The sequence below is a fragment of the Thermogemmatispora tikiterensis genome (genome assembly GCF_003268475.1).
Taxonomy (GTDB): Bacteria; Chloroflexota; Ktedonobacteria; order Ktedonobacterales; family Ktedonobacteraceae; genus Thermogemmatispora; species Thermogemmatispora tikiterensis.
Genome location: NZ_MCIF01000002.1, coordinates 1,124,075 through 1,173,852, shown reverse-complemented (window position 1 = coordinate 1,173,852; position 49,778 = coordinate 1,124,075). Strand labels below are relative to the sequence as shown.

Annotated in this window: 42 protein-coding genes; 17 read left to right on the top strand and 25 right to left on the bottom strand. The window is 60.1% G+C overall.

What is annotated here, in order from left to right:
- Nucleotides 1-291: 291 nt before the first annotated feature.
- From A4R35_RS04855 to A4R35_RS04845, 3 genes are all read right to left on the bottom strand, one after another.
- Nucleotides 292-1,839 (bottom strand): (Fe-S)-binding protein, encoded by a 1,548-nt coding sequence (locus tag A4R35_RS04855; RefSeq protein ID WP_112427076.1) that lies wholly within the window; start codon nucleotides 1,837-1,839, stop codon nucleotides 292-294.
- A 205-nt stretch (nucleotides 1,840-2,044) separates the two neighbouring features.
- A complete protein-coding gene (locus A4R35_RS04850; RefSeq protein ID WP_146747116.1) occupies nucleotides 2,045-3,205 on the bottom strand; it encodes an SAM-dependent methyltransferase in 1,161 nt (386 codons plus the stop codon).
- Nucleotides 3,206-3,211: 6 nt separating this feature from the next.
- A complete protein-coding gene (locus A4R35_RS04845) occupies nucleotides 3,212-4,546 on the bottom strand; it encodes an FAD-binding oxidoreductase (RefSeq protein ID WP_189361336.1) in 1,335 nt (444 codons plus the stop codon).
- A gap of 324 nt (nucleotides 4,547-4,870) precedes the next feature.
- Here A4R35_RS04845 and A4R35_RS04840 point away from each other — a divergent pair, with 324 nt between their 5' ends.
- Nucleotides 4,871-5,428 carry a DinB family protein gene (locus A4R35_RS04840; RefSeq protein WP_112427070.1) on the top strand — a complete coding sequence of 186 codons (558 nt, stop codon included), beginning with the start codon at nucleotides 4,871-4,873 and terminating at the stop codon, nucleotides 5,426-5,428.
- 235 nt (nucleotides 5,429-5,663) lie between these two features.
- Here A4R35_RS04840 and A4R35_RS04835 read toward each other — a convergent pair whose 3' ends face one another.
- From A4R35_RS04835 to A4R35_RS04800, 9 genes are all read right to left on the bottom strand, one after another.
- On the bottom strand, nucleotides 5,664-7,142 hold the full coding sequence (locus A4R35_RS04835) for an FAD-linked oxidase C-terminal domain-containing protein (protein WP_112427068.1): 1,479 nt from the start codon (nucleotides 7,140-7,142) through the stop codon (nucleotides 5,664-5,666).
- Nucleotides 7,143-7,296: 154 nt separating this feature from the next.
- Nucleotides 7,297-8,202 (bottom strand): hypothetical protein, encoded by a 906-nt coding sequence (locus tag A4R35_RS23845; protein WP_146747115.1) that lies wholly within the window; start codon nucleotides 8,200-8,202, stop codon nucleotides 7,297-7,299.
- A gap of 391 nt (nucleotides 8,203-8,593) precedes the next feature.
- Nucleotides 8,594-8,767 (bottom strand): hypothetical protein, encoded by a 174-nt coding sequence (locus A4R35_RS24175; protein WP_170293482.1) that lies wholly within the window; start codon nucleotides 8,765-8,767, stop codon nucleotides 8,594-8,596.
- 27 nt (nucleotides 8,768-8,794) lie between these two features.
- Nucleotides 8,795-9,154 (bottom strand): ribosome silencing factor, encoded by a 360-nt coding sequence (rsfS, locus tag A4R35_RS04825; protein ID WP_223258202.1) that lies wholly within the window; start codon nucleotides 9,152-9,154, stop codon nucleotides 8,795-8,797.
- 318 nt (nucleotides 9,155-9,472) lie between these two features.
- Entirely contained in the window at nucleotides 9,473-10,984 is a 1,512-nt protein-coding gene (gene mptA / locus A4R35_RS04820; protein ID WP_112427064.1) for a GTP cyclohydrolase MptA, read from the bottom strand.
- Nucleotides 10,985-11,179: 195 nt separating this feature from the next.
- A complete protein-coding gene (locus A4R35_RS04815) occupies nucleotides 11,180-13,165 on the bottom strand; it encodes a protein kinase domain-containing protein (protein WP_112427062.1) in 1,986 nt (661 codons plus the stop codon).
- Between the two features lie 247 nt (nucleotides 13,166-13,412).
- Nucleotides 13,413-14,225 carry a PIG-L deacetylase family protein gene (locus tag A4R35_RS04810; protein WP_112427060.1) on the bottom strand — a complete coding sequence of 271 codons (813 nt, stop codon included), beginning with the start codon at nucleotides 14,223-14,225 and terminating at the stop codon, nucleotides 13,413-13,415.
- A 219-nt stretch (nucleotides 14,226-14,444) separates the two neighbouring features.
- On the bottom strand, nucleotides 14,445-15,431 hold the full coding sequence (locus tag A4R35_RS04805; protein ID WP_112427058.1) for an HhH-GPD family protein: 987 nt from the start codon (nucleotides 15,429-15,431) through the stop codon (nucleotides 14,445-14,447).
- Between the two features lie 60 nt (nucleotides 15,432-15,491).
- A complete protein-coding gene (locus tag A4R35_RS04800; protein WP_112427056.1) occupies nucleotides 15,492-15,782 on the bottom strand; it encodes a hypothetical protein in 291 nt (96 codons plus the stop codon).
- 236 nt (nucleotides 15,783-16,018) lie between these two features.
- Here A4R35_RS04800 and A4R35_RS04795 point away from each other — a divergent pair, with 236 nt between their 5' ends.
- From A4R35_RS04795 to A4R35_RS04775, 5 genes are all read left to right on the top strand, one after another.
- Nucleotides 16,019-16,603, top strand: coding sequence for a hypothetical protein (locus A4R35_RS04795; RefSeq protein WP_146747114.1), 585 nt, complete (start codon nucleotides 16,019-16,021; stop codon nucleotides 16,601-16,603).
- 33 nt (nucleotides 16,604-16,636) lie between these two features.
- Complete coding sequence (locus A4R35_RS04790; RefSeq protein WP_112427052.1) at nucleotides 16,637-17,557, top strand: galactose-1-phosphate uridylyltransferase; 921 nt, start codon at nucleotides 16,637-16,639, stop codon at nucleotides 17,555-17,557.
- A complete protein-coding gene (galK, locus tag A4R35_RS04785; RefSeq protein ID WP_189361335.1) occupies nucleotides 17,544-18,854 on the top strand; it encodes a galactokinase in 1,311 nt (436 codons plus the stop codon). Before A4R35_RS04790 ends, galK begins: the two co-directional genes overlap by 14 nt.
- 28 nt (nucleotides 18,855-18,882) lie before the next feature.
- The gene (locus A4R35_RS04780; RefSeq protein ID WP_112427048.1) at nucleotides 18,883-19,719 is read left to right on the top strand and encodes a M55 family metallopeptidase; all 837 of its coding nucleotides are present in this window, start codon (nucleotides 18,883-18,885) and stop codon (nucleotides 19,717-19,719) included.
- A gap of 78 nt (nucleotides 19,720-19,797) precedes the next feature.
- The gene (locus tag A4R35_RS04775; RefSeq protein ID WP_112427046.1) at nucleotides 19,798-20,325 is read left to right on the top strand and encodes an NUDIX domain-containing protein; all 528 of its coding nucleotides are present in this window, start codon (nucleotides 19,798-19,800) and stop codon (nucleotides 20,323-20,325) included.
- A gap of 146 nt (nucleotides 20,326-20,471) precedes the next feature.
- On the opposite strand, the gene A4R35_RS04770 is transcribed toward A4R35_RS04775, so the two are convergent.
- The 4 genes from A4R35_RS04770 to A4R35_RS04755 form a co-directional block, all read right to left on the bottom strand.
- Nucleotides 20,472-20,885 carry a hypothetical protein gene (locus A4R35_RS04770; protein WP_112427044.1) on the bottom strand — a complete coding sequence of 138 codons (414 nt, stop codon included), beginning with the start codon at nucleotides 20,883-20,885 and terminating at the stop codon, nucleotides 20,472-20,474.
- Between the two features lie 413 nt (nucleotides 20,886-21,298).
- Entirely contained in the window at nucleotides 21,299-22,024 is a 726-nt protein-coding gene (locus A4R35_RS04765) for an HlyD family efflux transporter periplasmic adaptor subunit (protein ID WP_112427042.1), read from the bottom strand.
- Between the two features lie 125 nt (nucleotides 22,025-22,149).
- On the bottom strand, nucleotides 22,150-23,781 hold the full coding sequence (locus A4R35_RS04760) for an MDR family MFS transporter (RefSeq protein WP_112427040.1): 1,632 nt from the start codon (nucleotides 23,779-23,781) through the stop codon (nucleotides 22,150-22,152).
- 86 nt (nucleotides 23,782-23,867) lie between these two features.
- On the bottom strand, nucleotides 23,868-24,722 hold the full coding sequence (locus A4R35_RS04755; RefSeq protein ID WP_112427038.1) for a TetR/AcrR family transcriptional regulator: 855 nt from the start codon (nucleotides 24,720-24,722) through the stop codon (nucleotides 23,868-23,870).
- 300 nt (nucleotides 24,723-25,022) lie between these two features.
- Between A4R35_RS04755 and A4R35_RS04750 the strand changes: the two genes are divergently transcribed.
- The 3 genes from A4R35_RS04750 (at nucleotide 25,023) to murA (ending at nucleotide 29,139) form a co-directional block, all read left to right on the top strand.
- Entirely contained in the window at nucleotides 25,023-25,991 is a 969-nt protein-coding gene (locus A4R35_RS04750) for an LLM class F420-dependent oxidoreductase (protein WP_112427036.1), read from the top strand.
- A gap of 153 nt (nucleotides 25,992-26,144) precedes the next feature.
- Entirely contained in the window at nucleotides 26,145-27,506 is a 1,362-nt protein-coding gene (locus A4R35_RS04745) for a glutamine synthetase family protein (RefSeq protein WP_112427034.1), read from the top strand.
- Nucleotides 27,507-27,753: 247 nt separating this feature from the next.
- Nucleotides 27,754-29,139: a UDP-N-acetylglucosamine 1-carboxyvinyltransferase gene (gene murA / locus A4R35_RS04740; protein ID WP_223258201.1), complete on the top strand. Its 1,386-nt coding sequence runs from the start codon at nucleotides 27,754-27,756 to the stop codon at nucleotides 29,137-29,139.
- A 205-nt stretch (nucleotides 29,140-29,344) separates the two neighbouring features.
- Here the strand turns inward: murA and A4R35_RS04735 are convergent, their stop codons facing one another.
- Together A4R35_RS04735 and A4R35_RS04730 are read right to left on the bottom strand one after the other, a co-directional pair.
- Nucleotides 29,345-29,668: a YtxH domain-containing protein gene (locus tag A4R35_RS04735; RefSeq protein ID WP_112427030.1), complete on the bottom strand. Its 324-nt coding sequence runs from the start codon at nucleotides 29,666-29,668 to the stop codon at nucleotides 29,345-29,347.
- 131 nt (nucleotides 29,669-29,799) lie between these two features.
- Nucleotides 29,800-30,921: a competence protein CoiA gene (locus A4R35_RS04730; RefSeq protein ID WP_189361333.1), complete on the bottom strand. Its 1,122-nt coding sequence runs from the start codon at nucleotides 30,919-30,921 to the stop codon at nucleotides 29,800-29,802.
- 324 nt (nucleotides 30,922-31,245) lie between these two features.
- On the opposite strand from A4R35_RS04730, the gene argF reads away from it, so the two are divergent.
- From argF to A4R35_RS04705, 5 genes are all read left to right on the top strand, one after another.
- The gene (argF, locus tag A4R35_RS04725) at nucleotides 31,246-32,262 is read left to right on the top strand and encodes an ornithine carbamoyltransferase (protein ID WP_112427026.1); all 1,017 of its coding nucleotides are present in this window, start codon (nucleotides 31,246-31,248) and stop codon (nucleotides 32,260-32,262) included.
- 346 nt (nucleotides 32,263-32,608) lie between these two features.
- Nucleotides 32,609-34,105, top strand: coding sequence for an aldehyde dehydrogenase family protein (locus A4R35_RS04720; RefSeq protein ID WP_112427024.1), 1,497 nt, complete (start codon nucleotides 32,609-32,611; stop codon nucleotides 34,103-34,105).
- Nucleotides 34,106-34,290: 185 nt separating this feature from the next.
- A complete protein-coding gene (locus A4R35_RS04715; RefSeq protein ID WP_223258200.1) occupies nucleotides 34,291-34,509 on the top strand; it encodes a TOBE domain-containing protein in 219 nt (72 codons plus the stop codon).
- Between the two features lie 262 nt (nucleotides 34,510-34,771).
- Nucleotides 34,772-35,911 carry an amidohydrolase family protein gene (locus A4R35_RS04710; RefSeq protein WP_112427022.1) on the top strand — a complete coding sequence of 380 codons (1,140 nt, stop codon included), beginning with the start codon at nucleotides 34,772-34,774 and terminating at the stop codon, nucleotides 35,909-35,911.
- A 91-nt stretch (nucleotides 35,912-36,002) separates the two neighbouring features.
- On the top strand, nucleotides 36,003-36,479 hold the full coding sequence (locus A4R35_RS04705; protein WP_112427020.1) for an NUDIX domain-containing protein: 477 nt from the start codon (nucleotides 36,003-36,005) through the stop codon (nucleotides 36,477-36,479).
- Between the two features lie 71 nt (nucleotides 36,480-36,550).
- Here the strand turns inward: A4R35_RS04705 and A4R35_RS04700 are convergent, their stop codons facing one another.
- Both A4R35_RS04700 and A4R35_RS04695 read right to left on the bottom strand, forming a co-directional pair.
- On the bottom strand, nucleotides 36,551-38,587 hold the full coding sequence (locus A4R35_RS04700) for a beta-galactosidase (RefSeq protein WP_223258199.1): 2,037 nt from the start codon (nucleotides 38,585-38,587) through the stop codon (nucleotides 36,551-36,553).
- A 6-nt stretch (nucleotides 38,588-38,593) separates the two neighbouring features.
- A complete protein-coding gene (locus tag A4R35_RS04695; protein WP_112427018.1) occupies nucleotides 38,594-39,556 on the bottom strand; it encodes a thiamine pyrophosphate-dependent dehydrogenase E1 component subunit alpha in 963 nt (320 codons plus the stop codon).
- Between the two features lie 375 nt (nucleotides 39,557-39,931).
- Between A4R35_RS04695 and A4R35_RS04685 the strand changes: the two genes are divergently transcribed.
- Nucleotides 39,932-42,028 (top strand): alpha-ketoacid dehydrogenase subunit alpha/beta, encoded by a 2,097-nt coding sequence (locus A4R35_RS04685; RefSeq protein WP_112427014.1) that lies wholly within the window; start codon nucleotides 39,932-39,934, stop codon nucleotides 42,026-42,028.
- 278 nt (nucleotides 42,029-42,306) lie between these two features.
- Here the strand turns inward: A4R35_RS04685 and A4R35_RS25245 are convergent, their stop codons facing one another.
- From A4R35_RS25245 to A4R35_RS04660, 5 genes are all read right to left on the bottom strand, one after another.
- Nucleotides 42,307-42,504, bottom strand: coding sequence for a type II toxin-antitoxin system HicB family antitoxin (locus A4R35_RS25245; RefSeq protein WP_223258493.1), 198 nt, complete (start codon nucleotides 42,502-42,504; stop codon nucleotides 42,307-42,309).
- Nucleotides 42,505-42,530: 26 nt separating this feature from the next.
- Nucleotides 42,531-42,737, bottom strand: a complete 207-nt coding sequence (locus A4R35_RS25240) for a type II toxin-antitoxin system HicA family toxin (protein ID WP_112427010.1) — start codon at nucleotides 42,735-42,737, stop codon at nucleotides 42,531-42,533.
- 137 nt (nucleotides 42,738-42,874) lie between these two features.
- A complete protein-coding gene (locus A4R35_RS04670; RefSeq protein ID WP_146747113.1) occupies nucleotides 42,875-43,408 on the bottom strand; it encodes a hypothetical protein in 534 nt (177 codons plus the stop codon).
- Entirely contained in the window at nucleotides 43,405-44,292 is an 888-nt protein-coding gene (locus A4R35_RS04665; protein WP_112427006.1) for a class I SAM-dependent methyltransferase, read from the bottom strand. The genes A4R35_RS04670 and A4R35_RS04665 overlap by 4 nt, the downstream gene beginning before the upstream one ends.
- Nucleotides 44,289-44,492: a hypothetical protein gene (locus tag A4R35_RS04660; protein ID WP_112427004.1), complete on the bottom strand. Its 204-nt coding sequence runs from the start codon at nucleotides 44,490-44,492 to the stop codon at nucleotides 44,289-44,291. Before A4R35_RS04660 ends, A4R35_RS04665 begins: the two co-directional genes overlap by 4 nt.
- Nucleotides 44,493-45,225: 733 nt before the next feature.
- On the opposite strand from A4R35_RS04660, the gene A4R35_RS04655 reads away from it, so the two are divergent.
- Together A4R35_RS04655 and A4R35_RS04650 are read left to right on the top strand one after the other, a co-directional pair.
- On the top strand, nucleotides 45,226-47,349 hold the full coding sequence (locus A4R35_RS04655) for a bacterial transcriptional activator domain-containing protein (protein WP_112427002.1): 2,124 nt from the start codon (nucleotides 45,226-45,228) through the stop codon (nucleotides 47,347-47,349).
- Between the two features lie 43 nt (nucleotides 47,350-47,392).
- Nucleotides 47,393-48,895: a hypothetical protein gene (locus A4R35_RS04650; RefSeq protein ID WP_112427000.1), complete on the top strand. Its 1,503-nt coding sequence runs from the start codon at nucleotides 47,393-47,395 to the stop codon at nucleotides 48,893-48,895.
- Nucleotides 48,896-49,778 lie beyond the last annotated feature (883 nt).

Sequence of the window (49,778 nt, the reverse complement as noted above, 5' to 3'; positions counted from 1 at the left end):
CTCCCTTATCTATCTCAGCTCTGCCTTGTTACGCTGTCTACGGCTCCTCTCGGCAAAATTGAGGCAAGAATTGCTGCAGTTGTGAAGTGTCTTTTAAGAAGAGCTTATTGTTTGATGACCCAAACAAGAGAGGGGCCTACCAGCCAGGGTGACCGGTAGGCCCCTCTCTTGTTTGGGTTCTGAACACCCTCTTAGAGGTAGCCCATGTCATACAGTGGACAGGCAGCCTCTAGAGACCTGCCCCGGCAAGGATCGGAGCCAGTCTACACTTGCCTGCAATGATCTGCTGACTCAGCGTGAACGACGTGCCAGCCAGAAGCCGATCGCGGCTCCGGCACTGGCTCCCATGCCGACTAGCAACGCACGCTGGCGCAGGCGTCGTCGACGGGCTACTGCTGCCGCAGCAGGCTGACGGTAGAGACCGGCTGCTCGGTAGGCCTGATCGAGCAACTCAACAGGATGCAGAACCTGCATTCTCAAGCCGCGCTCGCGAATCCCCAGGGCAATTTGCATCATACAGCCTGGGTTACCAGTGACTACTGCCTCCGCTCCAGTAGCTGCGATATTGTTCATTTTTCTCTCCAGCAGCTTGCCAGCCAGGTCCTGATTCGTGATATTGTAAATACCCGCGCTGCCGCAGCACCAATCGGCCTCTTTTAGCTCCACTAGCCGCAGACCGGGAATGTTTTGTAACAAGCGGCGTGGCTGCTGCTTAATTTTTTGGCCGTGGATCAGGTGACAGGCGTCATGGTAAGTGATCGTGAGGGGCACCTCGCCCATCTCCCGGTTGAGATCGATCGAAGTCAGAAACTCACTGATATCTCTTACTTTAGCGCTAAAGGCGGCAGCTCGCTCGGCATAGAGCGGGTCATCTGCCAGTAGGTGGCCATATTCCTTTAGATTGGAGCCGCAGCCCGCCGAGTTAATGATGATCGCATCGCACTGATAGGCCTCGAAAACATCGATATTGTAGCGTGCCAGCTCTCGCCCACGCTGTGCTTCGCCTGCGTGGACATGGAGTGCCCCACAGCAGCGCTGCTGTGGGGGGGTGATGACCTCGCAGCCGTTAGCGGCCAGCACCCGGATAGTCGCCTCATTCACGTCGCGGAATACCTGATCCATAATGCAACCGCTGATGAAGCCGACGCGATAGCGGCGCTGGCCCAAGGCCGGCGTGATCTCTGGCAGTGGGCGAGAGAAAAGGGGACCACGCGCTGGCGCCATTAAGGCTTCCGGGGTCTTCAATCGACCCTGGAATGGGGTCGGTAGAGCGTTCACCATGTCCAGTAAGCCAGTAGCATGAACTAGGGCCTGCAGACCGCTGCGCTGGTAAAGCTTAAGAGCTGCAAAGAAAAGCGTCGTCATCAAGCGTGAAGGCAGCAGGACGTCGAAGAAAGCTCGACGCAAGAGTCGAGTAGTACGTGACTCCAAGGTTGCTCTAGCTGCACCGTCGGCTGACAGATTTGCTGGAGCCTGCCCGGCCCGCTCGATCTCTAGCTGGATCTGCTCGCGAGCAGCCTCGATTAGCTTCCCGAACTGCACACCAGAAGGGCAGGCGGTTTCACAGGCACGGCAGCCCAGACAGCAGTACATATGCTCCACAAACTCTGGACTGATGGCGATCCGGCCTTCCGCTACCGCCTGCATCTGATAGATGCGCCCTCGGGGTGAATCCATCTCTACCCCAAGCAGTGCATAGGTGGGACATGTAGGCAGGCAGAAGCCGCAATGAATGCACTGACGCATTAATTGATAGGTATGTGTATGACGGCGAAGTGGGCCTTCAGTAGGCGCAGCGACAGCCAGCGTCGTTGCCAGCGCCGTGGAGTGACTGGACATAATTTCCTCCCAGAGTAGTCTTGCTTGCAGAGGACCGACCGATGATGAGAGTCAGGAGCACTTTTTCTGCGGCAGGGGCGCCTCTCCTCCCCATTAACGCGGTCTGCCCTGCCGTCTCTCTGCGCCGTGATGTTTTGTCTACCGCCTGCTGGCTAACCCTCCCAGGAGAGGTCAAGTCAGGCGGCAGAAGGCAACGTTTCGCATGCTATGCCCCTGCTCGTGATGGGCGACGACCAGAGAAAGGTCGACTCTGACGAGGAGAGGCAGCCACAACAGTAACCTCCTGGCGATTGTGAAAGAGCTGACGGGCCCTCACAAGGGCGTATGTCCTCTGCAGAATCCCCAGCGCCTCGCGCAGAACGGGCAGCGGCTGGATGCGCTTCGTGACATGTGGCAACTTGAGCACGCTGAGGACAAAGCCATCATCTCTGAGCAGTTCAGCGGCTCGTACCAGCAGGCGAGCTGCATCGCGAGCGTCCATCCGCATATCATTGGTAATGACGGCGAAGCGCCGCGATTGGTGCAGAGCCTCAGCTAAATAAACCTCGGCGGAGCAACGTCGGTATTCAAGACGCGAAGAGGCTTCCTCTCGCAAAGCTGGGGCAAGCGCGGCGGGATCAACTGCTACCACGCGCAGACCAGCCTGAAGCAGAAGGCGAGTCCAACCACCGGGGGCGGCCCCCAGATCAAGAGCCTCGCCTTCGGTTGGCAATGTCAGGTTAAAAACCTCTAGCGCCTCCAACAGCTTCAATTCCGCTCGGCTAATCTGCTCAGGTAAGCGAGCGAAATGTCGCTCACCTCCCGGCCAGGAACTCAGGTTCTCCTCTGCCAGTGAGATGCCGACAAAGCCCCGTTCAGCGGTCAGGGCTATCGACAGCACGATCCGTGGCTTACGAATGGACTCGATCGCCCCCGTTTCCTCGCTGATCACACTTGCTAGCCTCTGGTTGATCTGGCCGCTCGTATAAGAGAGTGAGCAGGCGAGGGGCTGCTTGACTGGAGGCAGTAGACGAGCCTGGACCGCAAAGTGCTGTCCCGGCCCCAGCCAAGCGAACTCGGGCAAAGCAGCTAGCGCAAGGGCCAGGCGGGCGCAGTCCTCTTCTATCGTCCCACTCAACTCAACGATGGCCTGTGCCGGTGCCAGATGACGCACGAAGATGGGCATATGCTCCATCGCCTGGTGCAAAAACCTGCGTATCTCCGGGACGGTGCACAAAGCAATTCCAGGAGCCAGCTCCTCTTCCACTGTCAGCGCCTGACAAAGCGACTGCAACTCAGCCAGTGCGGGTTGAAAGAACTCCGGCTGAGCCGTGGCGATCACTCGTGCTGCATTGTTATCGTTGGCTCCGTAAAGCGTGACCTTCACCGCTGGCTAGAGACCTCCCACGAAACGACCCTTGACAAAGATTCCGCCTGGATCAAAGCGCTGCTTGATCCGTTGCATGAGCGGAAAGTCCGAACCAACTGGTCCCCAGACATCAATCTGGCGCTTTAAGGCTGTTGGGGCGCGTTCGATGACCAGGCTCCCTTTCCCCTCCTGAGCCTGCTGCCGCAAAAGCCTCAGCGCTTCTAGCAGTTCACTGCTCACCTCCGCAGGGTGCAGTTCGAGATAGACGATGCCACTGCCGGCATGAGCCACAGCGGCCATCTCCAGATTTAAGCGCCGGCAGAGCTGCTCAGCGAACTGCAGGTAAGCAGCAATTGAAGTAATCAGCATCGTTGCCTTGCATGTCAGCTCGCCGCTTGTCTGGGCACGCACAGCCTCCCAAAACGCCTCCTGCTCGGCTCCTTGCAAATCCTCCCCCATCAAAGCCCCATGCTGGCGAGCCAGCAGGCGTGTCTCATCCATTTGACGATGAATAGCGCTGAGACTTCCTTCAAAGTCGAAAGCCAGCGTATAACCGTTGGCCGGCAAGGACAGACCTGCTCGGGTCGCAATCGCCCTGGCGGCATTGCCGTCCAGCAGCTCAATGGCCGTTGGAGTCAAAACAGAGCCGAGCACTGCGCTCACCAGACGCATTGCATCGGTCACGGCTGGAAAGGTGAGCAAAAGCGTGCGCTCTGCCGCGGGCAGAGGATGGAGCTTGAAATTCGCCTCAACAATGATCGCCAGCGTCCCTAGCGAGCCGATATAGAGCTTGTTCAGATCGTAGCCAGCTACATTTTTCACTACCCGGCCCCCACTGCGGGCGATTTCACCATCGGCCTGGATTGTGCGCAACCCGATGACCAGATCACGCGCGGTCCCGTAGCGCAGGCGGCGCGGGCCGCTGGCATTAGTGGCCAGAATCCCCCCAATAGTAGCCTGCTCGGCATGAGGGGGGTCGAGAGCCAGACGCTGACCACGGATGGCCAGTTGCCTCTGGAGCGCGGCCAGCGTGATACCGGCTTCGACCTGACAAGTCAGATCGGCAGCCTCGTGCTCTAGCAAGCGCGAGAGACGAGTAAGCTCGATCACGGCCTCCAGGCTCTTAGGGACACCTCCCAGACCGAGATGGGTTCCGCCACCGCGTGGCAAAAGGCTCACCTGATACTGGTGAGCTAGAGCCACAGTCTGCGCTGCCTCATCCGTACTCGACGGCACGATGACGGCCCGGGGCTGCATCTCATCAACCGCATAGCGCTGCAGTGTTGCAGAATCAAGAAGGACAGCGGTCTGGGGTAGCTGCTCTTGAAGAGCGGCAATGAAGCTGGCGAAGTCACCCATCAGGCTCTGCTCCTCCAGAAATAAAAAGTTAGCGCCAAACCCGTAGCGGCGGAAAGGCCAGCCCAGCCGAGCGGCCAGGCCAGGTGGCGGCATGAGTCGGACTGCGGACTGGCTGACTGGCTTCACCTGACGCCGCCGCCGACATTATAGCATAATTACTGTTCTTATCTCTCATTCTCAACGGCTGCGCTCGCACTAGGAGAAGGTGGACCAGGTCAGCTGGCGACAAAGCAGCAGGTGAGCGCAAGCGAGCCATCTGGCGGCCATTCTTGCTGTACATTACCTTGCCTGGTTTGCTAGCCTCTGAGGCCAGGAGCGTTTATAATGAAAGCTATGACGAACGAGGCCCGGCAATTTTCCAGCGAGTTTGATCACATTGCGCATGAAGCGCTTCAACTGCTGCAACAGGTTCCTGCGGCGCTGCTTGATCATCCTTTCCCGACACCTGAGAGCTACTCCATCTTCATGCTGGCCACCTACTTGGTCGAAGTCGGGGAATTTTGGATTGTCGGCCAAATTGGCAAGAGGCCACAGCCTTCACCGAGCCTGGCCGAATTTTGCGCTGCGGGAACGCTACCGGCGCTGATTGCGCGCTATCAGCGCTGGCTCAAGGAAGTCCATGACATACTTGACAGACTTCCAAATGAAGCGCTAGATGAGCCGCTAGCTTTCGCCCTGGCGCCAGGCGGGCTTGCGCAAATCGCCTCAATGACTGCGCGAGCCTGTTTGCAGCAGGCGATCCGTCACTGTGGACTGATCCTGGAGCATATGCGCACTCTCTCCCGCTCGCTTCTCAGCAGCACCGGGGAAGAACCAGCGGCCAACACCCCGGGCGTCTCAGCAACAGCTGAGGAGCGGCAGAGCCAGGACGGGCAAACCTGAGTCTGGAAGCAGAGAGCGAGTCAGCTCACCAGGCCAGCTAGCCGGCCTATCTCCGACCCCTGCCTGCGCTTTAACGCAGCTTGCTTGCTAGAGAGCGAGCGGGCAGCTAAGGGAAGCCGATCGAGTCTAAGCAAGCGCAGGAAAGGAGAAGGCCAGCGAACAAGTTGACCGGCGCGCCAAAGAAAGAGGCTGTCTGAGTTCGATAGAGGCATCGAACTCAAACAGGCGTCTGCACTCAAAGCTGCTTCACCTCTGCGCAGCGTCCTGGGCGTGGGAAAAGCTTGCCTGGATTAAAAAGCTGCTCTGGATTCCAGGCCTCGCGAACCTGCTGCATCACCCGCAGATCGACAGGGCTGAAAATCAGGGCCATCTCCTCCTGCTTTTCTACTCCCACGCCATGCTCACCGGTGATTGACCCACCGACTTCAGCGCAAACTGCCAGGATTTCATGGCCGGCCTGGCGTACACGTTCGACCTCGCCAGGCACTTGCGAGTCGAAGAGAATCAGCGGGTGAAGGTTACCATCGCCGGCGTGAAAGACATTCCCTACACGTAAGCCATAGCGTGCACAGATTTCACTCACACGGCGTAGCACATAAGGCAGCTTCGTGCGTGGTACGACTCCATCCTGCACATAGAACTCGGGACTAATGCGACCTACGGCCCCGAAGGCATTCTTACGACCTGCCCATAGCAGCTGGCGTTCTGTCTCATTGGCGGCAATGCGCACGGAGCGGGCATGATTGCGCTGGCAGATTGCCACGATGCGCTCTGTCTGGTCCTTTACCTCCTCGCGCAGCCCCTCAGCCTCCAGCAGCAGCACAGCGGCGGCATCCAGCGGATAGCCAGCGTGCATGTCTGCCTCCACGGCCTGTAGAATCATCTGGTCCATCATCTCAATAGCGGCGGGGATCATGCCACTGGCAATGATTTCAGAGACCGTATTCGAGGCATCATCCATGCTATTGAAGACCGCCAGCATCGTCTTCACCTCCTCTGGCAGGTGAACGATGCGCGTAACGATCTTTGTCACCACGCACAGTGTGCCCTCAGAGCCAGTAATCAGGCCCGTCAGATCGTAGCCTGGCCGATCCAGTGTCCAGCCGCCTACCTCCACAACCTCGCCATTGGAGGTCACAATTTCCAGGCCCAAAACATGATTAGTGGTTACCCCATAGAGCAGCGTATGGGGGCCGCCGGCGTTCTCTCCCACGTTGCCGCCGATAGTGCACGAGCGCTGGCTGCTCGGATCGGGCACATAGTAGAAACCGCGCGGATTAAGCGCATTACTCAAATGAAGGTTGACCAGGCCCGGTTGCACCACGGCACGCATGTTTTCATAGTCGACCTCCAGAATGCGATTCATGCGCGCAAAGGCAATGACGATTCCCCCGTAGAGGGGGATTGCCCCACCGCTCAAGCCTGTGCCGGCGCCGCGAGGCACCACGGGAACGCGGTGGCGAGCTGCGATCTTCACGATGCCTGCTACCTCCTCAGTTGAAGAAGGAAGCACCACAATATCTGGTCGGCTCCGATCGATCGAGGCGTCATACTCATACAACATTAAATCGTATGGATCATGGAGCACATAGCGCTCTCCCAATAGAGCGCTCAGCTCGCGTACCACACTGGCCTTACGCTCCTCGGAGAGGCGCTCAAAAGGTGGGGCTGCCGATTCCCGGGCGGTAGTCGCTGGCAACTCTGTAATGCTCATAAGCCTGGCCCTTCTTCCAGAGGCGCCGCTGCTCAGCTGCGCCTTTGCTTGCTTCGCTTCCGTTTCGCTCAAGCTTCTTGCTTGCTCTGGCCCGCGACAAGGCCGAGGAAAGGATGAGGAGCACCTGCTTGCTCATCCTTCCAAGAGAATGATATCACCTCAGCGGGCGATCTGGAAGGGAGGCTGAGCGGGGTGCTGGTGGGTCATCCGGCGAGCTGGCAGATGACGATCGCCCCTTCTGTTGACCAAAGGCGGGGCTGCGGATTTTATCCTCTGGCGCGAGGGGAGAGCGGAAGAGGCGCCAGCACCAGAGACAGCTAGCAACAAGAGCGAGTCCCAGACCCGCCAGTACAGCCAGGTGTAGCCAGCCTGGTCCGCCGGTTGACGCTTCTTCTGCTGGGATGGTAACAGCTGAGGAAGAAGGCGAGGAGCGGCCAGTATCACTCTGCCCGGTGGCTATCCCTGTCTCCACCGGCGAGGGAGATGGCAAGCGCAAAGTGCTCCAGGCTGGCTGCGTACCGGCAATGGCTGGCGCTGGCGTGCTGTGAAGCGAAGAGGCAGCCGTTTCTCTCCCTTGTGCGCTGCTTTGGGCAGCGTTTGGAGAGGCCGTTGGGCTAGCCGCCTTGGGTGTTGATGATGGTGAGGGTTGGAGCGAGGGAGCGTTACTGCTGCCGGGCGTAGGGTCGGTTGTTGAATGCCAGACCGGCGCGCCGTCGCTGATGCGGGCGAAAGACTCCTCACTGTTCAACAGAGGGACATTCACCTCATCGATGACAACCGAGCCATTGAAGAGCAGTCGAAGGGTAAAGGGTTCATTGGGAAAGAAGAACTGCGAATCCGGGAAAACTACCAGAAAGCCGTGGGCGGGCAAGGCTGAGGAGAGTGGCAACAGAAACAGTGGAGTTTGGGGGCCAGTATCGAGCGCGGCGTGGACCGCATACAAATCGACGGGCTGGTCAAGAGGGTTATACAGCTCAACCCAGGCATCGCGATTCAGGGTCGTTGTGCCAGCTGAAGAGCAGTTCCAGGGGCTAGCGGGCCGGGTCAAGACCTCGTTCAATAGGATCGCGTGAGAACGAAGTGGAGGGGGAAGAGCGCCGGGTATCGCTGAAGGGAAGGGGGAGGCGCAGCTATGTACGGCGGCGGCCTCACCTCCTTTCGCGCTCAAAGCAGACAAAAAAAGAAAAAAAGCCAAAGCAAGTAAGACCACCGTATACCGCACAAGTGCCTCCCTACTATCCTTCTTTGCTATACTTTTTGGCTTTGCTTATAGGTGTTTAGGTCTCAGTAGACAAATGAGGCAACCGGGCAACTAACCAGGACCGACCTCCAAAGCTGATCTTCGCGGAGGCCATGAGCTAACTAGCGCTCCAATGCTAGCCAGCGGAGGAGCCTGGTAGGCTCGGTCTCCACAGCTGTGGCGCAGTGGTGCCAGCACTACGCTCTTAAAATCACTGATACAGGTACTCAAACGGGATAGTGCGTCGTCGGTGCAACAGCTTACGCAGGGCTTCAACGCTGCTTTCACCGAGTGTAAAAGCGATCACTGAGCCGATGATGAAGCCGCAGATGCCGCCGAAGGCCACTCCTTCGAGGAACATGCGGTTGCGCAGAAACGTCATCATTGACCACCTTTTCTAGAGTAGAGTCTGTTATTGCAGGTAAACTACCGTTTTCGCCTCGCTCCACAGGCGTTCGAGCCGGTAGTACTCCCGCTCTCTTGGCCCGAAGATATGGACGATCACGGCGCCGAAATCCAAGAGGACCCAACCGCTGGTGGCATCGCCCTCTTGATGGAGCAGGCTAGCGCCCTGTTTCTCCAGCTCCTCTTCCAGGGCGTCGGCGATAGCCTGAATCTGGCGCTCATTGCTTCCGCTACAAATGACAAAGTAGTCGGCGATACTGCTCAGGCCCTGAAGGTCGAGCAGGACGACATCTGACGCCTTTTTATCAGATGCCACGTCGACCGCTGTCCGTGCTAGTTTACCTGGGTTGAGAAGCACTTGTTCCACAGCGACTCTTACAGGACCTCCGTCTTGTCTGCAGCCAAGGGAGAGACAGACTCTCTCAGACTGATTCTGAATTCATTGTGCGCTCTATTGTAACGGCATTATAACACGTTGGAGAGGAGTTGTTAAGGGTCTTGTCCTGGGAAGGAGAAAACTCAACCAATTAAGGGAGAGAAGGCATGGATGGCGAGCGAAGAGGAGCCAGCCCGGTTGCTTCCGGGCTGGCCAGCGACTGGTGATCTAGCACTGGGGGCCGCCAGCAACTCAGCAGATGGACCGCTGCCAGCCACTGGCAGACAGGCCGCCAGCAGATGGGGCTACCTACTCGATGCTCTTGAGCCACTCCTCGCGGGTGGTATGGTGTTCGAGGCTCGCTTGCTCCCGAATCTCCGCTCGCAGTTCTGCCAGTGTGCCCCATCCCTCGGCCACCACATCATATTTGTGAATCGTCTCCTCGTTGCGCTGACTGGCCCAGACAAAGGTATCGGGAGGCAGATGCTCATAGCGCTCGATAACAGCGCGTAGCATCTCGCGCACGACATCCTCGACAAAGCGCGGATGAGTGTGGGCTTTGTTAACCACGTATAGCTCATCGGGGCGTTTCAGCAGCGCATAGTTCTCCGAACTCATGGCATTCTCGGCGATACTGATTAGCTCGTGGGCATCGATCAGCTCTTGAGTTCCGACCATGAGCAGCGCTCGTCCGCGTTGATTATGGGTGGCGAGCGGTGTGACCTCGAGCATTTTCTCGATGGCCTCGTCCGGCAAACCCTCCTCGCGCAGGCGAACGCGAGCGAGGGAGTGCACCATATCCTGAGCGCAAGGGCAAGCGACCATGCCCTCAACCTCGACCCCTACCAGGCGGCGAGCCCCTTTGCGCGTGGCCACGGCCTGAGCCAGCAGGCCATAGACCTCCTGGGTAGGGCGTCCCGAAATGGGAGTCCATTTCTGCAGTGGGTAGATCGTACGCAGATGAACCTCAGCCCGTAGCACTTGTTGGCGCTCGATAATGCGGCGCGCCAGCTGCTCGGCCAGCACCTCGACCCGCGGCCAGACCATCAGACTGATCTCATCCAGGACCTCCTCCAGGGCCTCACTAAAGCGCGACATATGAACGCCCGCCCTGACGGGGTCCAGGTCGGCATAGAGGTCGAAGACAACCTGGAACCATTGGGCTCGCTCGTCGCTGCCGAGCAGAATGGCTTTCTGCAGGCCTGCTACACCAACTCGTCCCAGGCGCACATGCACTGCTGGCCTGCTATTCTGAATATCATGCTCCAGTGGAACACGCAGATTGTCCGCCAGCTTTTTGACGCCATCCTGGGGTAAGGCATCCCGTAATTCGCTGATGCTGCGTCCGCTGCTCGGGTCAATCAACTCTGGGGCGATCTCTGCCAGCGGCACCAAGACAAAGGCGCGCTCTGTCATCCTCGGATGAGGAATAGTCAGATGCTCCTCATGCATCTGTAGATCATCGTAGAGAAGGATATCGATATCTATTGGTCGCGGTCCATTGCGCACGGTTGGACGGCGTCCCAGGGCGGTCTCTATGGTTTTAGCATAGGCCAGCAGCTGCTCAGCGGAGAGGGCGGTGCGTCCGGCACAGACCATATTAAAAAAGCGGGGCTGTTCAGCGTACCCCACCGGCTCTGTCTCGTAAACCGAGGAGACCCTGCTGATCTCCACAACCTCCCTCAGTCGTTGGAGCGCCGCAGCCAGATTCGCGCGTCGGTCTCCTACATTTGAGCCGAGCGCCAGGTAGACAGTATGTGTTTTAATTGGAGACTTGCCATTCGACGAATACCCGGCTGAGGCAGTCAGGTCCAAGCTCATAAAAAAAGTGATCCTCCTGGAAGCCCCTTCCATTGTTGAACGGATAGCATCCTCATCGTATTGTAACACCGGGCGGAAGGTTTTCCTTCCACCCGGGCAAGCTGGCAACGTTTGAGAGGAGTGGGCGCTGGCCTGAACCGGGCGAGGGAGGGCGCGCTGCGGAGCAGGTGCGAGGCATGCTGGAGGTGAACGAGACTATCCCTGATATTCGAAGACCCAGATGTCGCTAAAGACGGCCTCGCTGCCGTTATTGCTGTCGCCTCCCACTAGTAGCCCGATCAGACCCTCGCTGTAGGCCGAGTCTGAGTAGCTATTAATGACGAGCTGATTATTGATGTAGAACCTGAAGGAGGAGCCATGTGCCAGGACCATGAGCATGTTAGGGACGTTATAGCCAGTCTGAATGGCGTTGGAGTGGGTCCAATCGATCAGCGTCAGCCAGGCCTGGGGATTTGTTCCCGCGGCGCGCACGAAGCGATACTGTCCCTGGCTATTGATTTCAAAGACATAGAAACTGGGCGTCGTCGGATCGAGACGAAAGACCAGGCCGCAGAAGTCGCCGCGCAGCAGGCGTGCCTGAACCTTGATCACGGCGTCGGTCATATGTTCCTGGCTTGAAAAGCACCAGGCGGCCTCATGCGGTCCCAGAGTCTGCACATGGTAGCCTTGGGCCGAGAAGAAGCACTGGCTGCCGGAGCTGGCCCAGCCGCCGCCGGGATTGCGCAAGTCGTACTGATAGAGCAGGTTCCCAGCACCGACCGAGGAGGAGATCCCAGCGGTGGCCTGGGCCCGCGAGCGCGCGAGCTGGGTGGCCATCAAGTTATTCTGAGCAATGGCGGTCTGAGTGGCCTGCAGTTGTTGAGGACTCAGCCCGGGGCTGCCGGAGCCGGCCCCTTTGCCGGCGGAAGGTGCGCTCCGCCAGAGGCTAACGAGCGGCACAAAAAGCAGAGCTAGGAGTACACAGGCAGCGATAAGTGAGAGCAGGCGAAAACGACGGCTCGGCAAGCGCCTGATGGTAGCGCTTGCCTCTAGCAGCGTGCTCTCGCTGGCCACTACTTCCTGGGGAGGGGAAGCGGCTAAAGCGTTCTCGCTGTCGCTTTCCTTACTCTGGCTATCGAGATCAGGTTGCTCTGGCAGGTCGGTGAGAGGGAAAAGCTGGGGTGTGGCCGGAGGGCGCACCATTTCCCGCTCTTCATCGGGGACAATAAAGGTCTCTTGCTCGGCCAGGCGAGAAGGGCTGGGCGTGGCCTCGGCCTGACTTTCCTCGGCGATCAACGTCGAGTCATCGTTGCCCGGTGTGGGCGTGGCGGTGCTCTGATCCTTCAGCGTCACTGATCCGGGCCGGGATCGGGGGCTGCGACCGCGCTCCTGCTGCAAGGCGCGCCAGTAAGCGGTGGCCAGTTCCTGGGCCTCCTGGTAGCGCTCGTTCGGATCTTTGGCGAGGGCTTTGAAGATCACTTCTTCAACGGCGGGGGGAATCTCGCTATTGAATTCGCGTGGCGAGGGCGGTGGCGTCTGGATATGGCGCAAGAAAATGGCGACTGGCGACTCAGCGGTAAAGGGTACACGCCCGGTAAGCATCTGGAAGAGCACGACACCCAGTGAGTAGATATCGCTGCGATAGTCGCTGATACCGTTCGACTGCTCTGGGGCCATATATTCCGGTGTGCCGACGATGGTGCCGTCGCTGGTCAGCGATTCGGCTCCCATGATAGCCTTGGCCAGGCCAAAGTCGGCAAGATAGGCATAGCCGTCGGGTCGCAGCAGAATATTTGATGGCTTGACGTCGCGATGAAGAACGCCGTGATCATGGGCATACTGCAGCGCTGAAGCGATCTGATCGAGGAAGCTGGCTGCCTCTTCCAGGGTCAGCCGCTTGCGCCGGTGTAAATAGTCGCGCAGCGTTCCTCCCTCGACATAGGGCATCACAAGATAATACCAGGGGCTCTGCTCCCCAAAGTCATAGAGTGGCAAAATGTGATCGTGGGAGAGTGCGCCAACCGCCAGCGCCTCCCGCTCAAAACGGCGAATAAATGACTCATCTCGTCCGTAGAGTACCTTGATGGCGACCTGCCGTTTGACGCGGCGGTCGTAGGCCACATAGACTTCGGCCATGCCTCCTTGGGCGATGCGGCGGCGTAGTTCATAGCGCCCAAGCGTGAGTCCTTCGATCCCCTTCATCCTATGACTCCTGATCCGTTGCCTCGCTCCGGTAAAATGATGGCTACCTCCAAGCTGGCCGTTCTATTTCTTTCTCTTTTCTGGCTAGAAAGCCCCTCTGGCCTATAACGCATCTGTTGATGACCGGGCCTTATTATATCTATTTTTCGGAACAAGTATGGATCATTTTATGACCATCATACCATATGGAAAGCCCCCGGCAGGTGGTGCGCACCACCTGCCTGCAGGAAAGTACCCTTCTGCTGGTCTAGCGGTAGCGAGGGGTCCAGTAGCGTTCGAGATGGACGGTCTCCACCGGGCGAATGTTGTGGGTGTACTCGTCCATCAATTTGTACATAGATTCTTTATCGCCGAAGATCGCGGCGATCTGCGAGGCATACATCTGGGAGGCTTCCTGGCGTAGGGGAAGCAGCTCAGACATCTCGACGTAGGCTGGCTCCAGCGTATCGCCGAACTCGTGCAGGCGCCTCTCCAGCTCGCCAAGGCGGGTGACGTACGGGAAATCTTCATAGAACTTGACGTTGGCGTGGCGCTGCACAAGGCGATCGGCTGCCGAGCAGACCAGCTGATGATCGACGTGGTGACCCACGCCAAGGGGGGCGTACCAGACGGTATCGGGGAGTTGCTCGCTCAGGCTCACCAGCAGCTGGCCGAGCTGCTGATCAATGCTCAGGTCGGCGGGGTGAATGCTGCTAAACAGCTCCTCCTCGCGTGTATAGTGAGGGGGATTCCCGCGATAGATAGCGTCTGGATAGTCCAGCCAGAGATAGTCTGCTCCGAGGTAATCCAGCGCGCGGGCGTCCTCGCGCCGTCGGGTCTCTACTGCCTCGCGCGCATCGTGGCCAAAGCCCATGCTCTGATGGACGGCGGTTGCCAGCGCGCTAAGGGGCTGGTTGGCTGGTGGCAGGCCGGCGAAGACAGTAATGACCAGAGGATGCAGGCCGCAACTGGCCTGCAGCGCGATCGTTCCACCGCAGGAGAAGACGACGTCGTCGAAATGAGGAGAGAGAAATATATGTCGATGCTTTCTGGCGATATCGGCAATACTTTGTAGCTGCAAGGGTAAGCCCTCCCGTGAGTAGTTCGATCAAGACCACTGGATGCAGGTGGCCCCGCGGGATGCTGATGGGGCCGCGGTCTCCACGCAACATATCATACACTATGTTGCAATGCAATGGAGACAGTTATTGCCTCAGCGGGAGGGCTAACTGGGGCTGATGACGCAGCGAGACTAATGCCTGGAGCAGCCCTCACGAGCGCCGGGCGAGCAGGGGCGAAACTATGGCAGCCGTACCCCCTCTTCCTCCTGGTAATCGACCAGGCCATCGCGGGCCAGGCGACTGACAAGCCGTTGGAGCCAGGGGAGATCGGCCTCGGTGTAGGACGACTTGATGCGCGGCCCTAGCTCGGCCAGGGAAAGGCGCTGCTCTGGTGGCAGGGTCCGCAGCAGAGCGACGATACGGCCCCGGAAATAGCGATCGCTTTGCGTGAAAGGCTGGGCCTGATAGCCGCTCTTCTTCTCGGCCACTTTGCGCAGGGTGCGCAGGACCGTTCCCGAAGGAAAGAGACTCTGGGCGCTCAGTTCACGGTAGGCTGCGCAAGCTGCGCCGACGGGACAGCGCTCGCACTGCGGACTGGCACTTGTACAAATCATGGCTCCCAGGTCCATGAGGGCTTGATTCCACTCATAGGCCCGGCCAGGAGGCAAGACCTGCTCAGCCAGGGTCAGTGTCTCGGCATCGCTCAGGCGTGGCTCTGGATGTTCCAGGCCGATGAAGAGCCGATGGAGCACGCGGCGAATGTTGGTATCGACTGTGGCGACTTGCCGGTGATAGGCGAAGCAGGCAATGGCCCCGGCAGTGTAGCGTCCGATTCCTTTGAGCTTGAGCAGCTCCTCTACGCTGTCAGGAATGCGCCCCTGGTAGTCGCTGACAACCTGGCGGGCAATGGCCTGCAGACGCACGGCCCGCTGGTTATAGCCCAGGGGCACCCAGGTTGAGATGACCGCTGCCGTTGGCGCCGCGGCCAGGTCCGCTACAGTGGGGAAGCGGCTCAGAAACTCATGATATTTTGGAATGACGCGCTCTACCTGGGTCTGCTGGAGCATGATTTCGGAGACCAGAATGGCGTACGGGTCGCTGGTCGCACGCCAGGGCAGCGGACGCTGCTCGTGGGCGTACCACTCTAGCAGAAGATGATGAACCCGCGCGAGCTGCTCGGGCGCGGGTTGCGCGATGGCCGAGGATGACGGTGAGCTTCGACGCATAGTTCCCTACCTGCTTCCTCCCTGGCGGATCAGCCTCTGGTACTGGTAGACGCTGCCTTATTAGCTGCGTCGCACGACAGCGTCATCAGACCTTCCCCGCCCATCGGGGCCGGTGGGAGAACTTGAGCCTGTCCCACGACGGCCTGCAAGCGAGAGGAGGGTTTCACCGCCCTCCTGCCAACAGCGGGCATCGGGGGCCGGCAGGTTTTCGCAAAGAATCCAGTCGCTGGCATCTCTGAGGACATGCCCCTTGATGCACTTTGCGTACTCGATATGCTCGTTCAGCTCAGGATCATCGGGTCTGATCCCGGGGGTGGCGATCTTGGGCACAAAAAATTTACACCAGGGCACGGTATGGTACCTTCCTTGTTGCGCGTGTGATGAGATGAAAACGTGGCTGAGCGGCTAGACTGCGCCCAGGCTGTTTGCATTATACCCCATCTGCCGGCCCTGAATCTAGAGGAGAGGACTCTCGCCCGGCTGCTGGCTGGCCCGGCAACTTTGCCAGGGGAGACGAGGTCGCCCATCAGGAGAGAAGATGATATGATAAGAAAGTCAGATTTATTCTCCTTGGAGAGGTGTGCTCTGTGTTAGCACAAGAGGTAGCTGTGCTCGATGGGGATTCTCCCCTCTGGGAACATGCCAGGGGCCTTTTGAATGCCGCTCTCTTGCTGGAGCAGCAGGATGAAGGCTATGTCTGGCATGGCTGGACCAGAGGACAGATCGAGGCCTTTCTGCGTGGGCTGCCCTCGCCCTGCTGCCTGGTGGTGGCTGTATGGCAGGCTGCCTTACCGGAGCGGACTGCAGCTCATGCGTCTGATGGGAGGGCTGCTGAACAGCTCATGCTGGGCCTGGTTTGTGAGGTGGTGGAGGGCGAGGTCCGCTCACTGCGGACGTTTGAGGCCCTGCGGGCCGCAGGACTGAAGGCGGTGGATGCGTTGGAGCCAGGCTATGAGGATGGCCTGGCTATTCTGCGTGCCGCCCATGCGCTGGTCGCTCCTGTGGCCTGGGCTTTGTTCACCGACTGGCAGACCTGGAATGAGTGGCTGTATGGCTCAGATGAGGCACAGCCGCCGGAGGGCGCGGTCGATAAGGGGGCGCTGCTGACCGCCCTGGCTCAGGCCGGTCGCTGTGTGCTGCTGGGAACGCAAACGGCCCATCGCTATCTGTGAACGCTGTCTTCTCAGGATGCAGGCAGGGATGATATGCACGAAGACTCGAACGCTTTGGTATGGAATCCTATTTTGCGTCACTATGTGGTCAATGCACCACACCGTATGCATCGCAGGGAAGGAACAGATCAGTGCCCTTTTTGCGCCGATGTACGCGAAGGGCGAGTCGGATCAGAATCTCAGGTGTGGCTACATCCCAACGATTTTCCTCCCTTTCGTCCACCGGTCGGTGAGGCTTATGTAGTGATCTACCACCGTGATCACGAACGAACGTTTACCCGCCTCAGCGTGCCAGAGGTTTGCGCAGTGACGCGGCTCTGGCGCGAGCTGTATTGCGACCTGAGTCAACGCTATGCGGCGGTGATGATCTTCGAGAACAGCGGTACGAGCATCGGCCAGACGCAGTTTCATCCGCATGGCCAGGCGTATGGGGTCTCGGTGGTGCCACCGCTGCTGGAGCGGGAGCTGGAGACGGTGAGATTGGAACTGGAGGCGGGACGCGGCTGCCCTTTCTGCCGGGTGCGGACTGAGCTGGAGAACAGTCCTTACGAGATCGCGGCGAACGCCAGCTGGCAAGTCTTTCTTCCCCCCTATGTGCGCTATCCCTACGAAACGCATCTCTATCCGCGACGCCATATTGCCGATCTGGCGGCGGCCAGTGATGAGGAGCTGACTGATCTGGCTGCCTTGCTCTTGCAGGTGATCCGTGCCTACAATGCTCTCAACGATGGCTTTATGGCTCCCATGCCCTATATGCTTGGTATCCATCAGCTGGCTGATGAGCGTTTTCATCTCCATATCGAGATTCTGGCAGTTGGGCGGGCGCCGGGCAAACTGAAGTATGCCGCCTCGTCCGAGATGCTCTGGTCGCTGTGGACCAACGATTCATCTCCTATTCAAAAGGCGCAAGAATTGCGAGAAGCGATCGCGAGGGTTGCTCATGGTAGCGAATGATCCGAGAAGGCTGCCGCCTGCCGCCCAGTTAGCGGTGGAGCAATTTTCGATGGTCTTTGGCATGGACGAGGGGCAGAGCGATGCCCAGGCCGCGCTGGGGGTGGCCTGGGCGCCTGGGCGAGTCAATCTGATCGGTGAGCACACTGATTATAATGAGGGCTTTGTTCTGCCATTGGCGGTTGACCGTGTAGTTGCCTTCGCCGGGCGAATGCGAAGCGATGGGCACGTCCGTCTCTGGTCGCGGCAGTTCCAGGAGCTGGCTGAGATCGAGCTAGAGGGTTTACCCGCTACCTTCGGGGCTCAGGCGGCGCGGCTACCCGCCTGGGCGCGCTATGTACTGGCGGTCTTGGGTGAGCTAAAGGCGGCTGATCTGGCACTGCAGGGGTTCAACGCGGTTCTGCATGGCGATGTCCCCTTGGGAGGGGGAATGAGTTCTTCGGCGGCTCTGGAAGTAGCGACGGCCTGGGCGGCGTCCCTGTTCTCAGATGGTCGCTTTGCTATTGGGAAAGGGGCTGCGGCCTCAACGACCCTGGCGCCCCTGGAGGTTGCTCGTCTCTGCCAGCGCGCCGAGCATCTGGCCTCTGGAGTACGCTGTGGCATTCTTGATCAAGCTGCCTCGTGCCTTGGACGCCCTGGCCATGCTCTGCTGCTTGACTGTCGCTCACTAGACTTTCGCTATCTGCCCTTTGAGAGTGATGAGGTGGCTCTGCTGGTGGCTGATACCCATGTGCGGCGTGAGCTAGCGGCTTCGGCCTACAATGAGCGGCGCCAGCAGTGCGAAGAAGCCGTACGCTTGCTGGCGGCACAGTTGCAGGCTGAGGCGGAGGCGGGTGAGAGAGCAGTAAAGCCGCAGATCACCGCTCTCCGCGATGTGACGCCGGAGCTGTTTACACGCTATGCTTGCCGGCTGCCCGAGGTGCTCCGGCGGCGAGCCGGCTATGTAGTGGCCGAAAATGCGCGGGTGCTAGAGGTAGCACATCTACTAGAGCGGGGGGAGGTAGAGGCGGTTGGTCCCTACCTTTGGCGGACACACGCAGGGCTGCGCGATGAGTACGAGGTGAGCTGTTTGGAGCTTGACGTGCTCGTCGAGATTGCGCGTCGGGTCGAGGGGGTGTTGGGGGCGCGTATGATGGGGGGAGGCTTTGGTGGCTGTACCATCAACCTGGTGCGTAACACTGCGATAGAGCAGTTGACGGAGGCGATCCTGAGCGAGTATCCGCGCCAGACTGGGCGGCAGGCGAGTGTCGAGGTCTGCCGGGCGGCTGGTGGCCCTGGCGCGCTCTACCTACCGGCATAAATTGCACAGTGTAAGGAGCCAATCAGCAATGAAGCTCTTCCTATCGACTGATTTTGAAGGCACCAGTGGCATTGTGGCCTGGGAACAGATTATCGAGGGGCAGCCAGAATACGCACAAGGGCGCCTTCTGTTGACGCGTGAAGTCAATGCTGTCATCACTGGGGCCCAGGAGGCCGGGGCCAGAGAATTCGTGGTCAACGATGCCCATCACTTTATGCGCAATCTCCACCCGCAGGAGCTAGCCGGTGAGGCCACTTTAATCAGCGGTCGCCATAAGCCTCTCTATATGATGGAAGGACTCGACAGCAGTTTCGCAGGCGTCTGCTTTGTCAGCTATCATGGCTCGATTGGGGCGGAGCGAGCCGTGCTCTGCCATACCTATAGCCCGGCGGCCATTTGGGAGGTACGTCTCAACGGGCAGGTCGTAGGTGAAGCGGGCATCAATGCTCTGGTGGCAGCCCATTATGGCGTTCCGATCATTCTGGTCAGTGGCGACGACGTGACGGTCCAGGAGACAGCAATCGTGGCGCCCGCTGCTGAGAAGATCGTCGTCAAACACTCTCTTGGGCGTTTTGCCGCTGCCCACCTCCATCCAACCAGAGCCTGTGAGCTGTTGCGCGCGGGAGCACAACGTGCCGTTGAGCGCCTGGCTCAGGGTGAGCGTCTGGAGCCACCCAGTTTCAAGCTGCCAGTTCAGCTGGAAGTCACCTTCTTAGTGGCCGACATGGCCGAGATGGTCTGTAGTTTGCGAGGCGTTGAGCGGACGGGGGCGCGTACGGTTTGCCTCAGTGGTGACAATCTTCTGAATATCTACCGCCAGTTTGTGGCGGTCGTCGTGCTGGCGCGGGCCCTCGCTGATCGCTAGGGCAGAGCCAGGCGGCACAGTTCAATGAAAGCTGCTTGCCGGCGTGCTCTTCTCTTCTTTGGAAACGCGAGGTGATCGATGATTGAGTTTGTCTATCGCTACTGTCCTCTTTGTGCGACTCCCTTGCGCGAGCAAATCGTAGGAGCAGTGGCGCGACCGAGCTGTCCGGCCTGTGGCTTCGTGCTCTATCTTAGCCCAAAGGTCGTGACTGTCGTTGTCATTGAGCATGAGGGACAGCTCCTGCTGGGTCGGCGTGAGATCGAGCCTGGACGGGGGAAGTGGAGCTTCTGCAGTGGCTATGTTGATCGTGGTGAAGAGCTGGAAGAGGCAGCGCTGCGCGAAGTGAAGGAAGAGACCAACTTGAGCGTCGAGTTGCTTGACCTGCTCGGTCTCTACAGTCGGAAGGGCAGCCCGCACCTGCTGGTAGCGTATCGAGCGCGTCCCCTGGCCGGCTCGCTAGACGGCCTGGCCCCACAGCCAGGAGAAGTCAGCGAGCTGGCCCTCTTCCGTCCAGAGGCTGTGCCCGAGCTGGCTTTCCCGTTTGATTATGACATTCTGCGCGATTGGCAGGCGCTGGTCAGTGGGGCCAGGGTACAGCGCCGGTAAGCCAGCGTGCTCTCTGAACCGATCAGTAAGAAGTCAGGACCAGGGAGAGCCTTCATCATGATCATCATGATGGATGGCACAGATGGCGTCACGCGTCTTGTGCCGCTCCCTTTGCTCCCTGGCCCTGTTAGGTAGGTATGAAGAGGTCAGGATTGGCTAGGCCCTGGCTCCTGCGCCTCGGCGCCGGCGTTGTTTGCAGCCTCCGCCGGAGCTGGTAGCGAGCGTTCGATACGCTCCACCACCTGGATCAGGATATCCAGGCGCTGCTCCAGCTCTGCCGACTGCTGATGAAGGGTGCGAAGCTGTGTCGCCAGGGCGTGCAGCTCTGGGTTGAGCAAGGCCAGTTCATGGCCTCGGTAAGGCGCCCGATGATCTTCTCCGGCTGGAAGCGCCTCCCGCTCCTCAGACTCAAGAGCGGGAGCCACCTCAACGTGCGGCGCAGCCGAGGATGGGCCTCTCGACGAGAGGTCCTCGGCTGATGTGCTTCTGATCACCCAGATCAGAGCTATAATGGCCAGCAGACCGAGGACGAGTGAGCCTCCTGAAATGAGCAAGACCACTGCTTTGCTCCTTTTCTTGAGCGCTTCAAATCGCTGATGAGTAAGCTTCTTCTTTCGTCCTTCCCTCCCTGACTTTCCCTCCGGCTTCACGTTCCCAGGCTGGGCTAGACTGCTCTAACAGACGCGAGGACAGTTCCAGACAGGCCAGGCCAGTGCGGCCAGGTTTGTGGTGGACGGGCTGTTTGCGAGTGCCTGAGAAAAGAGGCAGGCGACAGCTCGCTAACTGAGGGGGCTGCTGCCCCTGATTCTGTCTCACCTGAACTGCTAGCTAGCGTCCTGGCTACCAAACCCGATTGCTGGGGCTGGCCTCGCATCATCGGTGGGCGAGCGTCTGCCCCCACCATCGCACTCCTCTCGTGAGCGAGGTTGGTAAGCCAATGATGGGTGGCAGTGGCTCGCCGGTGGAGTTTTCTTTAGTGAAGATGGATCGTCACTTCGGCGCTCATTCCTGGCATCAGGGTCTTGCCAGAGGTGCCATCCAGGTTAATAATCACCGGGATGCGCTGGCCGACCTTGGTGAAATTGCCACTGGCGTTATCCTGTACTGGGAGAAGCGAGAACTCCGAGGCGGCAGCCTGGACAATCTGCTTCACATGGCCTGTGAACTTTGTGTCTTTATATGCATCGATTGTTATATCGACGCTCTGACCAGTTTGGATATTATTGATAGCATTCTCATCGACGTAGGCCGTGATCGTCAAGTGGCTGGGATCATAGATCTCCAGCAGTGGGGAGCCAGCGATCACCTGCTGGCCGGGGACAGCCGCAACCTGGATCACCGTGCCGCTAATAGGGCTTGTCAGAGGCAAGGCCCGCGCCGTGCTCGTGCGAGTAGCAGCTGTAGGCGCAGTTGTAGTCTGCGCTGGCGCGGCAGCGCTAGCGCTCGCCCCGGTTGTGGCGGTAACCACAGGCGTCAGTTGGGCCACTGTCTGGCCAGTGTTCACATGGTCACCCAGGTTGGCGCTCAGCGTAGTCAGCGTGCCGCTGGTTGGGGCGCTGATTGTCACAATCGGAGCCGTTACCTGAGCATCATCGGTGCTATAGTACGTATAGTTATAGTAAATCCAGTAGGCGATCCCTCCAGCGATCGCGAAGAGAGCGACCACCGTCAGGACAGGGACCAGAATCAGGCGTCTCATCTGAATCACACTCCTCAGTTAGCCTTCTTGATCGCGCAAGGCGGAGTAAGCAAGCTCGGACTCCGTGCGGATTGCCTTGGTCGTAGAGTCATGGCAGAACCAGGTCGCCAGTAGGATGGGCGAGGCTAGCCAGCAAACATGGTCTCCATTGTGGCAGCCGTGCGCTCCTCGCTGGCCTCGGGGACACCGCGGCGGCGCGCCCAGCGAGGACGGACGCCCGAGCGCACGAAGAGCGTCGCCACCATCGCCAGCACCGTCGCCACCAGGGTCACGCGGAAGGCGTCCTGCATCGCTAGCACATAGCTGCGCTGCTGTAGCAGCTGAGCGATCAGCTGCAGGGCCGCATTGTAGGCCGAGCGAGCATCAGCTCCTTGCAGGATAAAGAGAGCCTGGATGCGCGGGATCAGCTGGCCCAGCGGCGAGCTGGCGGTCACCATCTCCGCCAGATGACCGAAATGAATCTGGTTCTGTGTCTGGACCAGCGTAGCCAGCACGGCGATGCCCAGGGAGCTAGAGACCGAGCGCGTGACTGTGCTGATCGAAGAGGCCTGGGCCAGCTTCTCGGGGCGAATCGTTGAGAGGCTGGCTACAGCCAGTGGCTGTACCGAGAGACCAAGGGCCACGCCACGCAGGACCAGAATCCACTGGAACCAGCCGAAGGGCGAGTTGACCGTGATCGTCGTCAGCTCCCAGTTGGCCAGGGCCAGAGCCAGCAGGCCCGGAATCATTACCGGACGCACTCCGAGTCGGTCGACCAGCACTCCGCCTAACACCGAGCTGACCATCGAGGCCAGGGCCTGGGGCAGAAGGAGTAGGCCGGCCTGGAAGGCGCTCAGCCCGCGCAAATCCTGCAGGTAGATCGGGAAGAGAAACAGACCTCCAAACATGCCGAAGATGATGAAGACCTGGGCGATGGTACTGGTTGTAAAGGGGCCATTGGCGAAGATACGTAAGTCAAGCAGTGGCTCGCCCCCGCGTGCTGCGAGCATCAGCTCGATGGCTGTGAAGATGGCCAGCGCCAGCACGCCGGCGAGCAAGAAGCCGCGTACCAGTGTCGAGCCCCAGCCGTAAGTACTGGCCTCCGAGAGGGCGTAGAGCAGGGAGGCCAGGCCAGCAGCGGCAAAGACAAAACCCGCTGCATCGAAGCGTGGCCTGCGCTCCACCGGCTGCTCACGCAACAGGAAGATCGCCAGCAGTACGGCCACAATACCGACCGGCACATTGATGTAAAAGATCAGCTGCCAGCCAGCGTACGTTACCAGGTAGCCGCCCAGGGTTGGGCCGATGGCGGGCGCCAGCAGAGCCGGAACTCCGAAGAGGCCCATGCTCATCCCGCGCTCCTCGGGAGGGAACTCCCTGAAGGCCAAGGCCATCGAGAGCGGGAAGAGCGAGGCGCCGCCGATGCCCTGCAGGATGCGGAAGAAGATCAGGGCTGGCAGGCTCCAGGACAGGCCGCAGAGGGCCGAGCCAAGCGTAAAGGCTGCCAGGGAGATGATATAAAAGCGTTTGATCCCCAACGTATCGGCGAAGAAGGCCGCCGTTGGCGTGACCACACCCTGGGTCAGAATATAGGCCGTCAGCACCCACTGGACCGTGTGCAGATCGGCCCCGAAGGCAGCTTGCAGGTGGGGAATGGCAATATTGACGATGGTCTGGTCCAGAATCGACATGAAGACGCCAATAATCACCACAATCGCCACAATCCACTTATAGGCCAGACCACCTCTCCGCTGCCCTGTTTGCTCGCTTGCTTGCATACAGCAAAGCTCCTCTCCTCTATCGCGAAACTCACTTACTCACACAGCGCGGGAACCAGTCTCGGTTGGTTGCACTCCTTATGTAGCTAGACTCGCTCGCGTTGATCGCAGGGTACCATGCCGTAAAAGAGCAGATCGACCAGCTGCTCGATCAGCTCTTCACGCGAAAACTGTCTCACAGACAGCTGGCTGAGCAGGTCCCGTGCGACGACCCGCATGACGAAGATCGAAGCCAGAATCTGCACAATCAGCTCCGGGGCAAAGGTGCGCCGAAAGCGACCCTGCTCCTGCCGCGTGCGCACAAAGTTGATCAGGATCTTACGATTCTCCGTCAGCACCCTTGCCAGAATCTGGGCTGCATCAGGGTGGCTGTGGATCAGCAGCATGGCCAGGCGTAACAAATCACCCTGGGGGGCAGCCATCAACGTGTCGTGGAAAGCCGCCACAATGCGGTAGACTGCCGTGCGATCATCGATCTGGCCCTCCTCGGCCTCATGCACAGCTTCGGCAATAGCGGACTGCAGTGTCCCATGCGGAAGGTAGTGCCTGATCAGGGCTGTGAGCAGCTCCTCTTTCGTATGGAAGTGCCAGCAGAGGGTACCACGCGAGACCCCTGCCTCAGCCGCGATCTCATCCAGCGTGGTGGCTGAGATCCCCGAGCGCGCAAAGGCACGCAGCGCCGCCTCCAGGATCAGGGCACGGGTATCCTGGGCCGGCCTCTCGCGCAGCAAGCCACGCTCTACCAGCGTCGCTCGCAGCTGCTCTTTGCCGCCAGCAAAGTGGTAGTAAAAAGCCGGACGCGACAGTTTGGCCTCCCTGGTGATCTCCTCGACGGTCACTTCCTCAAAAGGACGACTGCGCAGCAAGCTCTCCGTTGCCTGAATCAGGCGCTCTTTGCCTCTGGCTCTGGCGTCGCCAGGTTCAGGATCGCGCTCAGCCATGATGACATCGACTCCCCGGAAGCAAGCAGACTGTACTATCCAAAAACAGTAACTGTACTGTTTAGTCCAGACGTTTGTCTAATATAGACAAGGAAGTTGGGGATGTCAAGAGGCAAGCGCTGATTGCGGGCTGGAAGGGGGAAGAATGGGTCAGGTCGAAGGGGCTGGACATAGTATATAATGGGCAAGGGCAAGGCCAGGCGGGCACTGAGGCTGGATGTCTGCGCTGCTCTGCTGGAGGGAGTGAGTGAATCCCCCTGGCGTGCCCAAGGGAGAGACGTACATGAGGAGAGAGCTATCATGGCGTTACGATTTGGCCTATTGGTCCCCCAGGGCTGGCGTCTTGATCTGGTAGGTATTGCTGACCCGGTTGAGGCTTATGAGACGATGACGCGTGTGGCCCACGAGGCCGAGGATCTGGGTTTTGATTCGATCTGGCTCTTTGACCACTTCCATACCGTGCCCCAGCCGTTGCAGGAGAAGACATTCGAATGTTGGACGAGCACAGCGGCTCTGGCACGTGATACGCGGAGGGTGCGTATTGGGCAGATGGTGACCTGTAGCGCCTATCGCAATCCGGCGCTCTTGGCGAAGATGGCGAGTACCGTTGATGTGCTCAGTCATGGACGGCTGGACTTTGGCATTGGGGCTGGCTGGTACGAGCATGAGTGGCGCGCCTATGGCTATGGCTTCCCGGCGGCTCCGGAGCGCCTGCGCATGTTACGTGAAGCCGTACAGATTATTCTGAAGATGTGGACCGAGGAGGAGGCCTATTTTGAGGGGCGCTATTATCAGGTTCACGGGGCCATCAACCAGCCCAAAGGTGTGCAGCAGCCACATATTCCCTTGCTGATTGGTGGCGGCGGTGAGCAGGTGACCTTGAAGCTGGTGGCCCAGTATGCCGATGCCTGCAATGTTGGCCATCTCGATCCGGCGGGGATTGCCCACAAATTCGCGATGCTCAGACAGCACTGCGAGGCTATTGGGCGCGATTATCAGACGATCAGGAGGACGGTACTCTTTAATTGTGCTATTGCGGAGACCGATGAGGAGGCCATGCGCAAGGCTCAGCAGTCCTACATGGGGCGCAATGTGCCGCCTGAGCAGTTGCGCGAGCGCGAGCTGGTGGGCAGCCCCGAGACGATCCGCCAGCGTTTGGCGGCCTACGAAGAGGTCGGGGCTCAGGAAGTGATTGTCTATCTCCCTGATGCCGCCCAGCTCGATTCGGTACGTCTCTTTGCCCGCGAGTGCATGGCCAGACTGCGCTGAAAAAGTGCCTTCGGGGGGCGGACACGAGCGACACGCCTGCTGTATACTAGCAGCAGCAAAGCAGGCACGAGCTGACAGAGTGGAGGCCCTCGAGGCGGGCCTTCCGTTTCGCTCGGTGGCAGGCTGTGTTCAGAACCAGCAAGGAGGGTCCCTATGGATATCAGCGATGTCGTGCGTCAAGCTCGCGCGGCCAATGTGCGTCTGGTGCGTTTCCTCTATTGTGATAATGGGGGAATCATTCGAGGCAAGGCGACCCATGTCGAGAAGCTGGCGACGCGCATGCGCGAAGGCATTGGGCAGACGCTGGCAATGCAGGCGTTCACGGGGGTTGAGACCCTGGCTGCGGTCGAAGGAATGGGGCCGGTGGGTGAGTTCCGTTTGCTTCCAGATCCGCAGACATTTGTCGTGCTGCCCTATGTTCCGGCCAGTGCCAGTATGCTGTGCGATATGGTGCGCCTGGATGGTCAGCCCTGGGAAGCCTGTCCGCGCACCTTTCTGAAGCGGATGGTGGCGCGTCTGGCTGAGCAGGGCATGCGGGCCGAGGCAGCCATCGAGCATGAGTTTTATCTGGCGCGCGAAGTGGGAGGGCGCTTTGTGCCGGCGGACCAGAGCCTCTGTTACAGCAGCATCGGGCTGGATGAGCAGGCCGAGGTCATTGATGCTATCCTCTCGGCTCTGGAGGCCGTTGGGCTATCGGTGGAGCTGTTCCATACCGAGCTGGGGCCGGCCCAGCAAGAGCTGTCGATCCGCCATGCCGACGTTTTGACCGCGGCTGATCATGTCTGTCTGGTGCGTGAGGTGGTGCGTGGGACAGCGCGTCACTATGGTCTCTATGCGACCTTTGCCCCCAAGCCGTTTCTGGACCAGGCCGGCAGCGGGGCCCACATTCACTTCAGCCTGTGGGGGGCAGAAGGCAGTCCCCAGGCGGGCAAGAATCTCTTCTATGATCCGCAGGAGCGCGGTGGCTTGAGCCAGACAGGCAAATATTTCATCGGTGGGGTCCTGCGCCATCTGCGGGCGCTGGTGGCGCTGACCTGTGGCAGCCCCAACTCCTACAGCCGCTTGCTGCCGCACTTCTGGAGTTCGGCTTACACGGCCTGGGGCTACGATAACCGTGAGGGGGCCATTCGGGTGCCGTCGCCCTTCTGGGGGCGGGAGGCCGAATCGATCAACCTGGAGCTGAAGCCCTCTGATCACAGTGGCAATCCCTATCTGGCGCTGGGGGCCTTAATCGCAGCGGGTCTGGATGGTATCCAGCAGCGGATTGAGCCGGGGGAGCCGGTCGAGGTTGATCCGGGCAATCTCAGCGATGAGGAACGCGAGCGGCTGGGCATCCGGCGGCTGCCAACGACGCTGGAGGAGGCTCTGGACGAGTTGGAGCGGGATACGGTGCTGCTGGAGGCGCTGGGGCCGCTGCTGGCGCGCTCCTATCTGGCCGTCAAACGGGCAGAGGCCGACTTTTTCCGCGAGAAGACGCCGGAGGAAGTGGCCAGTCAGCATTTCTATAAGTACTAGCCACTCGCCGAAAGTACTGGGGGTAACAGGCGGGTAGAGCAGCGCTGGCGAGCCGCCTGTCCGTGGAGGGCTGCGGTGACTGAAGCTTGCCCGCCCTGGCTGCAAGAAGGCGATAGCCTGCGCTGGGATGATACAATAATGTGCAGGCTGTCGCATTTTTCTGCCTCTGTTAAGCTGTTACAAGAACATGTGCAGGGAAGAATGATCTGAGAATGCTCAATTCTCAGCGGAAGTGTGTGCTACTACGATGATGATGTCTATGCCCAACGCTTTAGGAACACCACAGCAGACGACCTATGCCTATCGCATTGAGGGCGGTTATCCTGTCGTGGGCGAGATTACCTGTCTGGGCGCCAAGAACTTTGCGACGAAGGCGATGGTGGCGGCCCTGCTGGGAGAGACGCCAACGGTACTCACCAATGTGCCGCCTATTGGCGATGTTCAGATCACAGCGGAGATGCTGATGGGTATCGGAGCACGGGTGGAACAGCTCGATGAAACAACGCTGCTCATTGATCCGACGACAGTCAATGCGTCGACAGTGCCCCTGGCTCAGTCTGGCAGCAATCGGGCGCCGATCTTGCTGCTGGGGGCCTTGCTGCACCGATTCGAGCGGGTCTCGGTACCGGTTGTAGGTGGCTGTCAGATTGGGGCGCGCAAGGTGGATTTCCACCTCGATGCGATTCAGCGCTTCGGAGGGCTGGTCGAGGAGACGCCCGAGGGCTACGTGGCGCAGCGGGTGCAACCGTTGCGTGGGACCCATATCCATCTGCCCTATCCGAGTGTGGGGGCGACCGAGACCTGCCTTTTCTTGAGTGTACTGGCTGAGGGGCGAACGCTGATTTCGAACGCGGCGATCGAGCCGGAGATCTTTGAGCTGATTACCATGCTCCGCTCGATGGGGGCAATTATTTTCACCTCCCCGGGTCGTGATATTCGGGTGGAGGGGGTTAAGCGTCTGACGGGAACGCGCATGACAGTGCTGGGCGACCGCATCGAGGCGGCTTCCTGGGCTTCGCTGGCTTGCGCCTCCGATGGTGATGTGACGGTCCACGGCATTCGCCCGGATAGCCTCGGCAATTTTCTCTCCTATTACCAGCAGGTGGGTGGCGGCTTCGAATTTGTCGATGCGAACAGTATCCGCTTTTTCCGCCGGCGCAAGCTCAGTCCAGCGATCATTGAGACCGATGTCTATCCAGGCTTCTCGACGGACTGGCAGCAGCCTTTTGCCGTGCTGCTGACGCAGGCCGATGGCATCTCGATTATTCACGAGACCGTCTATGAGAAGCGCTTTGGCTATCTTAAGGCGCTCAATCGTCTGGGGGCGCGGACACAGCTGACGACGCATTGTTTGGGCAGCGTGCCGTGTCGCTATCGCGATATGAATTATGAGCATAGCGCCATTATTATTGGCCCAACACCCTTTACAGCGGTGGACGAGGAGATTGTGATTCCCGATCTGCGGGCCGGTCTGGCCTATGTGATCGCGGCGGCTATTGCGCGCGGCACCTCGGTGATTACCGGGATTCATTTCCTGGAGCGTGGCTACGGCAATATCGTGCCGCGGCTGGCGGCGATGAACCTGAAGATTGAGCGGATTCCTTATCATACACCGGCGGTGGCTGAGGCTTAATGAAGCTGGAGGGCCTGGTGAGGCGGAGGCTGCCGCCAGCAAGAGCCATGCACGCACCGCACAGAGCGACCTGCCTCGCGAAAGAGGCAGGCGCTGCTGGGGTGAGACGCCGGGCCGCAAGCCTGACCCGGGTCGAGCGGGCCTCAACCCAGGTGCTGGTGCGGGTGCGGCGCTGCCAGACCGGTTTGAGAACGATCAGGTTGGGCTATCCCTGGTTCGATGGCTTGAGGGAGCGTGCGGTCTCGCTGACATCCTGCGCCGACTTCTGGGCCAGACTGCCCAGTTCCTCGGCGGTGTCGCGTACGCGCGTGGCGGCCTGGCGCACGTATTCTTTGACGTTGCCGGCGGTCTGTGAGACGCGGCTAGAGGCCTGCTGCACGTATTCGTTCAGTTGCTCGTTGTCGGGGAGATAGCCGCGCAACTGCTGCAGCCGCTCGCCGAGTAGGCGACGCATCTCTTCGCCACGCATAGGGGCAATCAACAGGCCGATGCCAACGCCGACCAGGACTCCTCTGAAGAAGTTGTTCATCCTGCCCTCCTTCCTTCCTGCCAGATAGAGAAGGCATTGCCAGCCTGGGTCAGGTCATCACAGTGGATGGTCGCAACTGCCCGACTGCCGCCTTTCTTCTCTGTCAACACGCCTCAGTGTGGCAAACGGTTTCAACGGTGAGTTTGGGCGAGCGTCACCAACATTTCGATGTAGCGGACGAAGGCGGCGTAAGGTCCGACGAAAGGGATCTCCTGTGCCACTGCGCGCAAACGCGCGAGTGGAAAGCCCTGCCTGGCCAGCTGTCTCAGCCAGGAGCAGGCGCGAGCGACGCGCTGGCGATCCTCCTCCCGCACCGGCTGCTCGGGGCTTCCTCGCCCATAGTTATAGCGACGCAGCAGGTCGGGATCGCTGCGATAGGCTCGCAGCAGGGGACGGAGCACGCGCTGGATCATCTCAGCACTAACTGTATTATAGAGATAAGCTGCAAGAAGGTTTTCGTCGACGCTGTCAGCGAAGGTCATCAGGTGGCGGAGACGCAGGCGGCGCTCGTGCTCGGCGCGCTGTGGATGATTGATCTCTCCCTGCTCGTTGAGGTGTAGCTCGCTCAAGGTGGTGCTCAAGGTCATGCCATAGCCCAGGCGCCCGACCCAGCCGCCGGCGCTCAGATTGGGTGCCTGAGCAGGGCTGAAGCGCTCCTCCTGCCAGGCCTGCAGGGCCTGGGCGCTCAGGGGCCAGCGCAGCCAGGCGCGGGCGGGGGTGAGCAAGGGATCGAGGAAGACGAGTAAGCCGCTGCTCTCAAGAATGGCCTCTTGAAAAGCCTCCTGCTTGTCGCGGCGATTGCTGCCGATAATCCAGAGATCGGTGATGCCGGCCTGCTGATAGGCCTGATGGCGGCGCTGCCACTCGTCGAGTTCCAGCGGGGCGCACTGAAACTCAACGGCTAGCTGCCGACCATCGGGATGCTTCACGAAGACGTCGGCGATGCGATTCGGCTCAGGGAGCCGTTCCTCCAGGGTGACGCGAGCGGCGGGAAATTGCTGGCTTAGCCAGGCGGCCAGTATGGCCTTGCCGCGCATGTGGCGCTCCGATTCTTCTTCGGTGCTCCAGGGGCATTCTCCTTTGCGGTGAGCGAAATGGAGCTGGGTCCGTCGTGCCGGGCCGCCGCGTAGATGCAGCACGGCGCGGCAGTTGGGACAGAACAGCTGGCGCTGCTGCGACCATTCCTGCAACTGACTCAAGGCCCGCTCATCAGCTACCACGAGCTGACCGTCTGGTCCGTAAGCAACGAGCATGGTCCGCATCCTCCCCTCAGTGAAACAAGACCTGACCCTCATGCAGAGAGAGACAGACGGATGCTCTCCCTCCTTCTGATTCTATTCTGCCGCGCTGGCGCCTGGCAGGTGCAGCTCCTCCCTTTTCCTCAACCGGCCAGGCTGCTGCGGATGTGTGGGCGCTTGACGGATAGCTCTGCTTATGGCTTGCGCCGGGGGCGGGAACGTGGTAGCCTATGAGCACAGCCCCCGGTCGTGCTGGCTGGGCGGGGCGCCCTTGTGGCGGGAGACTGGGCTGAACGAAGAAGATTGTTGCTCTGTTATTTGAGGAGGATTAGCTCAACCGTGGCCTGCAATTTGAGCAAGCGGCACTTGCTAAAATTGGAGGACCTCAGCGCTGAGGAAATTCGCGCCCTGTTGGCGCTGGCCAGCCGTCTGAAGGCGGCCAAGTCTGCCGGGAAGGAAGAGCAGTACTTGCGCGGCAAGAATATTGTCCTGCTGTTCGAACAGGACTCGACGCGCACGCGCACGAGCTTTGAAGTGGCGGCCTTTGATCAGGGGGCCCATGTTACCTATATTGGCCCCAGCGGCTCGCATGTCGGGCAGAAGGAGAGCATCAAGGATACAGCGCGTGTGCTGGGGCGGCTCTACGACGGCATTGCCTACCGTGGTCAGGCTCAGGAGACGGTCGAGGAGCTGGCCCGCTACGCCGGGGTGCCGGTCTGGAATGCCATGACGGCCCACTCGCATCCGACACAAGTCCTGGCCGATCTGCTCACGATGCAGGAGCATGTGGCAAAGCCGCTGGAGGCGGTGAGCTTCTGCTTTGTGGGGAATGTGAGCTATAACATGGCCGATACGCTGCTGGTGGGCGGGGCCGTGATGGGGATGGATGTGCGCCTGGCTGGTCCGCGTCAGCTCTGGCCCAGTGAGACGCGCCTGCAGGAGGTGCAGGCCCTGGCGGCGACCAGTGGCGCCCGCCTCACGGTGACCGAGGATGTCGCCGAGGCCGTGCGTGGCTGCGACGTCATCTATACTGATGTCTGGGTGTCGATGGGTGAGGACCCGGCCCTGTGGGGGGAGCGCATCCAGCTCCTCACGCCCTATCAAGTGACGTCCCAGCTCATGGCCCTCACCCACAACCCGCAGGTCCTCTTTATGCATTGTCTGCCAGCTCTCCACAATACCGAGACGGGCCTGGGCCGCTCGATCGCGGCGCGCTATGGATTGGAGGCCCTGGAGGTCACCGATGAGGTCTTTGAATCGCCGGCCTCCATTGTCTTCGAGCAGTCTGAAAATCGGATGCATACTATCAAGGCCCTCATGGTAGCCACCCTGGCCGCTACACAGCTTGATAGCTAGCTGGCGGGCGCTCATTCTTGAGCGCTCGCTGGCTTCTCCTCCCACCTCACTCGCTCCTCTTCCAGCACGCATCTCCTCCCTGCGACCCTTGACTTTCTCCACATTTTGCTTATACTCAATTATTGAGTACTCAATCGATGAGCAAGACACTGCCGCCCACTTCGCGCTTCGTCGTCACGGCAGTCTTCACCAGCAGAGCGAGTTTCAGCGTGGTTAACGCTCATCGCATTGAGACTCTTCTTTTGTGCGATGTTTTTTGGGAGAAGGCCCTGAAGGACAGGCCGAATGCATGCAAGGCGTTACGGACGGCGCGGTCAACCAGCTGCAACGAAGAAGGAGAACGATCATGACGCTGGCCGAAAGCAATGTCGCTGTCTTACCGGAAGTCCAGACTTTTATTGCGAGTGGTCCAAAGAAACTCTTCATTGGTGGAAAATGGGAAGAGGCCGCTTCGGGGAAGACCTTTCCTGTTTACAATCCAGCTACCGGCGAAGTATTGGCGCAGGTGGCTGAAGGAGACAAAGAGGACATTGATCGGGCGGTGCAGGCGGCGCGGCGCAGCTTCGAGGGTGGTCCCTGGCGCAAGATGAAGCCTTCGGAGCGTGGGCGCCTGATCTGGAAACTGGCCGATCTCATCGAGCAGCATAGCGAGGAATTTGCCCAGCTTGAATCGCTTGACAACGGCAAGCCCTTGCGCATCGCCCGCATCGGCGATGTGGCGCTGACCGTCGACATGTTCCGGTACATGGCGGGCTGGGCGACCAAGATCGAAGGCCATACCATTCCGATCTCCACGCCGGGCGACTATTTCGCCTACACGCTGCGCGAGCCGATAGGCGTGGTTGGGCAGATTATCCCCTGGAATTTCCCTCTCTTGATGGCAGCCTGGAAGCTGGCCCCGGCTCTGGCAGCGGGCTGCACGATTGTTCTCAAGCCAGCGGAGCAGACCCCGCTCTCGGCCCTGCGCCTGGGGGAGCTGATCCAGGAGGCGGGTTTCCCCGATGGGGTCGTCAACATTGTGCCCGGGTTTGGCGAGACCGCTGGTGCCGCGCTGGCGGCCCATCCCGACGTTGACAAGATCGCCTTCACCGGCTCGACCGAGGTGGGCAAGCTCATCGTTCATGCTGCCGCGGGCAATCTCAAAAAGGTCACCCTGGAGCTGGGTGGCAAATCGCCGAACATCGTGCTCAAAGACAGCGACCTTGATCGCGCGATTAAGGGTGCTGCCCATGCCATCTTTTTCAATCACGGTCAGTGCTGCTGCGCCGGGTCGCGCCTCTATGTGGAGCAGGAGGTCTTTGATCGCGTTGTCGAGGGCGTGGCCGAAGAGGCCAAGAAGATCCGTCTAGGGCCGGGTTTTGATCCGCAGACGCAGATGGGGCCGCTCGTCTCCGAGGAGCAGCTGCAGCGTGTCTCTGGCTACATCGAAGCCGGCCTGGCTGATGGCGCTACGCCGCTCTGTGGGGCCAGACGTCACGGTGACCAGGGCTACTTTATTGAGCCAACGGTCCTGGTCAATGTGCGCCAGGATATGAAGGTGGTCCAGGAGGAGATCTTCGGTCCGGTGGTCACGGCGATGCCCATCAAGGAACTGGACGAGGTTCCACCGGTGGCGAACGATACGATCTATGGCCTGGCGGCTGGCATCTGGACACGCGATATCAGTAAGGCGCATCGTCTGGCGCAGCAACTGCGCGCCGGTACAGTTTATATCAACTGCTATAATGTCTTTGACGCTGCCTTACCCTTCGGTGGTTACAAACAATCCGGTTGGGGGCGCGAGATGGGCCATGAGGTCCTGGAGAACTATACCGAGGTGAAATCGGTCTGTATTGGACTCTGAAGCCTCGGACGCGCTGGCGCCGTATTGTGTAGTGTAAGCGCAACGGAATGACGAGCGAGCATGGCGGAACTCCTCGCAAGCAAGGAGGCGCTGCCATGCTCGCGCTCTTTGCGGGCAGCGAGCAGATGACGTGTTGCAGCGCGCTCGCTGTCCGGGTATGCCAGGCGAAAGGGGGACGAAGCGCCATGACTCTGCAGTTTAGTGCGCGCAATCGCTTGCAGGCGACGGTCAAGGCGGTCAAGCTGGGCGATGTAATGGCAGAGGTGACGGTCGCTCTGCCTGACGGTCAGGAGCTGGTTGCGGCTATCACACGCACTTCAGCCGAGAGCCTGCAACTGCAGCCAGGTGATCAGGTGGTCGCGATCATCAAGTCGACCGAGGTCATGGTTGGCAAGGAGATCTGAGCAGAAACAGGGCGCAGAGAGCCGGGGCTGAGCTGGTTGGTCGGTGATCGGTGATGGTCTATGGTCTGGTCGTGCCCTGACAAGATCAGTATCTTCCTTCCTGACGGGCCCGCTCGCCTGCTGGCGCTATTGCCAGTGCCAGGAGGGCGGCTGAGGCTGCTCGCGGGCGAGCCCTGGCCCAGCAGGGCTTGATTGTTGACCCCCGGGGCTGCTATCATGAGCGGGACGACCTCAGTTCATACGATAGCGCGCGAGGGTTACCATGCTCGATCTCAGCGATATACCGCTCGTTGATAATCACTGCCACCCGGTCGTGCTAGATCAGCGAATGGATCTGGTACGCTTCCGTAGCTATTTCACCGAAGCCACTGATCCCAGCTTCGCCCAGCGCCATGTGGCCGAGTCGGCCTACTACCTCTGGCTGGTGCGCCAGGCAACAGCCTTCTATGGCTGTCCAGCGAGCGAAGAGGCGCTGATCGCAGCTCGCAATGCTTTGGAGAGCGATGCCCTTCTGGCGCGCCTCTTCCAGGCTGCTCACTTCGCCGCCCTGATCATTGATACGGGTTTCCCTGAAGGCCCTCACATTTATTCTCCTGAGCGAATGGGCGAGCTAGGTCACTGTCGCGCCGCCAAACTCTTCCGCCTGGAGCCGCTGATGCAGCGTCTCGTCATGGCCTACAGCGACTTCGATGAGATGATGGCTCACTATGAGCAGGAGGTGAGCACCATCCGTGAACGCGGCTACTGCGGCTTCAAAAGTATCGTGGCCTATCGCACTGGCCTGAATATTCTGGAGTGGACCAAAGATGAGGCGGTGGCCTCCTTCGCTCAGGCACGAGCCGAGGGGCTGCGTCAGGGTATGCTGCGTATCAATCATAAGCCGCTGCTTGATTATTTGCTGCATGTTGCCTTTCACTATGCCTCCCAGCAAAGGCTTCCAGTGCAGTTCCATACGGGTTATGGTGATAGTGATGCAAATCTCCTGCTGGGCAACCCGTTGCATCTTCGTAATATTATGGAGCGTGATGATTATCGCGGGATGGCTATTGTCTTGCTCCATGAAAGTTATCCTTATGCTCAGCTAGGTGCCTATCTGGCGGCAATCTATCCTCATGTCTATTTCGATCTATCTTACTGCATCCCCTTTGTTGATAAACTTGAGATGCTGGCTTTCACTCGTCAGGCACTCGGCGTGGCTCCTGCCAGTAAGCTCGTCTATAGCTCAGATGGTATACACCTGCCAGAAATGCACTGGGCGGCGGCTCTGCGCGGGCGCTCTATTCTGGCGCAGGTTCTGCAAGAGATGATTGACGCGGAAGAGCTGGACTATGAACAGGCTCGACATATGGCCCGGCTCATTCTGCATGATAATGCCTGGCAGCTCTATGGCCTCGACAACTAGGCCGGGGCAGAAGACGCCAGTGGGGGCCGTCTGAAGGTCTGAGGTGCGTGTGTCTGGGCCATTATCAGCCTGGGAGGGAAGGAAAGAAAGGATGCAGAACGCAGAGACCGATGGAGAGGTGCAGGTGAGCAGCTCGGCCCGCTTTCGGGTGGGGGTCTTTGCCCTCATTTTTGATGACGAGGGGCGGGTCCTGCTCGTGCATCGCAACGACATCGACTGGTGGAATCTCCCTGGGGGAGGGATGGAGCTGGGAGAGACGGTTGAGGAGGCGATGCGGCGCGAGGTGCGTGAGGAGACCGGGCTTGAGGTGGTTGTCGAGCGGCTAGTGGGAGTCTACTCCAAGCCCCAGAAGCAAGAAGTTGTCTTGACCTTCCGCTGCCGCGTCGTTGGTGGGGTGCTCACTCCTACCGAAGAGGCGCGCGATTGCCGCTATTTCCCGCCCCAGGCTCTGCCGGCCAACACGCTGCCCAAGCATCGGCAGCGCATCGAGGACGCCCTGCTCAACCAGGCTGAGGCTGTGCTGCGGGCGCAGCGCAGCAGCACAGCCGAGGATCAGGGACTGGCGTAGCGAGCAGGGGAGTGACCTGAAGGAAGGTGAACGCTAGGCCCTGGTGAGGTAAGGTTGCTGGGTCAGCTCGACTAGCTTTCTGCCTCCAAGACCAGAACGCTGCGGGGACCCAGGTGCACCTGTCCGCTGCGCGTCTCTCCCTGGGGCAGCTGGCGGAAATGGCCGCTGGGGAGGGAGAGCGTGACCTCCTGCTGGTTATGGTTCAGCAGGAAGTAGAGACTGCGCCCATCTGAGGTCAGGCGGCGCGAGACCTCGACGCCGGAGGGAGCTTCCAGCAGTGGGGTCAGGCCCGCCTCCTGGCAGAGCTGGCTCAGAAGTCGCTGCCGGAAAGCCTCTTCAGGCTGGGTGGCCAGATAGTAGGCGCGGCCCTGACCAAGGTGATGGACTGTCAGCGCGGGGCCACCGGCATAATAATCGCTGGCAAAGTGTCCGAGGGCCTGGGCTCCTTCCAGCTCCAGCACCTCGCCCCACAGACTGCAAGCGTAGTGTCCCTGTAGCGGGCCTTCTTCGATCACCAGCGTGTTGCTCATGGTCTCGGTCCAGGGATCGAACTCGGCCACGCGCAGGCCCAGCAACCGGCGCAGCTCAGCCGGATAGCCGCCGGTCACCACGCGGTCATTGACATCAACGATGCCGCTGAAGAAAGTCGTCAGCAGGATGCCGCCCTCGGCTACGAAGGTTTCCAGCTTCTGGGCCAGGCCCGGGCGCAGCAGATAGAGCAGGGGGGCGACCAGCAGCCGGTAGCCTTGCCAGTTGCTCTCTGGCGAGACCACAGCCACAGGGATATTCGAGGCATAGAGCGGCTGATGGTAGGCCAGGAGCAGGTCCCAGTAGCGGAGGCGATCGCTGGGACCGGGCTGGTACTCCACGGCCCACCAGTTTTCCCAGTCCATGAGCAGGGCGGCTTGAGCCGCGATGCGGCTGCCGGCGACGAACGGTGCAAGCTGTTTCAGTTCGGCGCCGATCTCCTCAACCTCGCGAAAGATGCGCGCTCGCTCGCTGCCATCGTGGGAGACGATAGCGCTGTGGAACTTCTCGGCGCCGGCGCGCGACTGGCGCCACTGGAAATAGAGGACACCGTCAGCCCCACGCGCCACGGCTTGCAGGCTCTGCAGGCGCAGCTCGCCCGGGCGGCGCTGGGGATTCTGCGGACGCCAGTTGACCGGGCCGGGGGCCTGCTCCATGACCAGGTGCGGCTGACCGTTCTTGAGAGAGCGCATCAAGTCATGGGTGAAAGCCACCTCGCTGGGCGGCGTAGTTGGCGCCGGGTAGTTATCGAAGGCGATCACGTCCAGGTGCGGTGCCCAGGCGAAATAGTCCAGAGGCTTGAACCCTGCCATGAGGTTGGTCGTCACCGGTACCTGGGGCGTGATCTCGCGTAGAATGCGCGCCTCGTTCAAGAAGCACTCCAGTAGCGAGGAGGACATAAAGCGCTGGTAATCCAGACAGTGAGCGGGGGAGGGCTGAGCCGGCGTCAGGCGCGGGGGAAGGATCTCCTCCCAGTGGCTATAGCACTGGCCCCAGAAGGGGGCGCCCCAGGCCTCATTGAGGGCCTCCAGCGAGCCGTAGCGCTGCTGGAGCCAGGAGCGGAAGGCTACGGCGCAGTTATCACAGTAGCAGGCCGGGACGTGGCAGCCATATTCATTGTTGACGTGCCAGAGGCGCAGCGCAGGATGCTTGCGGTAGCGCAGGGCCAGCTGACGGACCAGCTCGGCGGCCTCGCGACGGTAGTTCTTGCTATTGGGACAGAAATGCTGGCGTGAGCCGTGGGAGAAGCGCAGGCCCTCGCGTGTCACCGGCAGGATGTCGGGATATTGCCGGCTCATCCAGGGAGGAGGGGCGGCGGTGGCCGTGCCCAGGTCGGCGGCGATCCCATGTTCGGCCAGCAGATCCATCACGCGATCAAGCTGCGAGAAATCGTACTGGTCAAGGGCCGGCTCGAGCAAGGCCCAGGAGAAAATATTGATCGAGACCATATTGAGGCCCGCCAGCTTCATCAAACGCATATCTTCAGGCCAGAGCGAGGCGGGCCACTGCTCCGGGTTATAGTCGGCCCCGTAGAGCAAGGTTTCAAAGAGCGCGCTAGAGCGGCTAGTCTGGCGTGACAAAGGGTATCATCCTCCTTCGCGTGCGCGGTGCTGGGGTGCGGGATTGGCAGGCTGGATCTCAGCAGGCTCGCTCAGGTGGCTGTCACGCAGAGCATCCTCCAGAGCTTGCTCGATCTCGGCGCGCAGGCGGCTCGCAAGCTGGGTGTACCAAGCCTCGTCCCAGGCCCCCCTGCTCTCGAGCAACCTTCGACAATGGGAGAGCGGGTCACACTCCGCCTCATCTTGCTCGGGGGAGCCACGCGTCACCAGCATCTCCAGCAGGATCGGCCCCTGACCGGCGCGAGCCAGCTGCAGTGCCTCGCTGGTGAAAGCGTAGACCTCGCGGATATCGCTGCCGTCGACGCAACGATAGGTGAGACCGGAGGGGAGGCGGGCGGGCGAGAGGCGAAAAACCTGGGCATCGAGCGAGCAATCCTGCTCGCAGATGAAGAGGACAGGCAGGCGTTGCTGAGCGGCGAAGGTCAGCCCTTCCAGAAAATCTGGCTCGGCGGTGGCTCCATCGCCGCAGTAGGCGATCGCCACGGCAGAGCTTTTGCGCAGCTTGCAGGCGAAAGCAATGCCAGCGGCGTGCAGAATCTGGGTTGCCACCGGGACGGGGCCGCTAATCATATTGTGCTTATGATAGCCCCAGTGCTGGATCGGGCGATGGAGGCGTTGGTCGGCATTGGCCAGACTACCTGGCCAGCCCTGCAGGTAGGTGCGGAAGATCTCGTAGGGAGTCATTCCAAGCGTCAGCACGACTCCCAGATCGCGATAGTACGGCAAGGTAAAATCGAAGCTCGGACGGATACAGGCGGCGCTGCCGACCTGGGCCGCTTCGTGACCGCGGCAGCTGGCCACGAAGCCGATGCGCCCACTCTGGTGGAGTTGCCAGCAGTAGCCGTCAACCAGGCGCGTGAGCAGCATGCGCTGATAGAGGTCGCGTAACTGCGTCGTGGATAGTGAAGGCTGAGTAGTCGCTAGCTCCACGTCGACACCACCAGATGCGTTTTCATACGATTCACGCCTTGATCTTCTCTTGCAGGGTCGTAGAAGGAAGCCGGTGCATCGCCAGATGCATTGCCCATTATACGCCCTCGTAACGAGGGCTAGCAATAGCGCGGCCAGGGAAGGGGAGAGAGAAAGAGGGCTGGGGCGGCTTGCTGAGAGCGATCAGCTGATCAGCAGTCGGACAGAGAGGGGACTGGTCTGCTGCCTCTTTTGCCTGCATAGCCCGATTTTCTGGAGAAGCTTGTGGCTCCAGTGGTTGCTTTTCGCGGGAGGTGATTCTATAATGCCAGTGAAAAAACCCTGGACAATGGAGCCGGGTCGAGATGTCAGCGTAGACGATTGGAGGCAGTAGCAATGACTCTGGAAGTGCAGGCAGCGGAATCCACAACGGGTGCGCGGCCTGATGATCCCGTCGCGCTTTACCGCACCATGCTGATGGCGCGCAGCATCAACGAGCTGCTAAAAGTGCGCAAGACGCAAGGGAAGTTTCCCTTCTATATCGGGTGCGGCGGGCATGAGAGTATGGCCGCAGTAGTGGCTGCCGTTGATCCGCAAGACTGGCTCTCCCTCTACTATCGTGACCTGGCGGCATGGCTGCAGCGGACGGGCGACATCTATGGTCCGTTGCGGGAAGCCTACTCGCGCACGACAGGGCCGATGTGTGCTGGTCGCAACATGCCCTCGCACTACAGCAGCCGACGCCATCGCATTCTGCCGACCTTTAGCGAGGTGGCGGCTCTGGCCCCCTTTGCTGGCGGAGTGGCCTTCTCGCTCAAGCGGCGCGAGAGCAGGGAGATTGTGGTCTTCACGACCGGCGATGGCGGCGTGGCGACCAACGATTTCAATGTCTTGTTCCGCCAGGTTTCTGTGCATCGCCTGCCGGTCCTGATGATTATCGAAGATAATGGGTGGGCCATCACGACCGAGTCTTCGATTCAGTGGGCCGGCTCGCTGGTTGAGTGGGCACGAGCCGCCGGGGTCTATGCCGAAGAGGTAGACGGCACGAATGCGATCCCGGTCTTTGAGGCAACCGCTCGCCTGGCTGAGTATGTGCGCTCAGGGCAGGGCCCAGCCTTGATGCATCTCAAGCTCGGCCTGCTCGATCCTCACTCCAGCAGCACGGACATCTATTCTTACCGCAAGAAGGAGGAGGTCGAGTTTACCAAGGCGACCAAAGATCCGGTGGCTAACTATGGCCGCTGGCTGGTGGAGCACGGCTATCTGCAGCAAGAGGATCTTGAGCGCCTGCGCCGTGAAGTACGGGCAGAGCTGCAGCAGGCCGAGGAGCAAGTGTTGCAGGAGCCGGAACCGACGCCCGAGCGAGTTCTGCAACATGTGATCTATGTTCCGCAGTGGCAGGAAAATACGCCGCGTGGTGCAAAGCGCCCGACAACGATGTTGGGTGCGATTAATGAGGCCCTGGCCGAGCTGGCGCAGCGCGATCCCGGGTTCTTCGTCTATGGGCAGGATGTGGGCAGTCCGAAAGGGGGCGTCTTCGGCGCCACTGCCTCGCTGGTGACGCATTTCCCTGGGAGAGCCATCAGTAGCCCCCTCAATGAGCAGTTGATCGTCGGGATCGCTGCCGGTGCAGCGATGGCCGATGGACGTGCGCGCTGTGCCGAGATCCAGTTTGTGGACTACCATCAGTCGGCGACGCAGACGATTCGTCTGGCGGCGCGTATCTCCTACCAGAACTTTGGCGATTGGCGGGTGCCGTTGCTGATCCGCACGAAGTCGGGGAGTGGGGGAGGCGGTCCCATTTCGAGTAGCGCCGCCGGTGGTGGGGCCTTTGGCCACTCGAATGCGGGCGAGCAGTGGTTTACGAATGTACCAGGGATGATCACGCTCTGCCCAGCGACGCCGTTCGATGCCAAGGGGCTGCTGCTAGAGGCGGCGCGCTCGCAGTCTCCGATAGTTTTTCTGGAGCGCGGACGCCTCTATCGCTCGGAACCGCCCAAGGATCGCCACGGGCGCCCGATTGAGGTCATCGCCCAGTATTGGCAGGTGCCCGAGGGCTATTATACGCTGCCGATCGGCAAGGCCCGCCGGTTGCGCCTGGGCGAGGGAGCGCTGCGGGTGGCGATTGTGAGTTGGGGAACGATGGTGCTGGAGGCCTGTATTGCTGCTTCCAGTGTGATCGAGCGGTATGGTGGGGCGATCGAGATTGTGGATTTGCGGACGCTGATGCCGTTCGATGAGGAGGCGCTGCGGGCGGCGGTGCGGGAGGCGAATCGGGTGGTGGTGGTGACGGAGGAGCCGGATCTGACGAGCTTCGCGCGCCATGTGCATTCATGGATTGTAGAGCATTGTTTCTATGATCTGGATGCGACGCCGCGCCTGATCTCGGCGCTGCCAGCGCCGGCGGCCCCCTATAACGAGCCGGAGGAAACGGCTTACTATCCTTCGGCCAGCACGATTGAGCGCTGCCTGGAGGAGTTGCTGGTCGAGTAGGGGGCACAGGGCCTGCTTTGGTGAGGAAGGAACAGCGAGCGGGGAGCTATCTGCTCACAGGTATTACTGGATGAAATGGCCTGTGGCGGGTAGCTCCCTTGTTCTTTTGGGGTGGCTCTGTCCATGCTCTTCCTGCGCGAGATCTCGCTGGTGTAAAAGTAGATGGGCTGGGCTGGACGCGCCAAGATGAGAGACGATGGCTTCTACAGACAGCAGCGCCGCTCGCCCCGTGCCGTTCAGCGGTTGGGAAGGCCGGGGGCCTCCCCGAGGTCAGAGGGCTAGGCTGGGGGAGAGATCAGAGTCCTGGGAGGGGGCAGAGGTTCCCGCATGGCCAGTGCTGCGCTGATCCAGCTCTCGATGGCTTCCTGTCCCCGTCTTATGGCTTCCTCATAGGTGCTTCCGTGTGTCTGGCAACCGGGCAGCTCTGGCACAGTCACCACGTACGCCTGGTCCTCTGCGCTCCATTGGATATACATGGAGTAATGCTTAGGGTTGATCGTACTCATGAGAGATCTTTCAGCTTTCTGAGTGCAGCTTGAACTGCTTTCAGCTGATAGGGTTTGGCGTCGTCTCCGTCGTTGCCAGCGAGTGTCAGGTGAAAGCCTGGGAGCTGTGGATGTTGCCAAACCGTATGGCTGCCCTTTCCTGGACGAGCTGAAAAGCCGGCCTGAATGAGGCTGGCTTTCAGCTGTCTAATCTTCGGGGGCATGATACAGCCTTTTCTTTTTGAGTATACCCCCTTGGCGGCAATCCATCAACCCGCCCGGCATTGGTGTCTGAGGGTCTTACTCTACCCTGACTATACAGGGAGTGCCCAGCTCCAGCCCCGCTTGTCGCTTTGCTGGCTCAATTGAGATGCTCGCGGCGAGGATGGTCGCGCAGGGTGCGGGCCAGGTAGCGGATCAGGCGCTGACCGAGGAGCAACTGCAATGTGGCCAGTTCGGGGCTGTGCTGGCGTACCTGACTGAGCAGGCGGTTACTCAGGCTCAGCAGCCGGCGCAGGCGCGGGATCTCGCTCGTGTAGAAATAGATAGGCTGTTCCGGGTCGCGAGAGATGGTTTCCTGACAGCGGGTCTGGAGCAGCTCCATGCCTTGTTGCAGTTCGACCAGGAGCGTGAGCAGGAGCCGGTCGCTCTTGCTCAGGCGTGAGCTGACAGACTTGGGAAAGCCTGGGTCGCGGTCCTCTTGCCAGCGCTGCCAGAGTTGCTGAGCGCGCGGCGAGAGCAATGTGATGGTAAGGAGCTGGAGGTCTTCGATGGTGCGTCCAGCCAGGACCCACTCTAGCGGCCCGGGAATGAGCACAGGAGGAAGGTCAGTCACCTGGGCGCTTGTGGAGCGATGGCGGCGCCTGGCTGGCTGTCGGCGACGGCGGCGGCTCATGGCTTGCACCCCCAGACGGTCAGGAGGCCGCAGCAGGTGCGGTGGTGCTCCCACTCGGAGGGCAGGGCGGCGAGGGTCTCCTCGACCAGGCTCAAGGGGACCTGATTCACGGCGGCCAGGATGGGTGCGACGCTCTGCAGGGAGGCGAGCAGGTCGCGGCGGAAAAGGGGGGCGCCGTGAGCTTTGCCGAAGAGGGGAGTTTCGTAGGTGCGGACGGTGGGATGGAGACCGAGGGAGCGCAGCCAGTCGGGGATCTGAAGCGGGGCGGTCAGATGGAGACCGCGACGGGCGGCCAGCGTTTCAAACCAGGTGCGGACGCGGGATTGGCGTGGCCCCTCGTGGAAGACCTGGCCGGTGGCTTCGATAAATTCGAGCCAGCCGCCCGGGGCGGTGACGCGCAGGAGGTCGCTGAGGACGCCCGGCCAGGCGGTGAGGGGAATGGCGGCTACGAGCAGACGCTGATGGATGTAGTCGAAGGAGGCGTCGGGGAAGGGGAGGCCACTGAGCAGGTCGGCCTGGACGGGCTGACAGTTTGGCGGCAAGGGGGTGCGCAGGAGAGAGAGGTCTTTGTCGAGAGCGATAAGGCGAGCGTGAGGCCAGCGGCGGGCGGCCTCGCGCAGCCAGATAGCTGTACCGGTGCCGACGTCGAGGATGGCGCGCGGGTCGCGGACGGGAGCCAGGAAGTGGCTGCCGAGGAACTGGCGCAGGGCGAAGTGTTGCAGGTCGAGGCGGTCCTGTTCCTGGCGTGTGCGCGGCAGCACGTAGGTATCGCCGGGACCAGGCGGGGTCAAGGCGCCGGGGGCCGTTCCGGGCTGCGCGTTGGGACCAGGGGCGGTGACGGTGGGAAGGGCGTTCAACAGGTAATTGAGCCAGTGACGGATCATGCACGGGCCTCCTGTGGCTCTGATGTTGGGGCTGGGGAGAGCAGGCGGCGTAGCTGCTGGGACCAGCCTGGAGAGGAAAGCTGAGGCGAGAGGATCACGGCTGGTTGATTCAGGTCGATAGTATTCTGCCGACAACAGCGCGGGCAGGAAGGCAAGGACTGCTCGCGCGCGCCGGTCAAAGGCTGTGGTGACGTGGCCATTGGTCGCATGTCTCCTTTCCGGGTGAGTTTCTGCTCATGGCAGGCCAAAGACTATCGCGATTCAAGCTCCTGGGACAGCATAGTCAGGCGCGGAAAGGAGGCCTCTCAGAACCTGTTCGAACTTTTTCCATGCGGTTCAGAGGATCATATGACGCAGCCTGTTTCAGGGAGCTTGCTCTCATTGGAGTGTTGAGAAGCGGAACCTGATGAGCCTGTGGATGGGTGGAGAAGGCTGAGACTGGACATTGCTGATGCAGAGCGAGGCAGGTGTAGCTCAGCGTCATCGGAATCTGAATGATGAGAAAAGAGGAGATTGCTGTTAGCTCGGTGGAGGCTATTGATGCCCTCTGACAGCAGTCGCCTCCAATCCTCACGCGATCTGGCAGTGGTCCCGGCCCTCCCTGTGTTCCTGGAACGCGACCTGATCCTTGCTGGGGTGATATGGCCAACAAGGCTGATCACGAGCGCTTGCTCATAATGCACTCCTGGCCTCAGTTCAGCCCATCGCCTCATCTGCTTCTCTCTGCTCCACCTTCTCCTCTCCATATACTGCTTGCCTGCCTGTCCACCTGCTCCTTTCTCTTGTTTCCTTCCACCCTTGACATTCCCCTCGCTCCCACTTTATCCTATGGACATACTTCTCTTCGTCTATCCTGTTACGCTTACTTACACGGGAGCGCCCTCCTTCCGGCTCTCCCGTCCGCTTTGCACTCAGTAGTAGAGGAGGTTGACGATGGTCCCAACTCACCCACAATCACCCTCTCCCCCTTCTTGGACCCCTGCCCCTTCCTGCCGCCTTCGCGTCTTCCTCTTCGGCCCCCTCCAGGTCTGGCTCCGTGACCCTTCTCACTCCTGGCGCCTTCTCGATAAGCACGCCTGGGGCAAAGGGCGCTCCGCCCGCTCCGTCTTCAAACGCCTATTGCTCGCACCCTCTCGCCGCCTCTCCCGCTGCTCCCTGCAAGACGACCTGTGGTCCTCTCCCGACGATGCTCTCTCTCTCGACAAAACTCTCTATAACGCCATCAATCTGCTGCGTCGTGCCATCGGTAAGGACCTGGTCCTCACCATCGAGTCCGCTTATGCCCTGGCCGACCAGTCCCTCATCTGGACCGACTATGATGCCTCTCAAGCGCTGTTGGCTTCCGCCGAGCAGCTGGGCCGGACCACCGATGCGGCTCTCCCCCTGCTGGAGCAGGCCCTCAGCTATCTGAGCCGCGGTGAATTGCTGGAAGACGAGGGCGGCCTGTGGGTGCATGGGGCGCGGCTCCACGGGGAAGCCATGCGGCGGCAGTGCCGCCGCTGGCTGGCCCAGATCTACGCCCGGCAAGGCCGTTTGTGGCTGGCCAGTGAGCAGTACCGTGCTCTTCTAGAGGCCGATCTTTTCGATGAGGAGAGCCTGCGTGACTGGGTCGGTCTGCTGCTGTTGCAGGGCCAGGAGCGGGAAGCTCTTCGCTGCTATGAGACCTGGGCGGAGCGTCTCCGCCTGCAGGGGGGTTCCGTTCCTTCCTGGGATCAGCTCAACCTGGTCAAGTCCTCCTCCGATATGGTATCCTTGACGCAGACAGCCGAAGTAGCGGAGGATGCGCGGCCCGGCCTGGTCACTCCAGCCGTGCCCACATGCTCGATTGGCGGCCTCTGGCCCCCGGCCTCTTCCGATCCAGTCTTGCCATTCTTGCCGTTGTCCGTTGGTAGCCCGCTCTGGTTCGTGTGGCAGCAGCGGCGCATCGAAGGTCTGCTTGCCTCCTTCCTGGAGCGCAGCGACGGCAGACTGGAGCTGCCGGCCTGGGCCGAGCTGCGCCGCCGTCTGCAGGAGGAGCTTGCCACTGTGCCACCACAAGATCACGACCGTGATTACGCCATCTCGCGCCGACAGATGTTAGGCGCACTGGCAGCTTTGCCACTGACCACGCTGGCGAGGACGAGCAATGGTCTCCCACCCGTGGAGGAGATGCTGCCTCTGTGCGCTGCTGCAAATGCTGCCTGCTGGCAGCTACTCAACAGCCAAGGCATTGACATTGTCCGAGAGATCCTTCCCCGCTATCTGCCCTTATTAGAGCACCTGGCCCAGCCTGGTAAATCGCTGTACTCCCTGGCTGCTCGCCTGGCTGCTGAAGCCAACCGCATTGCGGGCATCGCTGCCGCTCACCATCAGGGAGACCGTCGGGCCAAACAGATCTTCTCGCGAAAAGCAGTGCATCTGGCGGCTCGCAGCGGGCATGCACCAGCGCAAGTAGCGGCTTTGCGCGACTTGAGTCTGGCTTTCTATTATGATAGGCTTCAGGTGCCTTCAATGCTGGCTCATTTGGAGCCAGCCACACCACTACTGGCTGCTTGCCCTTCCGTGATGCAAAGCAGCGTGCTTTGTCTGCAGGCAACAGCCTGGGCCTATCTGGGGCGCGAAGAAACTGCGTTGCGTCTTCTCGGAGAGGCACACGAGCGGTTTGAGCCGGAAGGCGAGAGTGAAGCTCTCCCCGACTTCCGTTTTCACGAAGATAACCTTATACTGTGGACAGGCCGGGTCTATCTCCACCTGGCCATGCGCTTTCCTGAGAAGGGCTATGCGCGACAAGCCTGGCAAACGTATAGCCGGCTGGCAACCATACCAGCGATGGCAACGACTCCTAGCCGTCTGCAGGTGGAGATTCTCCTGGATGAGACCAAGACAGCGCTCATACAGCAAGAGCAAGAGACTTTCGCCTATCTGCTCATGGAATGTATGCACAGAGCGACCGAGTTAGGGAGCCAGTGTTTACAGGAGGATGCAGCAGCACTCTATCGCCAGGTGTGTGCAGAAGATCACCCCTGGCACAATGAGCGCGCCCTGAAAGAGCTGACTGATCTGTTCATTAGCCGATAGTCGACGGTACCGGCTCGACTTGTAATCGGCGGGAGGGGATGGCATGGCTCATCGCCGAAGTAGCGGAGGATGCGCGGCCCGCCCTGTAGAGGCCGATCTTTTCGATGAGGAGAGCCTGCGTGACTGGGTTGGCCTGCTGCTGTTGCAGGGCCAGGAGCGGGAAGCTCTTCGCTGCTATGAGACCTGGGCGGAGCGTCTCCGCCTGCAGGGGGGTTCCGTTCCTTCCTGGGATCAGCTCAACCTGGTCAAGTCCTCCTCCGATATGGTATCCTTGATCAAGGCAAAGAACACCAGCCAGGGAGGACAGCAGCAGAATCTCACCCTGAACACTGTGTCAGGAGAGAGCGAGCGGCTCGCTCATCAACAAGATGAGGTGATCACCTGGGTTCACACTTCCCTCATGCGCCTGATAGCTTTCATCTTATATTGGCGTTCCTTCGCAGGGCAAGGGGAACTCTATGAATTTGAGACGCTCTTGCACAGGGAGCTGATCACTATGGAGAATCCGGGCGCGCAGCCATCTGCAGATCCAGCAGCGTTTGGGCGTCGTCAGGTCTTGCTGGGCTTGGTCAGCCTGCCACTGATTATGCTTGACCTGCACCAGCAGACAGTTCTCCGCTCCATGCGCTTCCAGCACCCCCCCGAAGAGCTGTTACTAGCGTGTGCTGCCAGCGTGACAGCATGCTGGCACCTACTCCAACAACGCGACCTCGATACGGTGGAGCAAACACTGAGGAGCTTCCTGCCTCAGCTAAGGGGCTGGGCTGGTGACGCTTCGCCTCTTCAGCGCCAGGCCGCCTCGCTCGCCACGCAAGGGACGTTGCAGCTGAGCCTCGTAGCCCATCATCGTCTCCAATTGCAACGCCGTTGGCAACTCTGTCAGGAAGCAGTGATCCTCAGTCGCCTGACAGGAGACCCAGCCTTAGAGGTCAAGGCGCTGACATTTCAAGCCAGCGCGAGCTTTCACCTGGAACGGTGGAACGAGATGGAGAGTGCTTATGAAGCAGCCAATCAGGTCAAAGGGGCTGTTCCCTCACTCTTGCAAGTGAAGACGCTCTTAGGGCTGGCCCGAGCCGCGGCTTTGCGAGGACAAGAGGCTGAAGCACTTCAGCGATTGCGTCACGCTCAAGCCCTGTTTCCTGAAGCTCAAGAACAAGATTTTCTCCCTGCCTTCCTTGCTCTTGATGAAAGTCATTGGCTTCTGGTTGTCTTTGATGCCTCGATTCGTCTCACACTAGCCCGCTACCTGGAGCATCAAGCGCACTATCAACAGGTTGAAGCGCTCCTTGCTCCTCTCACAACTTCTCAGCAAACCGACGAGATTCCTGATCGTTTGCAACTGGTTCTTTGGCACCAGCGTGCACAAGCAGCACTCGGTGAGGGTGACCTTGAGCGTTTCTGTGCAACTGTCCAGGAAACGGCGGCCAGGCTCCAACGACTTCCAAGTCAAAAGCGCAAGCAAGAGCTGATCAATACCTGGCGACGGGCACGGCAACAGTGGCCATCTGAGCGACGGCTGCTGGAGTTGGCTGATCTCCTGCTCTAGTCGGGGCAGCTCTCCCAAGGGAGATCAGCCCCAGACCATTCCGAGGCTTTCTTTTGTAAAGAAGTAGAGGAGAGCGCTAACCGAGCTGAGCAAGCGCTCTCCCTGGCTCGATTAGCCCATTCGCAGCAGTGCATCGCCGATGTACGGCGCCTCTACCGGCTAGTATATCAACTCGCTCCACGCAATCTGTATGTGCTACGCCTGGGTGCGGATCTGGCGGAATTTTGCTGAGCCGAGGGCCAAGGCAATAGCGCGGGGAGAGCACCCCGCGCTGTTTTTCATGTGCTTCAGTCAGATGCCTGTGTGATGAAAAGCCTCGGCAAAGCGATATTTGTGCTCCACACCAGCGATTGATAGGCGGAAGTATACCACACATATCAGAAGAGGGCGTCACGGGCTTGAACCGGCGGAGGAAGGTAGAGGTCGAGGCGAGGGCACCTCCGCCGTCAAAGTCACAGGCCGAGCCGAAACTCCTGGCAATGAGGGCCGTATGAGCGGTCGATTCGAAACTCTCCGGGGCCAGTGACCAAATGCGGTCAGATTCTGACCGCATTACCGTGAAAGCGCGCATGTTTTACTTTTTGTGTGATGATAAGCAGACATATGCACTCTCGAAACTCGCCCCTTGCGGATTGCAAAAAACGAGTTTCGAGAAATGTCGTAAGACGATGTATTTTGAGAGGGGGAGGGGGAGAAAAACGAGGCTCTCAGATGCCAAAAACGGGGCCTCGATCGTTAGAAGATAGTAGAGAACCATCCCGGACCCCTTTCCGCCGCCTGCGGTTGCAGAGGGGACGATCCGCACGAGGATACTGAAAGGGGTGTAGCCAGGCAGCCCCGGGGCCGCCATGTGGGTTGCAGAGGGGACGATCCGCACGAGGAT

Excerpts from the sequence above, each read along its gene's own strand:
- A4R35_RS04855 (WP_112427076.1), bottom strand. The coding sequence starts at position 1,839 with ATGTCCAGTCACTCCACGGCGCTGGCAACGACGCTGGCTGTCGCTGCG.
- A4R35_RS04845 (WP_189361336.1), bottom strand. The coding sequence starts at position 4,546 with ATGGGTGACTTCGCCAGCTTCATTGCCGCTCTTCAAGAGCAGCTACCC.
- A4R35_RS04840 (WP_112427070.1), top strand. The coding sequence starts at position 4,871 with ATGAAAGCTATGACGAACGAGGCCCGGCAATTTTCCAGCGAGTTTGAT.
- A4R35_RS04835 (WP_112427068.1), bottom strand. The coding sequence starts at position 7,142 with ATGAGCATTACAGAGTTGCCAGCGACTACCGCCCGGGAATCGGCAGCC.
- A4R35_RS24175 (WP_170293482.1), bottom strand. The coding sequence starts at position 8,767 with ATGATGACGTTTCTGCGCAACCGCATGTTCCTCGAAGGAGTGGCCTTC.
- mptA (WP_112427064.1), bottom strand. The coding sequence starts at position 10,984 with ATGAGCTTGGACCTGACTGCCTCAGCCGGGTATTCGTCGAATGGCAAG.
- A4R35_RS04815 (WP_112427062.1), bottom strand. The coding sequence starts at position 13,165 with ATGAAGGGGATCGAAGGACTCACGCTTGGGCGCTATGAACTACGCCGC.
- A4R35_RS04805 (WP_112427058.1), bottom strand. The coding sequence starts at position 15,431 with ATGCGTCGAAGCTCACCGTCATCCTCGGCCATCGCGCAACCCGCGCCC.
- A4R35_RS04790 (WP_112427052.1), top strand. The coding sequence starts at position 16,637 with ATGCACGAAGACTCGAACGCTTTGGTATGGAATCCTATTTTGCGTCAC.
- galK (WP_189361335.1), top strand. The coding sequence starts at position 17,544 with ATGGTAGCGAATGATCCGAGAAGGCTGCCGCCTGCCGCCCAGTTAGCG.
- A4R35_RS04780 (WP_112427048.1), top strand. The coding sequence starts at position 18,883 with ATGAAGCTCTTCCTATCGACTGATTTTGAAGGCACCAGTGGCATTGTG.
- A4R35_RS04775 (WP_112427046.1), top strand. The coding sequence starts at position 19,798 with ATGATTGAGTTTGTCTATCGCTACTGTCCTCTTTGTGCGACTCCCTTG.
- A4R35_RS04765 (WP_112427042.1), bottom strand. The coding sequence starts at position 22,024 with ATGAGACGCCTGATTCTGGTCCCTGTCCTGACGGTGGTCGCTCTCTTC.
- A4R35_RS04760 (WP_112427040.1), bottom strand. The coding sequence starts at position 23,781 with ATGCAAGCAAGCGAGCAAACAGGGCAGCGGAGAGGTGGTCTGGCCTAT.
- A4R35_RS04755 (WP_112427038.1), bottom strand. The coding sequence starts at position 24,722 with ATGGCTGAGCGCGATCCTGAACCTGGCGACGCCAGAGCCAGAGGCAAA.
- A4R35_RS04750 (WP_112427036.1), top strand. The coding sequence starts at position 25,023 with ATGGCGTTACGATTTGGCCTATTGGTCCCCCAGGGCTGGCGTCTTGAT.
- A4R35_RS04745 (WP_112427034.1), top strand. The coding sequence starts at position 26,145 with ATGGATATCAGCGATGTCGTGCGTCAAGCTCGCGCGGCCAATGTGCGT.
- murA (WP_223258201.1), top strand. The coding sequence starts at position 27,754 with ATGATGATGTCTATGCCCAACGCTTTAGGAACACCACAGCAGACGACC.
- A4R35_RS04735 (WP_112427030.1), bottom strand. The coding sequence starts at position 29,668 with ATGAACAACTTCTTCAGAGGAGTCCTGGTCGGCGTTGGCATCGGCCTG.
- A4R35_RS04730 (WP_189361333.1), bottom strand. The coding sequence starts at position 30,921 with ATGCTCGTTGCTTACGGACCAGACGGTCAGCTCGTGGTAGCTGATGAG.
- A4R35_RS04720 (WP_112427024.1), top strand. The coding sequence starts at position 32,609 with ATGACGCTGGCCGAAAGCAATGTCGCTGTCTTACCGGAAGTCCAGACT.
- A4R35_RS04715 (WP_223258200.1), top strand. The coding sequence starts at position 34,291 with ATGACTCTGCAGTTTAGTGCGCGCAATCGCTTGCAGGCGACGGTCAAG.
- A4R35_RS04710 (WP_112427022.1), top strand. The coding sequence starts at position 34,772 with ATGCTCGATCTCAGCGATATACCGCTCGTTGATAATCACTGCCACCCG.
- A4R35_RS04705 (WP_112427020.1), top strand. The coding sequence starts at position 36,003 with ATGCAGAACGCAGAGACCGATGGAGAGGTGCAGGTGAGCAGCTCGGCC.
- A4R35_RS04685 (WP_112427014.1), top strand. The coding sequence starts at position 39,932 with ATGACTCTGGAAGTGCAGGCAGCGGAATCCACAACGGGTGCGCGGCCT.
- A4R35_RS25245 (WP_223258493.1), bottom strand. The coding sequence starts at position 42,504 with ATGTATATCCAATGGAGCGCAGAGGACCAGGCGTACGTGGTGACTGTG.
- A4R35_RS25240 (WP_112427010.1), bottom strand. The coding sequence starts at position 42,737 with ATGCCCCCGAAGATTAGACAGCTGAAAGCCAGCCTCATTCAGGCCGGC.
- A4R35_RS04670 (WP_146747113.1), bottom strand. The coding sequence starts at position 43,408 with ATGAGCCGCCGCCGTCGCCGACAGCCAGCCAGGCGCCGCCATCGCTCC.
- A4R35_RS04665 (WP_112427006.1), bottom strand. The coding sequence starts at position 44,292 with ATGATCCGTCACTGGCTCAATTACCTGTTGAACGCCCTTCCCACCGTC.
- A4R35_RS04660 (WP_112427004.1), bottom strand. The coding sequence starts at position 44,492 with ATGGCCACGTCACCACAGCCTTTGACCGGCGCGCGCGAGCAGTCCTTG.
- A4R35_RS04655 (WP_112427002.1), top strand. The coding sequence starts at position 45,226 with ATGGTCCCAACTCACCCACAATCACCCTCTCCCCCTTCTTGGACCCCT.
- A4R35_RS04650 (WP_112427000.1), top strand. The coding sequence starts at position 47,393 with ATGGCTCATCGCCGAAGTAGCGGAGGATGCGCGGCCCGCCCTGTAGAG.